Origin of the sequence: Bartonella sp. AA126HLJHH, assembly GCF_042197425.1 — a bacterium.
Taxonomy (GTDB): domain Bacteria; phylum Pseudomonadota; class Alphaproteobacteria; order Rhizobiales; family Rhizobiaceae; genus Bartonella.
Window position 1 is genome coordinate 12,162 of record NZ_JBHIRU010000010.1, and the last position, 55,316, is coordinate 67,477.

The window sequence follows — 55,316 nt, forward strand, 5'->3', positions numbered from 1 at the left end:
TCTTGATCGTGGATTTGAGAGATTAGAAGAAAAATTGGCTCGTTGTGGTGCAAAAATCCAACGCATCACAGTGTAAAGCTTTCAAAGATATGCTGAATGCTTTGCGCTGTGGTTGAGGGGGGGGCGATTGCTTGGGGGCGTTTTAACACAATGTTTGCTTGTTGGGAGGGGCTGGGCTTGGGGCGCTGGGCTTGGCTGGTGCATTTTTAATGGTTTACTCTCTTGCTTGTGGAATTTTGGAGCCGTACATTCTTGATGATTTTCTCAATAGTTCTTTCAAATCTCCATCTTTCAAGGGTATGGCTTTTGTGGCTGCTGTTTTCTTTTCGGAATGGTTTTTCTTTCGTGTAAAGTTTTGCTTCTCTCACTCTTGAGGAGGCTCGTGATTATTGTCTAAGTTTCGTTCATGGCGCTCATGACGCGGGGTTGAGGGAAGCGCGTGAAATTACAGAGACGGTTTTCGAAAATCGTTTTATGCATGTTCAAGAACTCAATCGCTTGAGGGTGCAAATAAAGCTTGATGGGCGAGAGAGCAACGCATCTCATAAAACAGAGAATTTGCAAGGGGGCCTCATCATGGCGACGGATTTGCGTGCTTGTTGTTTCTCTTGTGATTGCAGCCCTCTTACTCTTGTTACATTGGCAGCAAAGGGGGAAACAATCGTCAATCGTGTTTATCATCTTGATCGTGGATTTGAGAGATTAGAAGAAAAATTGGCTCGTTGTGGTGCAAAAATCCAACGCATCACAGTGTAAATCTGTAAGACGTCTCTCAAAAATGGCTTTGGGAGGGGGTGATATGTTGTTAGGTGTGCTTTTGGGAGGTGTGATCTCAAAAATAAAGGGTTATTAGTCCTCTCAATAAACGTGGGTTTTATTTCATGGTTTTGGAGTTTTTACGAGCGGGCATAAAAGTTTGAGAGGCGGGGGTGGAGCTCATAAAATAAAGACTGTTTTTAAATTTTATTGCTAATTTCATGAAATTACTTTATTGGTAAGAGAATGTTTTGGTCGTCTACGCAGCGATCAACAGGGAATGAAAGACCCTAAACTTGAGACACGTATTTATCCAGCTTTATGGATATCCCGGATTTCCGGGAGCTTTTGTTATGTCCAGGTGCGCTCTAGCACTAAAAGCAAAAGGCTGAGTCAAGTTTCAGCTCTTTCAACTCCCGGAATACCAATGCGAGGGCGCTCGCAACCGGCAGGGGAGCTTGAAGTGAAAGCTAAAAATCCACACTTTAACGATATTTCGATAGGCAGAAAAATTCGCTTTAAAAGAACAATGATCGGAATGTCGCAAAAGAAATTAGGCAGTCAGTTAGGGGTGACTTTTCAACAAATCCAAAAATATGAAAAAGGCTCTAATCGTATAGGAGCTGGGCGTTTACAAGAAATTGCTGATATTCTCAATGTTCCCATTTCTTTTTTCTACTCCGATCTCTCGACAAAAGAAAATGCCTTGTATTGCTGTGATGAAGGGATCGCAAGTAAAGAAGAGCACATCCTTTTGAAAAGTTTTAGAGAGCTCAAACCTAAAAAGCAGAAAGCAATTTTGTGTTTGATTGTCTCATGAGATAAAAACACTGTTTTAATTTTTATTGCTGGTCTCCAGAAATTATTTTATGAACAAGCACTAGGGTTCTCGTCGTACAGTGTGGTTGAATGGTGTAACCCAAAGCCTGAAAATCCAAGATGAAACATTAGCCTGCTTTATAAGTATCGCGAGATTCCGGGAGTTTTTGCTATGTCCAGGTGCTCTCTAGCACTAAAAGCAAAAAAAGCTGACTGAACTCAGTACTTTCAGACTCCCGGAATACCAATGCGAGGGCGCTCGCAACCGGCAGGGGAGCTTGATGTGAAAGCTAAAAATCCACACTTTAACGATATTTCGATAGGCAGAAAAATTCGCTTTAAAAGAACAATGCTGGGAATGTCGCAAAAGAAATTAGGCAGTCAGTTAGGGGTGACTTTTCAACAAATCCAAAAATATGAAAAAGGCTCTAATCGTATAGGGGGCGGGGCGTTTACAAGAAATTGCTGATATTCTTAATGTTCCCATTTCTTTTTTCTACTCCGATCTCTCAACAAAAGAAAATGCCTTGTATTGCTGTGATGAAGGGATCGCAAGTAAAGAAGAGCACATTCTTTTGAAAAGTTTTAGAGAGCTCAAACCTCAAAAACAGAAAGCATTTTTGTGTTTGATTTCCTCCCGCTCTACGCTCTAAAGGATGCATATTCCTGACTTAAGGGCTGCTCTGTAAACAGTCCGGCTTCTGTTGGCGCGGTTTGACCTACTCCTGACCATTCATGTAGTCCACTTTACAAGGCTCTACGGGGCAAGTCACGCCCATTTATTACACACTCTAAAAACACTTAAATATGTGAAGTTTTACATGCCTTATATCAGGGCTCTGAACAACGATGTTTTACGGCACAACATGATAAACCGCGCTTTTTTTCAGTGAACACTAATGCGTATTGTTATTGGGTTTTTTTTTCTGTTAAGAAGCATATGCAGTGTCGTAAAAGAGTTAAGTAAGAAATTTAAATAGCGCGTGAAGCATCAAAGAAACTTTGAAAAAATTTTTGAAAAAATTAGTTTAGGAGAGCTTTTTATAAAAGCCCGTTTTAGAGAGGCAGATAAGTCTTTCATCTTAAGATGGTTTGCTTTACGTTTCAAAACTTGATAAAAATTCAAAAAATATAAAAACTTCGAAAAAAATAGGAAGAGAAGCTTTTTCTGGTATGCAGGGGGGAAAATGGTCAATAAATTAGACAAAAAACAGATTATATTTTTAGCATTGCCACTCATCTTTTCAATCATTGTAGCTTTTTTGGTCAATATAACCATCAATAACATTACAGAAAATGGAACGACGCCTGATGCTTATTGGTTTGTAAGATCAAAGCCACTGGATATTTTAATCCTTATTGCATTTTCATGTTCTTCATTCATCTTATTACAAAAAAGGCATATCAGAAAAAATATCACTATTTCGTCCATGATCATCTTTGGTTTGTTTGCAACTTATTATAGTGCAAATGAATATATCAGACTTAGTCCATATGTAGGTCAAGATAATATGACATGGGCGGATGTTCTTCCTTTCTTTGATAGGATGGTTTTATGGGGTGTTGTTATTGGCGTTATTATCCTTGGTTACACGATAAAACTATCATTACCTAAAGCTTCACCTTTGAAAATTTCAAAAAATACGATCTTTGGTGGTGTTCAATGGATGAGTATGAAACGCCTTGAAAAGATTTTTCCTCGTGATGGCGAAGTCGTCATAGGAGAGCGCTATAGAGTCGACAAAGATATTGTTAAAGATGTCCCTTTTAATCCTAAAGACAAAACAACATGGGGAAAAGGTGGTCGCCAGCCATTGTTGACATATAAACTCAATTTTGATTCAACCCATATGTTATTTTTTGCTGGTTCTGGTAGTTATAAAACAACCAGTAATGTTATTCCAACTTGTCTCAAATATTCCGGTCCACTGATCGTTTTTGACCCTTCAACTGAAGTCGCTCCAATGGTAAAAAAAACAAGGCAGCTGTCAAACAGAAAAGTATACGTTCTTGATCCTCATGGTTCTTCAACGGAAACTTTTAATCCTTTAGATTGGCTGTTAGATGAAAATCTACCCCTTTATGAAAGAGAAGCGGGGTTGGTTGAAGTTGCTAGACTCCTTCTTTCTGAAAACGACAAATCAACTTCGACTGATCAATTTTTTGTATTACAGGCACATAATTTGTTAACAGGACTACTTGCGCATATTGTCTTTTCTGATGAATACACATTAAAGGAAAAAAACTTAAAAACCCTTCATACGATCATGTCAATGCCAGAACCATCCGTGATTGGAAAATTGCAATCTATACGATCAAATTCTCCATCCCAATTTATTCGTGAAACCCTTGGGGTGTTTACAAATATGGCTGAACAAACTTTCTCAGATGTCTATTCTACTGCTGCAAAAGATATACAATGGCTTTCACTCTCTAACTATGCAAACCTTATCAGTGGTCATGATTTTAAAACTACCGATATAACAAAGGGAAATATTGATATTTTTCTAAATATCCCCTCAAAAATTTTAAAATCTTATCCAGGTGTTGGGCGTGTCCTTGTTGGCTCTTTTCTCAGAGCTATGGAAGCCGCTAATGGTAATTATGCAAAAAGAGCGCTCTTTATTTTAGATAATGCTGATCTTTTAGGATATATGAACATTTTAGAAGAAGCACGTGATCATGGACGCAAATATGGTATATCTCTCATGCTTTTTTACAAGTCTGTAGATCAAATAGAACACTATTTCGGTTCGTCAGGCGTTATGACATGGTTTGAAAATTGTGCTTTTGTAAGCTATGCCGCAATAAAAGATATTAAAACTGCTGAAAATATATCTAAGGCATGTGGTCAAATGACCATTGAAGTGAAAGATTCAAGCAAACCTCTAGGAGGATTCCATACAAGAGGGACAGAAAATATAAACACCCAGCATAGACCTTTAATATATCCACATGAAATAACACAAGAAATGCGAAAAGACGAACAGATTATTCTTATGCAAGGGCAACCACCTGTTCGTTGTGGACGCTCTATCTATTTTAGACGTAAGGATTTAACAGCTCTTACTAATGAAAATAGCTTTTCTTCTTAATAAAGCACTTGTTTTTAGTTAAAATGAATAAAGTATTGTTGTATTTTTGGATGATATAATTAGAGATAAATCATTTTTATATTACATTTTTATAATATAGTGGCTTGAAAATGGGGGAGTCATGAGCGATCTTTCTGCTAAGAAGACAAACACCAAAAAAATCAAGACATAAAAAGAGTATCTTATCAATTATAATATGTGGGGTGTTCAAGATAATACGTAGAATATTGGCTGTGATAGTTAAAAGGTTGCTTTACGCAATCTTCCTTATTTTATTATTCATTCGTAAACCAGTTTTTGCCTTCTTAAACTTCTTTGCTGGTGGCTTGGCTTTATTCCTATTTTTCTTTTTTGGGGATACACAGCGAGAGTTGCACCCTATGAACACCAAACAGCAATGGTCATTGGTTTTATTATCATGATATTTCTTTGCTTGTTTGCTAATGATGCCTATGAAAGGCTTTTACTACGAGCTAATACGTCTAGCATCTCTTGATTATGATCTTATACTTATTTCAATAAATAGCGCTCACTTCGTTCGTATATAATTTAATCAAAAATGAGAGGTTATCTGCCTCTTATAAAAATACAAATAAAGACTGTTTTTAAATTTTATTGCTAATTTCATGAAATTACTTTATTGGTAAGAGAATGTTTTGGTCGTCTACGCAGCGATCAACAGGGAATGAAAGACCCTAAACTTGAGACACGTATTTATCCAGCTTTATGGATATCCCGGATTTCCGGGAGCTTTTGTTATGTCCAGGTGCGCTCTAGCACTAAAAGCAAAAGGCTGAGTCAAGTTTCAGCTCTTTCAACTCCCGGAATACCAATGCGAGGGCGCTCGCAACCGGCAGGGGAGCTTGAAGTGAAAGCTAAAAATCCACACTTTAATGATATTTCGATAGGCAGAAAAATTCGCTTTAAAAGAACAATGATCGGGATGTCGCAAAAGAAATTAGGTAGCCAGTTAGGTGTGACTTTTCAACAAATCCAAAAATATGAAAAAGGCTCTAATCGTATAGGAGCTGGGCGTTTACAAGAAATTGCCGATATTCTTAATGTTCCCATTTCTTTTTTCTATACGGATCTCTCGACAAAAGAAAATGCCTTGTATTGCTGTGATGAAGGGATCGCAAGTAAAGAAGAGCACATCCTTTTGAAAAGTTTTAGAGAGCTCAAACCTCAAAAACAGAAAGCAATTTTGTGTTTGATTGTCTCATGAGATAAAAACACTGTTTTAAATTTTATTGCTGGTCTCCAGAAATTATTTTATGAACAAGCACCAGGGTTCTCGTCGTACAGTGTGGTTGAATGGTGAAACCCAAAGCCTGAAAATCCAAGATGAAACATTGGCCTGCTTTATAAGTATCGCGAGATTCTGGGAGTTTTTGCTATGTCCAGGTGCGATGAGCACTAAAAGCAAAAAAGCTGATTTAGGTTCAGTATTTTTGACTCCCGGAATACCAATGCGAGGGCGCTCGCAACCGGTAGGGGAGCTTGAAGTGCAAACTAAAAATCCACACTTTAACGATATTTCGATAGGCAGAAAAATTCGCTTTAAAAGAACAATGCTGGGAATGTCGCAAAAGCAATTAGGCAGTCAGTTAGGTGTGACTTTTCAACAAATCCAAAAATATGAAAAAGGCTCTAATCGTATAGGCGCAGGGCGTTTACAGGAGATTGCCGACATTCTTAATGTTCCCATTTCCTTTTTTATTCTGGTCTCTCAACAAAAGAAGACGTCTTGTATTGCTGTGATGAAGGGATCGCAAGTAAAGAAGAGCACATTCTTTTGAAAAGTTTTAGAGAGCTCAAACCTAAAAAGCAGAAAGCAATTTTAAGATTAAATTTTCGTTAGAATCAAAAAAAAATTAAAGAGGCTCTTGCTAAATAATAAATTATTATATAAAGCTTTTTCTAGAGAAGGGGGTTAACATTTCTCCTCCCCCCCCCCCGCAGAAATGTCCAAATAAAACCTCCTTCTCATCGTTTTAAAAATCACGAAAAATTTTATCTTTTATCCTTTATTTTTTTTAAAAGAGTGACTTATTTGTGCTAGAAAAGTTGCTGTATTAGGCAAATTGGAGGGTGGGGTGTTTTTAGTAGGGATTTGGGAAGGGCTGGAAAAGTCGTCTTGCCAAATAGAGTTCTCAAAAGAAAATCTTGGAAAGAAACTATCAAAGGGGTGGCTTAAAAGAAGCTACCAAAAATCCGGAACTTCAGGCTTTAAATGAGGACCAATCCGTACCGCCGAGACCTTTTCTGCTAAACCGGTGCGATCTGAAATCTCAACCGCTAAACCACAAAGGGTGGCAGGACCACATGCCGGTTCAAAACGATCTTGCTTCGTCTTATAAAGAAAACGGTGTAAGGGTTCTTCTTTATCCATTCCAAGAGATGAATTATAATCTCCACACATGCCTGCATCTGTTAAATAGGCGCTCCCACCTTCTAAGATCTGCGCGTCAGCCGTGGGAATATGCGTATGTGTGCCAACGATAACACTTACACGACCATCAAGAAAATGGCCAAAACATTGCTTCTCGCTTGTCGTTTCTGCGTGAAAGTCAAAAATAATCGTATCGGCTTGCTCCATCAACGAACAGGCAAGCAGAATATTTTCCGCTGTTTCAAATGGATCTTCTACTTTACACGGCATAAAAACGTTGCCCAACAGATTGGCGACAAGAACACGGGCGCCATTTTTTGCCGTAAAAACACCAGAACCTTTTCCGGGAGTTTCTTTCGAAAAATTGGCAGGGCGTAAAAAACGATCACTCTCATGGGCATATTGCAATGCTTCTTTGTGAGAAAAAGCATGATTACCTGTGGTGACAACATCAACACCGGTTATCAAAAGATCTTGATACGTTTCTTGTGTGAGACCAAAACCACCAGAGGCATTTTCACCATTTACCACAACAAAATCAAGCTGCCATTTCTCAATCAGTTGAGGAAGGTGTTCAAAAACAGCTTTACAGCCTGTGCTACCAACAATGTCACCTAAAAATAAAAAACGCATAGGCGCTTTAATCACACTTTAACATTTTAAGAAACCTTTTTCTGTAAAAATTCCTTGTACCTGTAGATCGTGTTCTGCTGCGGGAATAGAAGAAACCTCCTGACATGAAAATCCTATGCCCCATAATATCATTTGATGCCCTTGTTTTTCAAGAGCTGCAACAGCACGGTCATAGTATCCTCCTCCATAGCCAAGACGGTGACATTGACGATCAAATGCAGAAAGCGGAACAATAATATTATTGGGGGCAACAACGTCATTGTCTGCACCCGGACCAAAGGTGCCAAAACGCATGGGCTCTAAAATTGTGCTGGGCGAAAATGCACGGAAAATCATGGTGGTGGAATCAAGAACTGCTGGTAAGGCTAAATGCCCACCGCGTAACGCTACAGCATTCAGTAAAGGACGCGGGTCAATTTCCGATTTAATGGGCCAATAGCCTGCTAAAATGAGGCGTGAAAAATCGGTTCCCTTCTTTTCAAGGTATTCAATAAAGTGGCAACAAGCACGCTGCGAAAAGAGTGCACGCTCTTCTGTTAAAAGAGCATCACGACGCGATAAACCGCTTTTGCGTTGCTGTGTGCGAAGGGATGAAGCAGATTCATAGAGGGGATTATTTGTCATTGTCTCGTCAATTGTTTTATAAGATGCTGGTATTTTATCCATTGTTGGCGTTTTGTAAATCTCTGTTAGGACAAGAGCTGTGCTCATGAAAAAAAAGCATGAAAAAAAGTGTGTGCTCTTTAGGGGGTATTTTGGTGCGACAAGCCGCTTTTGCGTTGCTGTGTGCGAAGGGGTGAAGCAGATTCACAGAGGGGATTATTTGTCATTGTCTCGTCAATTGTTTTATAAGATGCTGGTATTTTATCCATTGTTGGCGTTTTGTAAATCTCTGTTAGGACAAGAGCTGTGCTCATGAAAAAAAAGCATGAAAAAAAGTGTGTGCTCTTTAGGGGGTATTTTGGTGCGACAAGCCGCTTTTGCGTTGCTTGCGTGCGAAGGGGCGAAGCAGATTCACAGAGGGGATTATTTTGTCAGTGCTGTCTGTTTTATAAAATAAAGCTTATCGTAATTTTTATTTCTTGAAAAGAGAGTATCGTCATTGGTCTTATGTAAAAGGACGCTCTCAATTTTAGCTGGAAAAATTTGATGTAAAAAAGTTATATAAATAAAGGGTGATCCACAACAGCCGATGGAAAAAGCTGATCCCGGGAACCTATACAAATAGGTGGGCGCCATATGAAAAAGCCCACGGGCTTGATCAGGGACAGCTCCCTTGGAGATCATTAAGGTCTCAGGAATACGTTATTTCCTGTCGAGAAGCGCAGAACACCCTCCTTAATATAAAACAATTTCAGAGCTTCTGCTAGAGATAAAATAACTTCGCTCTCTTCTTTTTCATAAAGTATTTCAGGAGAGATTGATGATATTGTCGGTGGTTGCTCGAAATGGCTGTATGATGGATGGCTTATTCAAAGTAAAAAAGCAAAAAATATGAGTGGGGGTGGGTGATTGAGTGACGTAGAACGGTTTATTGGCAATGGCTTGATTAGCTCTTTTGCGACAATGCTTGATTTTTATGTTTCGGGGGTAATGCTTGGAGGAGTTTTGAAAGGAATATTTCTTATTTCAAGGATGTTGGTTGAATTGGTGTTGCACCTTTGAAGTTTTTGCTTTGTGAAGCCATATTTCAGGGCTGTTTTATCAACTTTGAAGGGTGGAGGAGAGCCGATACGGTATGTGCTGCTATATGGTTGAAGCTCATAAATAAAAAACAGACGGTGATAGTTTATTAGAGGCGCTAAGCGATGTTTTAAGCTTTTTTCAAAAAGTATTTTTTGAGGATCGTGTTTACAATTTTTTTTATCCATGATGGAAGGTGTGAAAAGAAGAAACGGCTGAAGAGGACTTAGGCGTGAAGCCCGTATGCTTGCTATGAGAAGAAATTCTGTAAGGGGCATATTGGCAGTGTTTGGAAGATGCCTTCAATACAAAAAAGGTCCAAATTCAAAAAAAGGCACTGTCAATTGTGTGGGGGGGGGGGTGATGGTGTGGTTATAAGCAGGGGCAGTTTATTGAGTGGAATGTGAAACAGGTTTTTGCCGTCTTATCTAGGTTTGAAAGGATGCCGTAAAGCGCGTCTCGTTCTTGAATGGTTTTAAAGAGCTTGGGGTGATTGTTCGTCTAACAGAGCTTGCACGCGCTTTTGAATCCTGCGCATTTGTGGAGTGTAATCCAATGCTGTTTCATCAATCTTAAGAGCCAAGTTTTGAACGCTCTGTTGCTTCCATGGTAATGGCTAAGTTTCAAAAAAAGACACTGTCAATTGGGGGGGGGTGGTTATAAGCAGGGGCAGTTTATTGAGTGGAATGTGAAGCCGGCTTGCGTCTTATCTAGGTTTGAAAGGATGCCGTAAAGTGTCTTGTTCTTGAATGGTTTTAAAGAGCTTGGGGTGATTGTTCGTCTAACAGAGCTTGCACGCGCTTTTGAATCCTGCGCATTTGTGGATAGTAATCCAATGCTGTTTCATAAGCTTTAAGAGCAAGTTTTGGACGCTCCGTTGCTTCCATGACAACGCCAAGTTCAAAAAAAGCACTATAATTGCGCGGCTCAAGTTCAAGAGCATGGTTGAGATCAAGCAGGGCAAGTTTGAAATCGTTCAGTTGAATGTGAATCCAAGCGCGTCTTATCCAAGCTTCAGAATGAGTAGGTAAAAGTGCAAGAGCATTGTCAATATAATCAAGCGCAAGTCCATAATCGTCGCTGTTGAGTGCATTTTCAGCCCATGACATTAAAAGATCAATCGTCTCACTCCCCGATTGGGACCATAAATGTTGAAGTTGTTGACTGATCTTTTTCGCTTTAGCAACATCAGCACAATATTTCAATTCTTTGAGTAAACGTGAAATTTCTGCTTCTTTGCGCTGCTTAACTCTGTCAACATGGGAAAGCTGCTCTTTGTCAAGATCTTCAAGAATAACCGCCGAGGAATCAGAATCGGAGGGCGTTGAGGAAGGGGGAGGAGAATTGGGAATAAGATCATCTAACGGTAAAAGCGATTGTGGAGAAGGCCGATCTTCAGGAAGAGAAGGAGGATTTTGCCCATAGCTCGAGGGAACAAAACAAAAAACGCCAACAAAAAAAAGAAAAAACGCGCGCTGAAAAATACAGAAAAAACGCAGCTGAAAAAATCGAAAGGCTTTAAAAAAAATAGAAAAATCCATAAAAACAAGCCCCCAAAAGATAAATCACCAAATATTATCAAATACTAGACTTGTAATCAACGGACTTATAACCAAAAAAACGCAAGAAAATTTTTTTAAGCCTACAATTAAAGTAGGCATAAAAACATTGATCCTAAAGAAATTAGTCCTAAAAGAATTAGCCCTGACGTGCTCTAAAACGTGGGTTCGTTTTATTAAGAATATAAACACGACCCTTACGACGCACCAAACGATTGTTACGGTGGCGCTCTTTTAGTGCTTTAAGCGAATTTTTAATTTTCATCATATTCACCGTTTAAATAGTTTACGTAACACAATACTATAATACAATATTAAAACACGAAAATACAATATTACAACCCCAATAGACTGCTTACTCTATGAGCATTGCATTGCGATATCGTACTTGCATGATAACATCACACGATACACTTTTTCACTGTGATCACAAAAAGAAAAGCGCACTCTTAAGGTACGCATTAACCACTTCATTAGCACAACGATAAGTGAAAATTGCAAAAAAGTAGGAGAGATTTAACAAGAAGTCTTATTCTTGTCAAGGGTATATCCCTTACAAATTCCTTAGGGTGTGTTAAGGGTTGGCCTTGAAGGTAAAAATTTTCTCGTAAAAAAAGGACACAAAAAAGCACAAAGAGTGGAAAAAAGTAAAAGCCTTGTCAGCTTTAAACAAATAAGCTCTGTTAGGGAGTGTTGCAAGAACAGGAGCGCTGTTGAGCCGTTGGATTGTTGAAGTGGTGTGGTTTTTGTCGTTAAGGGCAAAGGGGGACTTCTTAAAACGCAAGAGGCTTGTTTGTTGCGGGCTCGTGAAGCCCTGTCAGGTGCGTGCGCCGGCTGAAATGCTTGAAGTGGGGGGAAGAGGGGACGCCGTTGGATTGTTGAAGTGGTGTGGGTTTTTGTCGTTAAGGGCAAAGGGGGACTTCTTAAAACGCAAGATGCTTGTTTGTGGGGGCTCGTGAAGCCCTGTCAGGTGCGTGCGCCGGCTGAAATGCTTGAAGTGGGGGAAGAGGGGGAGCCGTTGGAATTGTTTCTTGTATTGGCTGTACGCACATAATATCATGCCTATAGTTTCAAACGTCCCCTTATGAAAAATCTTATACCCTCAATATGGGGTCATCAATAACTGGTAATCACATTAAATACGTCTAGAAATATGAAAATAAGGATTATGGTATTTTAATACCACGTTTTTCACGACTTTTTTTATTTATTAATTTCTTTATTACATTTTTGAATTGCTAAGTTTAGTCCTGTAAGCGCTTTACGGTACAGTTTTCGATATTTAATGGTAGAATAAACAAGCCAAACGGATAATGTTATTATTGCACAACCGACAATGATCCCTAGAATGCGCCCTAATATTATAGCTTCAGTCATTTTTCTCTCCTTATTATATTTTGATTAGCAACCGCTTCGTCTAGTTGTTTCATTACTTTTTTCAGTTTCTTCTTTACTATGATCCGTAGCACCAAAGAGATTGGTATCGAACCGTACAGAATTAATCCGCATATCAGCCCGATTGCAGTTGCTACATTCATCTGAGGTTTATCCGCACTGCCTAATATTGAGAGAAAAATGTATAAACAGACGCTTATAAAGATTATGAATATAAATTCTCCCAGTGAAACAACACCAGCCTTTAATGTTTCCTTAACTTCTTTTTGGATATCGAGGACTAAGTCCCATTGAGAAGATGTATCATTTTGTTCTTTTGGTGATGCATTTGATAGGTTTGGTTTTGTCATGTTGATATTCGTTTGTTTCTTGAAGGTTTTGTCTTTTGATAAAGCGAATAACTCAGTTTCTCAGACTATTTTTATGAAATGAAAAAAGATTTCTGTACTTGTTATAATTATAATACGAATGACTTGCTACGTCTGTAGCGCATCTTCCCTTTATTATTATGAGGCATGTACAATTTTTCGTGCCGCTGTATAAAAGATTCGTTTTGTGAGTACAATTATATTTTATCACTAAACTATAGGCGAAGAGGCATTTAATATTGAAGTGTTTAGCCGGTTGAGTTTACTTAAGAAAAGCTTGATTGTTGACAGATCGGCACAGGAATCTTCGTCCTTGAGCGCGGTTAGGCGCGCAAATTTGAATAATGTAACTTTATAGGGGAAAGAACGAAGGCGATAGACATAACGGAGGTCACAAATATTACAAATGTTAAAGTGAGTGATATTTTAAGCGGCTGGTGTTTTAGCGTGTAAGCTAAATTTACGGTTTTCTTTCGGTGTGTAGTTGTATGTTTATCTGCTATTTTAAGCTTTATTGCGAAATGAAATAAGGAGAGACGCTTCAAGCCCTAGAAAATACGACACAGGTAATATCGCCTTATGAGGGGAGAGAGGATATTGCTATGATGGATAAGCTTAGTACTGTAATGATATCTTTGACATGAAACTCAAGGGGTGGTGCGGAGCGCTTGGCAATTTTGTGAAAGAATGAACACAAGAAGGGAGACTAGAGGCAATGAGAACGCATTGTTAGAATGCTCTCTATAGGCCGCAAGAGGTAAGTTTATCCTCTAAAGGTTGCAATTAAAAGGCCTAAAGATTGGCATTAAAAGAAAAATGAAGGGGCTGCGTATGTTATAGGGGAATATTTATGCTGTGGGAGGTGGAGGGGTAGTGAAGTTGGGGGCTGGTGGATTATTTTTAGCCGGGGGATATTTTTGAGAAAAGGAAGGGGAGAAGAGCTAGGGGGTGGAGTTGAAGGGTTGGGAGCGCTTGTTGTGCTGCTTGGATATTGGTGTGGAGTGAAGCTTTGTTTTTGAGGGCGGATGAGATGTTCGTGTAGGATGAAGCGGTTTGGAGGGGGAAGAGGTGATGTTTTTAAGAGAGAAGGAGCTTGTAGGAGGGCTTCACGCCCTTTCAGGGGAGAATTAAAAGGTTAGGGGCGCTTTTGAAGCCGATGGATATCGGTGTGGGGGGAGAGGTTGTTTTTTCAGTTCATTTAGGGGAAAAGTGTGAAAAAGTATTTGTATATATGTGGGCTTAAGATTTGTTGGCTGGTCCCAGTAATTGGATGATATGCCCCATTTTGCGGTTGGGGTGAACAGTGCTTTTGCCATATAAATGGATCGAGGTGCGCTCTTGCTTCAGAAAATATTTTAACGTGCTAAAATTGTTACCAAGAAGATTGGTCATTTGGCAATCGCTATGGCGATAGGGACTGCCTAAGGGAAGTCCGCAAATAGCACGGATATGCTGTTCAAATTGTGAAGTTATGCATGCCTTTTGTGTCCAATGACCAGAATTATGGACACGCGGTGCTAATTCATTCACTAAAAGATGACCATTCGTTAAGACAAAAAATTCAATGCAAAGAACACCAACATAATTGAGGGCATCCATAACTGTTAAGCTGATTTCTTGAGCTGCTTTTTGCACCTCAGGTGGAATATGTGATGGAACAAAGGATTTATGAAGAATACCATTTTTGTGTTGATTTTCAGGGCAGTCATAAAAAATATGTTCTCCTTGTTTTGTACGTGCCGAAAGAACCGAAATTTCCGATAAAAAAGGAACTATTTCTTCCAAAATACAAGGCTGTTCCTGAAAAGTCCTTAAGGCTTCGTCAAGGGTTTGTTCATCTGGGTGATCAAGCTTGATCTGGTTTTTTCCGTCATAACCAAAACGACGCGTCTTTAAAAGACCACGTCCGCCTAAGGTATCAAGAGCGGAAAGAAGAGAAGAAGAATTGTCAACAGCGTGCCATAACGCGGTGCCAATCCCTTGATCACGCAAAAATTGCTTCTCAAAAAGTCGATCTTGCGTGATCTTTAATGCTTTGGAAGAAGGATAAACAGGCTTACTCTTTTCTACATATTGAACCGTTTGAAGCGAAAGATTTTCAAATTCATAGCTGACAACATCACACTGAGAAATAAAATGATCTAAAGCTGATATATCGTCATAGGAGGAAACAATATGGTTGTTTGCTGTTTGAGCGGCTGGGCAATCGGCTTCAGGGCAAAAAATAACGGTTCGAAATCCTAATTCTGCAGCCGCTATGGCGAGCATCCGTGCTAATTGTCCTCCCCCGATTAAACCAATGACGCTGCCTGGAGGTAACATGGTGAAGAGAGTGGTGTTGGACGAGGTGGTGTTGGAGGGGGTGGCGTTGGAGGGGGTGGCGTTGGAGGGGGGGGTGGAAAACGGTGCCATTTTAAACCTCCGTTACAGGCGTTTGGGCGACATTGGCTGTTTGTTGTTGACGCCAATCTTCTAATCGTTGGGCGAGATCATGGTCATAAACGGCCATAACGGCTGCGGCTAAAAGTGCTGCATTAATTGCGCCTGCTTTGCCAATTGCTAATGTGCCGACGGGTATCCCTGCTGGCATTTGCACGATTGAAAGCAAAGAATCTTGACCAGAAAGAGAGTGAGAATGCACTGGAACGCCAAAAACAGGAAGAGGAGTAAGGGCTGCTAACATACCTGGAAGATGCGCTGCACCCCCCGCACCGGCAATTAAAACTTTAAACCCTGCTTCTTTTGCTTCTTTGGCAAATTGATAAAGGCGTTCAGGAGTTCGGTGTGCTGAGACAATATGCGAACTATGAGAAATACCAAGATTCGTCAAAATATCTGCACTATGGCACATCGTTTGCCAATCCGATTGGCTCCCCATTAAAATCGCCACATCACATGATTTTTTCATCATTCTCTATCCTTTTCAAAGGTTCAATGCGATTCTTTATCATTATTTTTTAAAGTTTTATATTCTTTTTGCAAAGCCAATTGATGACAGAGAAACAGTTATTTTTCAAATAAGGCGGAAAGCTAAAAATTTAAAGGGGATCTCGAGAGATGAAAAACTAAAGTATTGAAGGCATGAAGCACTTCTTGTGAGCGGGGAGGGTAATGTCACGGGGTGGCGTGGGACCCATGAGGCTGTTGAGCTTGCGGTATTGTCTTTTATTTAAGATAAGAGGGAAAAGTGTATTGGGGAAAAGCCATTGATTATAAGTTTTTTTTTAAAAATGTCTTATTTTTTATTTGCTAAAATAAACAAGATCACCATATGATATAAAATCTGTTGCAATTTGAAACATTGCTTATGAGAAAAAGAGATTTTTATGTCAAAAATGTGTTGCAAAATGAGGATATTCTTTTGAGAAAAAAAGAGATGTATATCTCTCGATTTCAAAGCCTATTTATTTTGTTGTTCAAGTGATTCTTTTGTGAGTGGGGGATATAATCTTTATAGGGGATATAATCTTTATAATTGTCGATATATCTTTAACAATGGCAGATATAAGGGGAAGCGAATAATCAACGCTTTTGTGCTTTTAACGCTTTTGTTGAGATGTGCTTCTGAGCGATTATATCGTTTTTTCACTTAAATATAATGGCAATATCAATCGCGAGTGACGAATTGTGAATAATAAATCCATGGTCTCTTTTTTGCCCAATTTTGTAATATGGTGAACGCTGAAATAAATAAGAGTTAAACAACGGATGTAAAGGAGATTTAAAAGCTATGTTTCTTCCATTTTTAATCGCTTTAGGTACTGCAGTAACGACTATGTGTGGCAAAAAAAATATAAGTTATGCTTTGTGGGCAATTTTATTCGTTGTCATTCTTCTCACTTTCAATCATCACGCAACTTCTACTTTAAATTTATCTTTTTGAGAGAATAGCCATGGAACATGTTGAACAAAAAAATCCTCACTTCGTCATCTTTATGAATACGCTAGGACTCTTTGGGTTATCTATTGTCTTGGTGGTGGCTTTTTATTATCAATTGGTAAAGTTTGAGTTACCTTGTCCCCTTTGTTTGCTGCAGCGCGTTGGATTGATGCTGGCAGGTTGTGGGTTCTTACTCAATATTCACCATAAGGTGAAAAATACCCATTATGGTATGGTTATTCTTGGTTGTATGGTAACCAGTGCTGTGGCAGCACGGCAAGTGTTTTTGCATATCACACCCGATGATTTAGGATATGGTTCAACGTTCTTTGGATTGCATTTTTATACTTGGGCTTTCATTATTTCTGTCCTTTGTATCTTTGCTGTCTCATTTGTCATGATTTTAGGCGAATTGGCACACAAGTTCAAAGAATTTTCTCCTTTTCCAGTCTTGAGTAAAGCGGCAAGTTTCTTATTTGTGTTTTTGATTGCGGCAAATTTGATTTCTACCATACTGGAATGTGGTGGTGGGCAATGTGCCGATGATCCTGTAAGGTATGAATTGTTATCAAATTGGTTCCCTTCACAGTCTTGAAATTTTTTAATAATCCCTCATCATAATTTTTATTGTTAAAGAGGCGGAAATATTTAAGAATCCGCTTCTTTTTTATTTATTGGGAAGACATTTTAGCAAGATTGTTCGATAATCTGATCTTTTATACCAACGCTGGCTTTTATGAGCGCTGGCGATTGATATTTTTTTAGCGAAGACTTGTACTGTGAACCTTTTATGCTGTCTTTTGAGAGAGATGAAGGGATTGATTGGCTTAGAGGCGTTTGTAGAAGAAGCCCCAGACTTTTGAGACGCGTAGGTTAAGAAGCCTCGTTTTTTAAAGGTGCATTAACGATAAAAATTTTTTGTTCTTGATTTTTCTTAACATTGTGTTAAATTGATCTTTGTATTCATTTTGGTGCTTCTAAAGCGTTTTTATTGCTTCTAGAGGGATTAATTTAAAATTTTGAAAGTTATGTGAATAATTTTCTGTAGAGGTTTGTTTATTAGAGGCAAACCTTTTTTTTTATCTAAGTTTTAGATGTTTTCTTTCAGTGTGAAGCCTTTTTTAGAAAAAGGTAAGCGTCTTGATGATGACTCTCTTCTTTATTAATATATTGATTTATAATGACAAATAACCCTTTTAACGTGAAGCGCGTTGCTGAATATAATAAAATTTCTCATCACCAGTTCTCTCATATTAAATCAATTAAAATTACTTGGCTTATACATCATAAGTGAGTGAGCCATGTGGGTCAAAACTGTACAAGAAAGGCATGCCTTTAATGAAGTGTCTCTTGAACCGAAGGCTGTCTGCAACATTGGGAGCTGGCAGAGTTTTTGTGATGATGCCGGCTTGTTCTTCTATAAGCGTAAACGTGTTTTTCCATAAGCGTAAAGATAGGGGAGGGCTGAAAGGATTTTATATACTTCATGGGGGCTTACCATTTCTTTACGGGCGGCGTTTTGCAAAATGGGTGTGATGAGCGTTGAGAGATCTTTCTTTAAAACAAGCGCGTGAATATGCAACACAAGTCTATTCCTTTTGGTGCGTTTTGTATTACGAAAAAAATTGATTTATAAGAAGGAGTTATCGTTGTGGATGTTGAATGAGAAAAACGAAGAGCTTCTCTCATTTCAAACTTTCTTATAGTCAATTAATTAAATGTGCTCTTCTACGTTACAAAAAAGCACTGGGTGTAAATAAAAATTCTTTTAAAAGTCGTAAAATGCTTCTTATGACCCCTTTTGATCGTTAGAATTTTTCGAAAAATTTTATGCTGGTTAATACAAATAATAGGGCGGTTTATATCTATGATTTAAGTGAAAATAGGGGGATTTAGATGAAAAGGGAGGCGAGATTTTAATGACAGTTGTTGAAAACGTTATTGTGTAATGCATTTTTTGCAGATTTTCTGCTTTCTGTAAATACGTAAAAGCGTAAAAACGGAAATGTGTAAAAAAGGAAAAGGCTTTATGTCGTTAGAGGCGTTGTGGTTAATGATACGCAATGTATAGGGATCGTGTTTTCGAAGGTAGGAAGAACAACATAAATGGAAGGAGTGGCTTAGAGGAAGCGTGTGAAGAGAGAGAGAAAATGGGGAAGGCTGTATGGGAAATGCGTAGAGTATGAAGTGTGGGGCAGTGAAGCATGTTGTGAATGGTGAGTGAAGAATGGAGAAGGTTTTTGAGAAAAGGAAGGGCTTCTGGCGTGGGGGGAGTGGTGTTTATCTGAAGGGCGCATGTTTAAGGTGTGGAAGGTGAGGAAAAGTTGGAGAGAGGATGATTGTTCGTAAGTTGTGGAGGGATTAGTCAGAGGTGTTGGGAAAATGCTTTAGGGGAAAAAATTAGCGTAATTTCTTGTCACACTGAAACCAAAATCATCATAAAAATTGAAGGAAATTAGCGGGTAAAATTGGTGAAAAAAAAGTTTTGATTCTTAAGGTGTGGGATGACGTTTTTTGAGAACATGAGAGAGTAAACTTGAAAAACCTTTCCCTTTTTGTGGAATTTTTATTCACAAACTTAAGAAAATAGGGTATGAACGCTGGAAATAACGCGCAGCTTAACAAAATATGTGCACTGTAAAGGAAATGTTTGTTTATGTCAAAAGAAGAAGTTTTAGAATTTTCTGGTATCGTTACTGAACTCTTACCTAACGCGATGTTTCGTGTGAAACTGGAAAATGATCATGAAATTATTGCCCATACCGCTGGTAGAATGCGGAAAAATCGTATACGGGTGTTGGCCGGTGATAAAATCATGGTGGAAATGACACCTTATGATTTGACAAAAGGGCGTATTACATATCGCTATAAGTAGCCTCGTGGGTGGCTTGCACTTTTTTCTAAAAGCTATCATATTATTTCTATTATTTTTTAACAGTTTTTTAGTTTGCTTTTCATGAGTGAAAAAAGGGGAGTGTTTGAAGAGCCTTGAAAAACTGTAAAATCGATGCGGAAAAAGGATAAGGAGATCAATAGCGCTTAAAAGGGAGGCTAAAGGGGCGCTTAAAAGGGGGCGCTAAAGGGGGCGAGAGGGAAGTCAATTGTGAAGGGGTGGAAATGAGAAATATAAGAGAGTGGGGGGAAAAACGTTTGGCAGATACTCTTACAGAAGAAATTCATTTGGTGCTTGCCTCCGCTTCGCCAAGGCGTTTAGCGCTCTTGGCACAAATAGGGATTGATCCCCAGCAGGTTTATGCAAGCGATATTGATGAAACGCCAAAATTAAAAGAACATCCTGCAAACCTTGCTAAACGTTTGGCAAAAGAAAAAGCACTGAAAGCCCAAAAAATTTTGCGCTGGTACAGTCAGAATGGTCAAGACGAGTTGCAGAATGGTCAAGAAAAATTACCTGGACAGAAAATGATTATCTTGGCGGCTGATACGGTGGTGGCTGTTGGGCGGACCATTTTTCCCAAACCAGAAAGCGAGGATGAGGCTTATGAATGTTTACGATACCTTTCTGGGCGTTCGCATAAGGTCTATGGTGCCATTTGTGCGCTCAATGAACGTGGAAAAATAACCGTAAAATTGGTTGAAAGTCGTGTTCGCTTTAGACGCTTAACCTCTGCCATGATGAAGGCTTACCTTGCTTCAGGAGAATGGCAAGGGAAAGCAGGTGGCTACGCTATCCAAGGAAAAGCAGGGGCTTTTGTTGTCCATATCACGGGTTCTTATTCTAATGTTGTGGGATTGCCTTTGGCTGAAACAGCCGATCTCTTGACCGCTTATCACTATCCACTTTTCACTCACTGGGCTGAACAAACGCATTAGAAAAACTCTAAGGTAAGATCAATGCAAGGTGAAAAGCAACAAAAAGAGAAAAGCAAAAATGAAAAAAAAGCAACAGAAGAAAAGTTAATGAAGAAGCCAATGACAAAGGTGTGCCAAGAACAAAAAGAGCTAAATTTGCAAAAAGAGACCCGTCCTCCGCATCCTTGTCCTATTTGTGGTCAGATGTCACAAAAATCTTCTTATCCTTTTTGTTCCACACGGTGCCGAGCTATTGATCTTAATCGTTGGCTTTCAGGCTCTTATATTTTACCACCCCCACCACAAGTAAGTGATGAAGAAGAATAAAGAGTTCTCTTGAGAAAAGAACGCTAAAGCGTTTTTTTGTGTGGAAACTGAAGGGGAGGCGCGCGGGATTATCGTAAATGTATTTAAGAGCTGGATTAACGGCTTGCTTATTATCGTCATTCGCAAAGACGCAGATTAAGTTCAATCAACGATGGAAGTTTTAATACATATCTAAGACTTATCTCCAGAGGTTTTGTTTACCATGGATAATTATAAATTGCTTTGTTGCGTGAAAGTTGTTGGTGCCTTTAGGGTGTGAGGAAAAATTGGTCATCTAATCAGTATTGCTAACAAAAAAGAGGGGCGCGTGTTTTTGTGCAAAGAGACGGGGCAGTAAAAAATCGCTTGTTGGTGCTTTGTTGCGTGAAAGCTGTTGGTGCCTTTAGGGCGTGAGGAAGAATTGATCATCTAAGCAGTATTGCTAACAAATAAGCAGTATTGCTAAGGAAAAAGAGGGGCGCGTGTTTTGGTGCAAAGAGACGGGGCAATAAAAAGTTGCTTGTTGGTGCTTTGTTGCGTGAAAGTTGTTGGTGCCTTTAGGGTGTGAGGAAAAATTGGTCATCTAATCAGTATTGCTAACGAAAAAGAAGGGGTGCGTGTTTTGGTGCAAAGAGACGGGGCAGTAAAAAATCGCTTGTTGGTGCTTTTGCTGGGTAATGGCGTGGTGTCATTTGGCGGTTGGATTGATTATATCGTGATTTTGACCGTATCTGTGTTCACGTGGAAAGCTGATCAATATGATGTCGCTTTTATTGGAGCGGCAACATTATTACCTGGTATCGTTCTGTCTAAGCCAATTGGAATGTTGGTAAGTCACCGTTCTATGATCCATTGGTTGCGGGCGTCACTGCTGTTACGGGCACTCTGTACTGTCGGTTTATTGATGGCGACGAGTCTGCAAGGATTTATTATACTGGCAGTTATTCGAGCGACATTCAACAGTCTAGCCATGCCTGCAATTTCCGTTCTCAGTGCAAATTCGGTGCCTGAAAACGGACGGACTCGTTACTATTCTGTGCTTAACATGATCAATAGCGCGGCAAAGATGATAGGACCTGCTTTGGGGAGTGCTCTGTCTGTACTTTTATCAGATACCTATACTTTATTGTTTTCTGGATTTTTGACATTGCTAGGCTTTATGGTGTTTTGTTGTCTTGGTGCACAACCTGTCTCGTCGCTCATGATAAAAACAGCGAATACCATAAAATCAAAGCAGAGGCTTTATGGGACAACTTGGTATGCCTATGTGGCGGTGATGTTTGTGTATTTTGCCATGATCTTTATGGTGAATAATCAGTTGCCGGTTATTCTTAGTGCAATGAAAATGAATAAACAGGCTCTTGGGATGCTGGTATCGGCTTCGGCAATCGGTAATTTTCTCTATGGATTTTGGAGTGTGAAACAATCAAAGCATAAACCCCTTACAGGCAAAATATCAGAGTTGTTAATGCCGGCAATGTCAACAATGATTGGTTTTGTCATGATCTCAGTGTGCTTTTTTTACTTTGATTTACTCCGTATTGAGACTTTGTTGCTCTGTTTTTTCCTTATTGGAATGGTTAGCGCTTACTTTTCCATATCTTCTAATGTTTATCTGGTAAGCAATTTCAATGAACAGATTGGATTGGCTTCCGGATGGGTGCAGTCTATACAAAATTTAGCTATGTTGGTGGCGCCGTTTGTTGGAGCGTTTGTTTTAGGTCACACTTCGGCTGGAAAATTGTTCCTTCTTTCTGGATTGAGTGGATTATTCTGTTTATTGGCTATCAGGATATTGCTGAACCGTTCTTTGTTAATTGTTCGATCTCAATGATTGGCTCATCAATAAAACAAATGTTTTAAATCATTTTTCTGAGATTTAGAGGACGTGGAGATAATCCAACATAGAGCAGCTTTTTTGACGTTATAGGTTTAATCTTTGATTTTTACTTAACCGCTCATATTTTTTTTCGGGGCTTTGCCTTCTTGACGCTGTTCTACCGTCTCGTAAACGCAATAGGGGGCATGGTTTTGAGTAACAATGTCATTTTTGTTTAACTCCGCTTTGCTACGAATAGCCAAACTTAAAAAACTCAGCTGCCAATCCTTAATCAGCTTGACTTGAAGCAATAATGGAAACAGAAAACGAGGAGCTATAGTGTGAATTATCTTATATGCCATAAAACATCACTCTTGGAGGTATGGTGATATCAGGTATGGGAAACTTTAGGCGGGGGTATGTTAATTGTTGCTCTTTTTCCTAATCAGAAATTAACCATAAGATTGCTTTTTGTTTTTTCGGCTGGAGGTCTCTAAAATTTTTTAAAAGGGTGTGTTCTTTTTCGCTATATGTTTCTTGATTGTGGTGTGAGGTATTTTCTTTTGTGGGAAGATCTTCTTTTGTAGCAATATCTGCATAAAAAAAGTTTACGGGAACTTCTAGTTTTTGAGCGATTTTGAGTAAATACCCTACGCTTACACGATTTAAGCCTTTTTCGTATTTTTGGATTTGTTGGAAACTGACACCTAAATGGCTTCCTAATTCTTTTTGGGAAAACCCTATTGAAATGCGTCTGTGACGGATTCTTTTGCCTATCAGAATGTCGATAAAATGTGGATTTTTAGTTGGCACTTCAAGCCCCCCTCCGGTTGCGAGCGCCCTCGCATTGGTATTCCGGGAGGTTGAAAATACTGAGCTCAGTCAGCCTTTTGCTTTTAGTGCTTACCGCACTTGGACATAGCAAAAGCTCCCGGAATTCCGGGATACCCGCAAAGCGGGATAAATTTATGTACTGAGCGTTCGGGTTTTCAACTCCCTATTTGATCGTTGCGTGGACGATCAAAAACACACTTTAAGTGATAAAGTAATTTCAGGAGATTGGCAAGAGAAATGAAAATAATTTCAAAGACTATAAAATTGGGTACTTTTTAAAAAAGTGCGAAATATGGATTATAAATCGCGTCTTTTGCTTAATCAGAAATGTCGATAAAATGTGGATTTTTAGTTGGCACTTCAAGCCCCCCTCCGGTTGCGAGCGCCCTCGCATTGGTATTCCGGGAGTAACAAGTACTGAACCCTAGTCAGCTTTTTGCTTTTAGTGCTTAAAGCACTTGGACATAGCAAAAACTCCCGGAATTCTAAGGATATTCGCAAAAGTGGGCTCAATTGTACGTTAGGGTTTAGGGCTTTTAGTTCCCTGTTGATCGCTGCGTAGACGATCAAACTTACGATATTTATTCATAAGGCAGTTTCAGAAGGTTGGCAAGAAAAATGAAAAATTTTCTATTCTGTTATACCGTAAAACGGCGCTATTTGAAGGAGGAGTGAAGAGCTTGAATATTCATGATAGGGCTTTGATTTGTTGAGCCTGATGAAGTGCTGTCGTTTGAGGAGGGTAGTCTGAAGACTGTAAGGGGACTAGGCAAAAAGCTGGGTTCGTTTTCAGAACAGTGTTTACAGAGCGGTGCGGGGTGGTGATGTGGAAATTTTATTTGGCTGACTTCTGTAATAACGTAAAAGCGTTAAAACGTATATCCGTAAAATGATGCGGAGGATTTGTACTGTGTGTATGCTTTTATTTGGCGTGGAATGTGGTGAGAAAACTAGGGGACGCATTTGTGAGTGGAGAGGGGAAAGCTGGGATGAAAAGGGGTGTTAAATGCATTTTCTGGAGAAGAGTATGTGGAGAATATTTGGAGGAAGGGCTTATTTGTCTTGTCTGATAAAGCGCGTCTTTTGAGGGATGGTGATAATTGATCAGTAGTCCTTCCCTAGATAAGAAGCTGGATTGTTTACGGACCAGTGTTTATCGAGCGGTGTGGGGTGGTGAATCTTTCGTTGGCTGTTTTCTGTGAATGTGTAAAAGCGTAAAAATGTGAATCTGTAAAAGTGAAGAGGAGGATTTATGGATTTATGCATTGTGCGTGTTTTGGGGGCACGTTGGGTTTTTGCATGGATGGGGTGAGATAAATGGGGGGAGAACGAGAGCTTGTGAATCGAGGAGGGAAGCTGGAATGAAGAGTGCTGTAAGTCGTGAATGTTTGATGGGAGAGAAAAAGGAGTGCGTGGAATGGGAGAGTGCCTATGGACAAGGGGGAGGGTGTGGATAAGAGGCGGGGTAGTGCAGAGGGATGCGTGAAGGGATGGTGTGAGGGTGATAGAAGAGGGAGGTGAGGCTTTTATTAAAGGGTGTTGTGGTTTTGAAAGGGGATGAGAATGGAGAAAATGCGCTGGAAAGTATGATGATGAGGTGAGCTAAAGGGATGAGAGCAGTGCTCGAAAAAATAACTGGGAAAGGGAGCTGTGGTGGGGAAATGAAAAAAACTTCCTCACCCCCATTTATTTTTAAAGGGGAGTGAGGGGCTTATCAAGAAGAAAAAAGTTAGTTTCTTTTCATAATTTTCCAAGTTTTTCCATCAGACATATACATAATCTTTTGACCCGTGGTTATCTTTTGTGTGCCGTGAGTGGTGTGAAGCGTAGAACTGAAAGCCGCTAGATGATCTATAAAGATTGATTTCCACTTAAATGAAGCAGGAGATGGAAAAAAGATATTGGGTGCCCAAGAACGATCTTTTGAACGAATAACGACAAGCTCTTTTTGTTTCAAAACGTTAGAAATTGTTTCTGCAGACAGATCTTTCCCATTGGAAATGGGGATTTCTGGTTTAGCTGTAGGCGAGGCTAAACCTCCAAAGTTGCTTATACTTGTCATACAAAAAGTGAACGTACATGATGTTTGGATGAGGTCAGAATCTCGACACTTTCCTTGATTAGAAACTTTCAGAGTCCCTTCGTGTAGCTTGTTTTGTTTTAAGCCATTAGGATCAAAAAAAATCGAACTTTGCGGACTTAAATCATAACAGGAGGAAAGATGTCTCTTCCAACGAGAATGGTCTTCAACAAAACTTGAAGATTTACGGAGTTTGCCAAATGTATTTGGTACTTCTATGGTCCCAATATTCACTTTTTTACCCGTTGTAAAATCGACTACTTTCGCTGTAACTAGATTCTCATTTTTTTCAACATATAATCGATATCTGCGTCCCATCTCCCATGGAAAGTTAATTTCACATCGTACTCCTGAACCTTCCTGAGTAAAATGCTTACATTTATCACCCTTCCATCCCGTTGCATTCCAGATAGAAAAATGAATGGTACGGCTGCTCCTGTTGAAAAAACCAATTTGTCCACTTTTTCCGTTTTGGAATTCAAATTTATTTCCCCAGAAATAGATGGAGTTAGGCCCACCATCGTAATTTACTTGCTGGGTGAACACAAATAGATCAAATAATGCATTTTCAGGCCATTCATGCTCTATTGTAATAACTTTGCCGGCAAAAACGGCATAGCTTGGTTTACTTATTAGAAGGAATAAAAGTATTAAAATAACCTTTTTTACAGTATGGTACATACTCAAATCCTCTATCTTAATAAAAATAGTGTAACTTTATAAGTATTAAAGCACATATTCAATGTTTTGTTAAGTAAAATTAGAGAAAATACTTTAATGTTTACTCTAAACTATATGCTGTAAAGACTACTTTGTTTAAAGTGTTTTTGCATGCTCCTTTTCTGCTGTTCAAATTTAAGTTTAATGGTGGAATTTAGGGGTGATGGTTTAAAAGGGGGAGTGATGATGGGGGTATAAGAAAAGTTGCGGTTTTTATTTAAAATGATAGCGTATTTTTTTTCTCCCTCTTGCTATGAGGCTTGTAGAAACCCATATTCTTTTTAGCACTATGGTTCTTCTTCTTGCTGCTTTTTTCGCGGTGTTTTTTAGAGGCTGGATAATCCTTTCTGGATGTTTCTTTTGTGGAATATTGGAGAGGTTAAAGTGTGGTGATGGCTTGAGATTTAAGGAAAAAAAATGAACTTGGAAAAATATAGCGAACGCGTGCAGGGTTTTTTACAATCAGCACAAAATAGCGCTCTTGCTTCTGATCATCAGCAGTTTATGCCGGAGCATTTCCTGAAAGTGTTGTTAGACGATTCTCAAGGATTGGCTGCATCGCTTATCCAAAACGCTGGTGGTGATCTTACTCTTATTCAAAAGGCGCTAAAAGAAGCACTTGATGCTTTGCCTAAAGTGCAAGGGGGAAATGGACAGCTCTATCTTTCGCAGCCATTGGCAAAAGTTTTCGCGCTGGCTGAGGATATTGCGAAAAAAGCCGGTGATCAGTTTGTGACCGTGGAGCGCATGTTGCAAGCGCTGATCATGGAAAAGACCGCAAAAACAGCCGATATTTTAACAAGTGGAGGATTGACCCCGCAAGCGCTTAATCGGGCAATTAATGCGCTGCGGAAAGGAAAAACAGCAACAAGCCCCCATGCTGAAGGACAATATGATGCCTTGCAAAAATATGCCCGTGATCTCACAAAAGATGCACGTGAAGGAAAACTCGACCCTGTGATTGGGCGGGAAGAGGAAATCCGCCGCACTATTCAGGTGCTTTCACGGCGGACCAAAAATAATCCCGTGTTGATTGGTGAGCCTGGGGTGGGGAAAACAGCTATTGTGGAAGGGTTGGCATTGCGCATTGTTAATGGCGATGTACCTGAAACTTTGCGGGATAAACAGCTTCATGCGTTGGATATGGGAGCGCTTATCGCTGGTGCAAAATATCGTGGGGAATTCGAAGAGCGCCTTAAAGCGGTGCTGGCAGAGGTGCAAGCTGAAAATGGTCAGATCATTTTGTTTATCGATGAATTGCATAATCTTGTTGGCGCTGGAAAATCTGATGGTCCTATGGATGCTTCTAACTTGTTAAAACCTGCTCTTGCACGCGGAGAACTCCATTGTGTGGGCGCTACTACGCTCGATGAATATCGAAAATATGTCGAAAAAGATGCTGCTCTTGCACGCCGCTTCCAACCTGTCTTTGTACCTGAACCCTCTTTGGAAGATACTATTTCTATTTTGCGCGGTATTAAGGAAAAATATGAACAACATCACAAAGTGCGCTTGGCTGATAGTGCTTTGATTGCGGCGGCGCGTTTGTCTAACCGCTATATTACGGATCGCTTCTTGCCGGATAAAGCTATTGACCTTATCGATGAAGCGGCGGCGCGTTTGCGGATGCAGGTCGATTCAAAGCCGGAAGAACTCGATGCTGTTGATCGGCGTATTTTACAGTTGAAGATCGAACGGGAAGCTTTGAAAACAGATGTCGAGCCAACAGCAAAAGAACGGTTGGAAAATGTGCAGGAGGAACTCAAAACATTGGAACAACAGTCCGCTGAGATGACAAGTGCTTGGCAGGCTGAGAAACAAAAATTAGGGCATGCTGCTGATTTGAAAAAACAACTCGAAGAAGCTCGTAATGCTTTGGCTATTGCACAACGTGATGGACAATTCCAACGCGCTGGAGAGCTCGCTTATAGCGTTATCCCTGAACTCGAAAAACAATTGAGTATTGCGGAAAATGATGACCAACAAAATCATCTCGTTGAAGAGACGGTTACTGCTGAACATGTGGCGCGGATTGTTTCACGCTGGACCGGTATTCCTGTTGATCGAATGCTGGAGGCAGAACGGGAGGCGCTGTTGCGGATGGAAGATGAAATTAGCAAACGTGTGATTGGTCAGGGAGAGGCTGTGCAAGCTGTTTCTCGTGCTGTACGTCGTGCGCGTGCAGGGTTGCAAGATCCCAATCGTCCGCTTGGCTCTTTCATGTTTTTGGGTCCTACTGGTGTGGGGAAAACCGAATTAACCAAAGCTCTTGCCGCTTTTCTTTTCCAAGATTCCAATGCCATGTTGCGTATCGATATGTCGGAATATATGGAAAAGCATGCTGGGGCGCGGCTGATTGGGGCACCTCCTGGATATGTTGGATATGAAGAGGGTGGGGTGCTGACTGAAGCTGTACGTAGAAGACCTTACCAGGTCATTCTGTTTGACGAAATTGAAAAAGCACACCCTGATATTTTTAATCTCTTGTTGCAAGTGTTGGATGAGGGACGCTTGACGGATAGTCAAGGACGTACCGTTGACTTTCGCAATACCTTGCTGATTATGACTTCTAATCTTGGTGCTGAGTTTTTAACTGCTTTGCCTGAAGGGCAAACAACCGATCAGGCAAAAAATGATATTATGAATGTCGTTAAAGCGGCTTTCCGTCCTGAATTTTTAAACCGTATTGATGAGATTATTCTCTTTCAAAGGCTGCAACGTCACGATATGGAAGCGATCGTCGATATTCAGATAGAACATTTGCAAAATTTGCTCAATGAACGCAAAATAACTTTGCAAATCGAGCCAGAGGTGAGAAAATTTCTTGCCGATAAGGGCTATGATCCCCTTTATGGTGCGCGTCCCCTTAAACGGATTATTCAAAAAGAAATTCAAGATCCATTGGCGGAAAACATCTTATTTGGAAAAATTCACGATGAGACGACGGTGAAAATTACAAAACAAGGAGATCGGTTGGAATTTTTGCCTGAAGATTAAGTTTGGAAAAATTCATGGTATAAAGGGCGGTGATAATCCTATTATGTGATAAACACCGCTCTTTGAAGCGTGCTGATTTAGAAAAATTCACGATGAGACAGCGGTATTTTATTGCAAAGCAAAGGGAGTGGCTGGTGTTTTTGCATGTTAAATCAGCGTTTTCGAATATCGTAGGATTCTTTTACTTCTGTTTGTCGTGAAAACTATTTTCTTGCAATTTTATAAGTGAAGTCACAAGCGGGATTGCTTTATTGCTTTGTGCGTAAAAACGTTAGAGAGAAATGCCGTTTATCCGCCGTAAAACATTGCTCTTTGAGGGGGTGTGGGGGATTTTAGACGAAGATATTTTGATGATGGATTGGAGTTTTGCTGTTTAAGAAAAAGGTGGAGGATGCGTAAAATGCACTGCTCTCTCATTTTTTCGGTGATGTGCGTTTTTTTGCTTTAAAATTTTGCTAAAAGTTTTTTTTAACTGTTTGATTGATTGCACTCTTGTTAGTGGCTCGTAGATAATGAAGCATGATTATCTGCACAATCAAGTTTGCTCCTTTGCAGTTTTTTAATCAAGATAAAGACTTAAAAAAAGCTCCCTAACCTGTTTTGGTTAAAATTTTCGCTATTCGTGTTACAAAGACAAGTTTAAGTGGAGGTGTATATTAAAAATATCATCTATATCTTAATTTAGTTTACTTTACTTATTTACCAATAAACTATAATATGGTAAATATTAAGTAAAATAAACAGATAATGAACTTTTTTCAAGAACTTTAATAAGAACTGTATTGGAGTTTATTGATAAAAAGGGTCATTTGAAATTTAAATGGGGGGTATAATCTCATGAAATTAGCTACAAACTTAGCCACAAACAAGGAATTAATTAACAGCTGGTTTGCAAAGGAAGTTAAGAGTTACAATCGGCGTATTCCAGAAGGCTTAAAGGATTTCTACGAGGATAGGAAAGATTCGTTAATAAGTGATGATAAGCTTCAACAGGAAATTTTGGACTCTTTAATACAGCGTATATCGTTAACACCGGATGATTCCAATCCATTAAAGATGTTTCTTGAACAAGGCATTTCTTTTAGGGAGGAGCAAGGGGCGAGAGTTTTTGATACTATTAGAGGTGAGCATTCGATATCTGTTAAAAGTGGAGAAAGCGTTGATCCATTTAAAGTGAATGATCCAAAAATTGACGCATCATCTATACCGGACAAACGAGAAAATACCCATACATTTACGATGACGTGTGATCGAAGAGAGCGTGCTTTTAGAGAAGAGTGTGGGCTGGACAATCTTTTAGAAGAGATTAGATCGTCTGTCCGAGAGCAGGATAATGTTGAGAGTTACAATTGGTTAGAAAAGCTTATTGATCGTGCAGTAAACAGTGAAGTTGCACCGTTACAAGAAACACAAGAAATCTACATTCCAGACATTCGTGATCATCGTTTAGATGAAAAATCATATGAGCTCGCTATAAAAATCATTCGACGAGCAGTCAGATGTCTTGGGATTCGCTCACGTTTGTACAATGCTTGTTATTTTCAAAAAGCTTTTTCTTTGCGTGATCTTGTATTCATTTTTGGCATAGGTGCTCAATTTGATATAAATGCTCTAGTTCTTAACGAAGTCATGAATATATCGACAGTTTGTGACGCTAAAAATAACCTTTTAAAAGTAAAAGATTTTGGTGAGAAAAATAGCGATGTTATTGGTCTTGCTATGTCAAAAAAAGCGATATCTATCGATGACTTAAAAATAAAAAGGTATAGCGAGTTTGATCCAAACAATTTGCGCACGAATATCTTTTTTCATATTTCGCAATCGTCATTATTTCGTCCGTTTGAAACAATGATTGTTTTTAAAGCAGGGACTGATGATCAGATTGAAAAAACAATAAAAAGGTATGAAGGCACCAATGACATGAAGTTAAAAGAAGAAGCAGAGAAAGAAGCTTTAAAAAGAGTAAAAGTGCTATAAAAAAATTGATTGAGGCATTCAAAAGTCATTGGAAAATTATAAGTGACAACAAAAATGCAGCTGATTATCCTATCTGCCATAAAACACCGCTCTTTGAAGGGGAGTGAAGAGCTGCAATATTTGAGGGCAGGGCTTGATTTTTTGAGACTGATGAAGTGCTGTTGTTTGAGGGGAAGCTGGTTTGAATTTGACTTAAAGGGAATATGAATGGAATAACGTTGATCGTTGCGCTGTTGCTTAATCAGAGATTAGCCACAAGATTGCTTTTTGTTTTTTCGCTTCGAGCTCTCTAAAGTTTCTCAACAGAGTGTGTTCTTTTTCGCTATAGGTTTCTTGATTGTGGTGTAAGAGAGTTTCTTTTGTGGGAAGATCTTCTTTTGTGGCAATGTCTGCATAAAAAAAGTTCATAGGAACTTTTAGTTTTTGAGCGATTTCCAGTAAACATTTTGCGCTTACACGATTGAAGCCTTTTTCGTATTTTTGGATTTGTTGGAAACTTACGCCTAAATGGCTTCCTAATTCTTTTTGGGAAAGCCCTATTGAAATGCGTCTATGACGGATTCTTTTGCCTATCAAAATGTCGATAAAATGTGGATTTCTAGTTGGCACTTCAAGCCCCCCTCCGGTTGCGAGCGCCCTCGCATTGGTATTCCGGGAGCCTGAAAGCACTGACCTCGAATCAGCATTTTGCTTTTAGTGCTCATCGCACCTGGACATAGCAAAATCTCCCGGAATCCCGGGACACCCACAAAAGTGGGTTCATTCTTATGTATCGAGGTTTCGGGCTTTCAGTTCCCTATTGATCGTCGCGTATACGACCAAACTCACCCTTTAAGTAATAAAGTAGTTTCAGAAAATTGGCAAGAAAAATCAAGAATTTTCTATTCTATTCTGCCGTAAAACATTGCTCTTTGAAGGGGGGTGGTGTGTTGGTTTGAATGTGACTTAAGGGGGATATGAATGGAATAATGTTGATCGTTGTGCTGTTGCTTAATCAGAGATTAGCCACAAGATTGCTTTTTGTTTTTTCGCTTCGAGCTCTCTAAAGTTTCTCAACAGAGTGTGTTCTTTTTCGCTATAGGTTTCTTGATTGTGGTGTAAGAGGGTTTCTTTTGTTGAAAGATCTTCTTTTGTGGCAAGGTCTGCATAAAAAAAGTTTACGGGAACTTCTAGTTTTTGGGCGATTTCTAGTAAACATTTGGCACTTACACGGTTTAAGCCTTTTTCGTATTTTTGGATTTGTTGGAAACTGACACCTAAATGGCTTCCTAATTCTTTTTGGGAAAGTCCTATTGAAATGCGTCTGTGACGGATTCTTTTGCCTATCAAAATGTCGATAAAATGTGGATTTTTAGTTGGCACTTCAAGCCCCCCTCCGGTTGCGAGCGCCCTCGCATTGGTATTCCGGGAGTTAAAAACACTGACTTGACTCAGCTTTTTGCTTTTAGTGCCAAAGCACCTGGACATAGCAAAATCTCCCGGAATTCCGGGATACCCGCAAAGCGGGATAAATTTATGTGTCAAGTCTTCGGGTTTTTAATCCCTATTGATCGTTGCGTAGACGACCAAAATTACACTTTAAGTGATAAAGTAATTTCAGAAGATTAGCAAGAAAAATCAAAAATTTTCTATTCTATTTATGCCATAAAACACTGCTCTTTGAAGGGGTGTGAAGAGCTAGAATATTTGAGGGCAGGCCTTGATTTGTTGAGCCTGATGAAGTGTTGTCGTTTGAGGGGGGTGTCTGAAGACTGTAAGGGTACTAGGCAAAAAGCTGGGTTCGTTTATAGACTATTGTTTATAGAGTGGTGCGGGGTGGTGAACCTTTCGTTGGCTTTGTTCTTTAAAGATGTAAAAGCGTAAAAACGTATATCCGTAAAAGTGAAGTGGGGGATTTATGGATTTATATATTGTGCGTGTTTTGGGTCACTTTGGGCTTTTGGGGGCGTGGAATGTGGTGCGAGAATTGGGGGAAGTGTCTTCGTGAATGGAAGTTTAGAGGAAGAGTGCTGTTAAGTTGTTAAGTGTGTGACGGGAGAGAAAAAGGGGAATGGAGGATGAAGAGAGTGCGCATGGATAGGGGGAGAGTGTGGGTAAGGCGGTGGTGCAAAGAGATGCGTGAAGGATGGCGGTTTTGGAGATAGGGCTTGATTTGTCGAGCCTGATGACGTGCTGTCGTTTGAGGGGCGGGTCTGAAGACTGTAAGGGTACTAGGCAAAAAGCTGGGTTCGTTTATAGACTATTGTTTATAGAGCGGTGCGGAGTGGTGGTTTGGAAGGTTCGTTTGGCTTTGTTCTGTAAAGATGTAAAAGCGTAAAAATGTGAATCTGTAAAAGTGAAGTGGGGGGATTTGTGGATTATATATTGTGCGTGTTTTTGGTCACTTTGGGCTTTTGGGGGCGTGGAATGTGGTGCGAGAATTGGGGGGAAGTGTCTTCGTGAATGGAAGTTTAGAGGAAGAGTGCTGTTAAGTTGTTAAGTGTGTGATGGGAGAGAAAAAGGAGGAATGGAGGATGAAGAGAGTGCGCATGGATAGGAGGAGAGTGTGGGTAAGGCGGGTGTTGCAAAGAGATGCGTGAAGGATGGCGGCTTAAGAAGATAGGGCTTGATTTGTCGAGCCTGACGAAGTGCTGTCGTTTGAGGCGTGGGTGGGTGTAAGCTTTATTTTGTGGGGAAAGCTGCTTTTTGACGTGGGATTGTAGATTAGTGCTGGTTGGGAATTTTCATTCTTTGAAACGTGGGGCGGAGGTCAATGTACTAATATAGCAGATTGTGATCTCATAATTTTTACATTCTTTCTTTTTTAAAGATATTACTTGATATTAGAGTAAATGCTTATATCAAGAGGAGTATTTCTTTAAAAATTTTCACTTAACTTATTAAGCGATTTATTAGAATAAAAGACTCTTCTGAAGTTCATATCACCAATTGTATCGAAGGAAGTGTAACTTTAAGTGTAGAAAAGTTTAATATCGGATGGTTGATATGAATTTGTTTTTAAAAAAGAGTCCATTAGCTCTTTTTTGCTCTCTCTTTATTTCCAAAGTTGGAGATTATGCTTATGAAGTTGTTTTTATTTTACTGGTCTTAGAATTAACAGATAACACCTTTTTTACAGGTCTTGTGTATTTTTTTCGATTTATCCCTTTTCTCTTTTTTGGCCCTATAGGCGGTTGGTTAGCGGATAATTTTTCTTTGAAGAAAAATATGATCTTAAGTGAAGTTGTGAGATTATTAGCTTCATTGTTTGTTTTTATAACTTATATAACAGGTACGGCACATATCATTGTTCTTATTTTTGCAGCAATATGTACAACGATAGGAAGAAGTATTTTCCAACCAAGTTTTCAAGCTGCTATTCCCAGAATGTTTTCAATAAAAGATCTTACAAAGGCCAATAGCATTGCTCAAATTATCATGGAAACGGCAGCCGTCATTGGCCCTTTGGTTTGTTCCATACTGCTTTTTTTAGCAAATAAATCGGCAGTACTCATTTTTGATTTTTTTACCTATTTTATATCTATTATCATGTTATTTAATCTCATGAATTTAAATTCAAGCGAGAATAAATCATTCAATTTTATAAAAATTTATAGAGAAACAGCTTCATATCTTAAATATATTTCTACAGAAAATAATAATTTATTTATTACGCTCGTTGGCTCATCGTTTGCTATTCTCTTTACGGGTGCAATTTTAAGATTTTTAATTCCAGCTTTTGTTCTTTTTGTGGGGGGAGAGGAGAGCTTTGTGAGTTATATTTTTTCTCTCATGGCTGTTGGAACTATTGTTGGTGGTTTGTTATATAGTAAAATTATATTAAATATTACATCGTTGAAGCTCATGATATTTTGGCTTCTTTATGGGGTTATTCTGTTTGTTATGCCCTTAGCTGCAGAAATTTATTTAAAATTCCTTCTCGTGTTAGCATTTGTTCTAGGATTTATTGGTGCCTTTGTGGATATTGGTTTAGTCTCAGCTATTCAATTATACTCTCGTCGTGAAGATTTTGGTAAGAGCTTTGGAACCTTTTCAACTTTAGCAAACTCTGCGGAAGCAATGTCTGGCTTTATTGCTGGACTTTTGGCTCTCGTGGGATTGTTAAGCTCTTTTTTAGCGATGTCCGCATTAATTATTTCCACGGGAATTATTGGCGTTGTAAAAATTAAGAAAAATAAAGAGTTAACACCTCTTAACACGACAGTCGATGACGACCATTGATATATTTTATATCTCCATGCCGTTTCTTTTTTCTAAAGACGGTTCGCTCATTATCTTATTCATGAGGTAAAAACACCGCTCTTTGAAGGGGGTGATCTGAAACGAATGAGTGGTCATTGGTGGAAACTTGCTAGGCAAGCATTTGAATTCTTTACAGACCGTTGTTTATAGAGTGGTACGGGGTGGATGAAGCTTTCCTTGGCTTTGTTCTGTAAATGTGGAGAAGCGTAAAAATGTGAATCTGTAAAAGTGAAGCGGAGGATTTATGGGGTCATATATTGTGCGTGTTTTTTGTCATGATATGGAGGGGTGAGAAGGATTGGGGGAAGTGTCTTCGTGAATGGAGGGGAAATGAAGGGTGCTGTGCGTTGGTTGGAGAAGAGAGTGTGATTTGAGGGGGATGAAAGAAAGTGAGTGTGGGTAGTGTTAGGATGGTGTGTCTAAGAGGTGGTGGTGCGAACGGATGAAGGATAGCGTGAGGGGGCATCTTCCCCTTGAGATGGAGAAAGAATGAAAAGAGGTGGAGATAAGCTTGCTTGTGGAATTTAAGTTGTGAAGTGTTTTGTTTTTATCAAATTGTTGCGTGGTGTTTTGGAAATTTCATTCGTTGCTTTGAGGTAGAGCTTCACAATTGTCTCAAAAAACACATAAAACAACTAATGATGAGCGTAAATGAAAAACCAAAAAAGAAACAACATTGGTAAAAATTGGTAGATAGTGGGGGAAAGTCGGGATCTAAATGGCTCGTAAAAGCCTAGATATTCAAACAATAATTATTCTTCGATCAAGTTATAATTTCAATGATATGGGGATAAAAATATCATTTTTATTGCTTGGAAAGTCATCCAAAGTCTGTACTTCTTTACTGATAAATTTGTCTTAAATAATATGTAATGCAACACACCATGAAAGTAAGTATACATATACTATATGTATACTACATGCTTTACATGTGTTTTTTCGTACTTTTAACATATATATTTTGTGTCTTAAACATAAGCTTTGAGTACTATGAGAGATGGTGGTCGTTTTTTTAACAAGCGAGAAAGTGATTAACTAATGCTTGATAGTAAAGCAGTATGTTGTTAAGGCTATTCTTTGAAAGGAGGCTCTTATTTCTGGTGTAGGAGCTTCTCAGAAGAGAATGCAATTAATAGGGGAGTTAAGATGTCAAAATATTTATTTCCGTTACCGCTTGTATTGGTGGCTGGTTGTGCATCTATCAATAATTATTCATCAAGTTATGTCAGTCCAAATATTACGCAAGATGATATAAAATTAATTGCTAACGATTTTGTTCGTAATCTTAAAAAACCTTTACCGCCCGCTACAACAACACTTATTGTGAAAAAAAATAAAACAGAAGACAACTTTACTCCTGTATTTATTGATCTCTTGCGACGGAATGGATATAACGTGATCTATACAGATCAACCAAACAAACAGCAAAATGGTGTAATCTTGACTTATCAAATAACGCCAATAAAGACAGGTATCATGTCTATGGTTTCTTATGATGAGGTTGGAGTAACGCGTTATTATATCCGCACTTATAATCGATGAAACCCCTTTACCGGTTTGTCTCAAAAAAAGTAGATAATGAAGAAATGTGTTTCAGGGGAAGTGTTGGGATTGAATTAATCAATAAAAATTTGCAGATATGAAAATTGCATATTCAGATGACAGTTATTCGTCGTCTCGTTTACAATTTCAGTGTTGTAACGAAGAAAGATGTCGTTTTATCTGTTTACAATCCTTCATGTTCTGTCTCAGTTATATAGCGCTTTTATCGTTTCTGTCTTATAGAAAATTACTTTCTGTTCTACGGCTCTATATGCCAATCTAATAGTGAGATCTAAACAATCAAATTCATATGAACTCTTTACAGAAATCTGTTGTTTGAGATTGTTGGAAAGGTGTTTTGTTTTTATCAAATTGTCGCGTGGTGGTTTGGGAGTTTCCTTTGGCTGCGTTCTGTAAAGATGTAAAAGCGTAAAAATGTGAATCTGTAAAATGAAGCGGAGGATTTGTGCTTTGTGAGAGCTTTTATCATGGCATGGAATGTGGTGCGAGGATTGGGGGAAGTGTCTTCGTGAATGGAGGAGAAAGTTGGGATGAAGAGTGTTGTTGAAGTGCGTTTTCTGGAGAAGAGTGTGTGGGGAATGGCTGTGAACAGATTGCAGAGCTGATGTGTAAAGAGATGTGAAGAGAGAAAAATTGTGGTTGGCGTTTATATTCTATGCGGAGCTTAACAATTATAGTTGCATCTATATTTGTATGGGGGACATTCGTGAAGTGGGTGTGAGAAGCATTGAGAGGTGTTTTTTTTAATAAGTGGGTGAATGAGCAATACAATGAAAGCCTATTTAGAGGGGAAATCCTATTTAGAGGGGAAGCCCATTTAGAGGGATGCCTATTTAGGAAAAATCCTATTTTAGCTCTTGTTGTTTTAGACATTGTGTTTTGTATGAGGGGCATTTTGTAGGAAAGGTGTTTTGAGGGATGTGGCTCCCTTAAAGAAAAATACAAAAATATCAAAAGAAAAATATAAAAACTTGACAAGGTAAATGTAAAAAGGTATCATAATGATACAATCGGAATTGTGCGTTTAAATCAGATGAGATCTTTTGATAAGATTCTGTGAGAGGGGTGGGGATGTTTTTCCAAGGTTTTGGTGTTTTTATCCTATTTTGAAGTTTGTTATCCTATGATGTCGTAAACCGGTGTCGTAAACCGTTTTTTGAGATGTGGTGATATCAGGCGGGCAAGGCTTTAGGCAGAGGGGAATATTGGCAAAGGATGTCGATTGATGCGCTTTTGCCTAATCAGAAATTAACCACAAGATTGCTTTTTGTTTTTTCGCTTTGAGCTCTCTAAAGTTTTTCAAAAGTGCGTGTTCTTTTTCGCTGTATGTGTCTTGATCGTGGTGTAAGGCATGTTCTTTTGTGGGAATATCTGCTGTTAAAAGGTCCGCATAAAAAAAAGTTCATAGGAACTGCTAGTTTTTTAGCAATTTCGAGCAAACACCCCGCGCTTACACGATTTAAACCTTTTTCATATTTCTGGATTTGTTGAAAACTGACACCTAAATGGCTTCCTAATTCCTTTTGAGAAAGTCCCATTGAAATGCGTCTGTGACGGATTCTTTTACCTATTGAAATGTCATTAAAATGTGAATTTTTAGTTTGCACTTCAAGCTCCCCTCCGGTTGCGAGCGCCCTCGCATGAGTATTCCGGGAGTTTGAAAGCACTGAGCTCAGCCAGCCTTTTGCTTTTAGTGCTGACAAGCACTTGGACATAGCAAAAGCTCCCGGAATTCCGGGATACCCGCAAAGCGGGATAAATTTATGTACTGAGCGTTCGGGCTTTCAAATCCCTATTTGACCGTTGCGTGGACGATCAAAAACACAGATCAATTCATAAGGCAATTTCAGAAGATTGGCAAGAAAAATCAAAATAATTTCAAAGACTATAAGATTGGGTACTTTTTAAAAAAGTGCGAAATCTGGATTTTTAGTTTGCACTTCAAGCTCCCCTCCAGTTGCGAGCGCCCTCGCATGAGTATTCCGGGAGGTTGAAAGCACTGAACTCAAATCAGCTTTTTGCTTTTAGTGCTGACAAGCACTTGGACATAGCAAAAACTCCCGGAACTCCGGGATACCCACAAAGTGGGGTAAATTAACGTTTGAGTTTTCGGGCTTCAACTCCCTATTAATCGCTGCGTAGACGATCAAGGCACCTTTTGAGTGATAAAGTAATTTCAAGGGATTGGCAAGAACAATTAAAAGATTTGGAAAATGAGAGCATTGTTTTGTATCTTAAAAATTATCTCATTATATTCTTATGCCTTATGCTGTAAAATATTGTCATTTGAGGTAGGGTGAGATGGGGCATTAGAGGCAAGGATATGCCGTCGAGGGACCTTCAAGCATATCAATTTATACGGTGCTTTTTGTGAGAGTGTCTGGATATTGGAGGGTAGGGGTTATCTGTTCGTGTCTGGTGAAACAGTATTCTTTGAGGGGTGGTGAGAGGTGGTTGCCCAAATGCAATGTGCTCGATAAAAAGTGGGATTGTTAACAGACTCTTGTTTATTGAGTGGTGGGTTAGTTTGGAAATTTTGTTTGGCTGCCTTTTGTAAAGATAGAAGAGCGTAAAAACGTGAATCCGTAAAAGTGAAGTGAAGAATTTATGCGTTGTATGCTTTTGTCTTGGCATGGAATGGGGGGAAAGGACTGGGGAACGAGTCTGCAAATGAAGTCGAAAGCTAGGATGCAGAATGTGAAAATTGGCGCTGTGGGAGAAGCTTTTTGGTGTGTGTGAAGTTTTGTCTTTTGGGTGGGGTCTTTGCTTCGAAGCGGAATTGATCGGTATTTGTAGGAGCTTTCGCTCTTTGTGTTGGAGAGGGATGGGTGTAAGAATATTCAGAAAAGGCTTGCTTGTTGAATCCATTTTTTGAGGGGTATGGTGTGCTGATCTGTCTGAGTGGTTGGTAGGAGGAAACTGCTACAAGATGTTGGATTCTTGACAACGCAGTGTAAGATGCTGGGGGAAAAATTTCGTTTGACTGCTTTCTGTAGAGATGTAAAAGCGTAAAAACGTGAATACGTAAAAGTGAAGTGAAGGATTTATGCGTTGTATGCTTTTGTCTTGACATGGAATGTGGTCGGAGAACTAGGGGACGCATTTGTGAATGGAGTGGGGAAAGCTGGGATGAAGAGGGGTATAAAACGCGTTGACTGGAGAAAAGTGTGTGAGGGAATATTTTAGGGCAGGGCTTATCTGTCTTGTCTGATAAAATTGCCTTCTTTGAAGTGTCGTGATCTGAAGCTTATATTTTAAGGATGTTGGATATATTGGCGAGGGATGTTGATGGGTGTGCTTTTGTCTAATCAGAAATTAACCACAAAATTGCTTTTTGTTTTTTCGGCTGGAGCTCTCTAAAGTTTTTTAAAAGGGCGTATTCTTTTTCGCTGGTGGTATCTTGATCGTGGTGTAAGGCATGTTCTTTTGTGGGAATATCTGCTGTTAAAAGGTCCGCATAAAAAAAGTTCATAGGAACCTCTAGTTTTTTAGCAATTTCGAGCAAACACCCCGCGCTTACACGATTTAAACCTTTTTCGTATTTCTGGATTTGTTGGAAACTGACACCTAAATAGCTTCCTAATTCCTTTTGAGAAAGTCCCATTGAAATTCTTCTATGACGGATCTTTTTACCTATTGAAATGTCGTTGAAATGTGAATTTTTAGTTTGCACTTCAAGCTCCCCTCCGGTTGCGAGCGCCCTCGCATTGGTATTCCGGGAGTAGTAAAGTACTGAGCTCTAGTCAGCATTTTTGCTTTTAGTGCTTATCACACCTGGACATAGCAAAAACTCCCGGAATCCCGGGACACCCACAAAGTGGGTTCATTCTTACGCTAGAGCTTAGGGCTTTACTATCCCTTATTGATCGTTGCGTGGACGATCAAAATATCCTTTGAGTGATAAAGTAATTTCAAGGGATTGGCAAGAACAATTAAAAGATTTTCTAGTCTGTTATATTGTAAAATAGGGATGTTTGGGGGGGCGGTAATCTGATGTTAGTAGGGGAATTTATTGGGTAAAAGGTTGAATGATAGTTTAAAACCGGTGCGGGGTGGAAGCTTTATTCAGCAGAGGAAAATTTGCTTTTTGAAGTCGAATTGTAGATCAGAGCTTATCTGGCGTGTTTGATGAAACACCATTCTTTGAAGTGTGGGATAGCCATATGAAATAATCAGCAGGGAAATCTGATAGACGAGAAATCAGCTTGTTGACAGACCCGTGTTTACAGAGCTGCGTGGGGTGGTGATGTGGGTGTTTCGTTTGGCTTTTTTCTGTAATGATGTAAAAGCGTAAAAATGTGAATCTGTAAAATTATGCGGAGGATTTGGGCTTTATGTGGGCTCTTGTCTTTTAGGGTGTGGTCTCATTTTTTTTAATTGTTGAATGCTTGTTAAATTTTGTTGCTGATTTTCATGTCATTTTTTGTGTTTGAGGTTTTGGTTTCTCTTTAGTTGGAAGGAACATGATGATGGTAGATGAACATTGTCTTCCCTTACGTCGAAGAGGGCGGAAAAAAGGGGCTTTAAATAAAACAACAAAGCGATTTAATGAAGCTCTTTTGACAGCGGCGGAGCAGGCTGGATATCACTATGGTGAAGATGGGCTGGTGTCTTATCTTCAGTATCATGCGTTGAATAATCCCGTACCTTTTTTTTCGCTGCTGGCAAAAGTGTTGCCTCTTCAGGGGGCTGGAGAAGCAGGGGGAGATGTTAAAACAGTTTCGCGTATCGAGATTGTACCAGTGAATGCAAAAAATAGCGAACCGGAGAAGCATGATCCCTCGGCAACTGAGGCTTGAAGTTACGAGAAAATATTGGGTTTTGGCACATGATGTTTAAGGGATATTGTCTTTGAACGGGGATGCTAGATGTTTGTCTGAAAGCTTATGATTGAAATTGCGGTGAGGGGCGTGTGCTTTAGGCGTGTGAGCTGTGAAGTTGTTGGGCTTTGGTGGGGGATGCATGAGGACGTGGACTGGAGGAGACTTCGGTGCATATGGTGTTTTTTGGGGGTACATGGCGTCTGGGGTGGTTTGTGTGAAGGGGTCGGCAAGATGCTTTTATGGCGATGCATGAGGGGCGCGATACCTGAAAGATGTTGGGGAGTGCTTGATGATATTTGCTGTTTTGGACATTTGGTGAAGATTTGGGCTTTTCTCGTTATTGAAGGTGTGGAGATATCAAAAACAGTTTCGCGTATTGAGATTGTGCCAGTGAATGCAAAAAGTAGCGAACCGGAGAAGCTTGATACCTCGATAACTGAGGCTTGTGATATTGAAAAATGTTAGGCTGAGGTGGGTGATGTGGGGTGATGTCTTGCAAGGGGGCTGCTTTGGTGATTGCCTATCTTGAGGGGATTGAAGCGGAGGCTATCGTGTTTGTGGGCGCTCGTGATATTGGGAAGGGGCTTTGGTGAATGATGCCGTAAGGGCCCGTGTGCTGGAGGGAATTTGGTGCAGGGTATTTGTGTGGTGGATATGGAACAGTGTTTTGATGGGTGAGGGGCATGAAACTTGAGAGAAGTGTTATGCTTGCCTGATGCATGTGTTTTGGTGGGGGTATCTTGGGGGATAAAGTGTGAGGATTGGTGATGCTTGAGAGGCATGATATTGGAGGATGTTGGGCTTTGGATATGCCTGAGAGCCATGTGCTGAGGCTATGATTTGGTTGGGGGGATACCTTGCTTGTGGTTGGGGGATGACAGGCGCGGTGTTTGAGGGGGTGGGGCTTTTGTGCCTTGGGGGCTTGGGGCGCATAGGTGGGGTCAAGGGGATCTCATGCAAAAAAGTGAAATTTATTGAATATTAGGATGAAGAAAAGATAAAGCGCTGCTTTTGAGAAGGGCGTTTTTCGTTCAATTGCTCTTTTCGTTCAATTGCTCTGGGATAATGAAACTTGGGATAAGCAAAAGGGTGCAGCGCAATTATTGCTAAAGTATGAAAATTTATAATGACAACGGTTCAGAAAATTTCTCAAAAAATTGAGCAGAAAACGGCTCAAGTGGCTCTTATTCCAAAGCTTATTCCTGTTTTTACTGGAAATGCCGATGTGCGAGCCGCTTGGGGAGGACGCGGTTCTGGAAAAACACGTTCTTTTGCTTTGATGTCGGCTGTGGTGGGATATCGCCATGGAATGGCTGGAGAACGCGGTATTATTCTTTGTGCACGGCAATTTCAAAATTCTCTTAATGAAAGTTCTTTGGAGGAAATTAAACGCGCTATCGAAGCTTATCCTTTTTTACAAGACTATTATGAAATCGGCGATAAATATATTAAATCAAAAGATGGACGGATTGTCTATGTGTTTGCTGGGCTTGATCGCAATATCGCAAGTATTAAATCAATGGGACGCGTTTTCCTTTGTTGGGTCGATGAAGCCGAGCCCGTGACAGAAACTGCTTGGCAAACACTTATTCCAACTTTGCGCGAAGAAGGAAAAGATTGGAATGCAGAATTATGGGTCACATGGAACCCATGCCATGAAAATGCAGCCGTGGAAAAACGTTTCCGAAATGTCGATAATCCTCATATCAAAGGGGTGGAAATCAATTGGCGTGATAATCCGCAATTTCCTGAAAAACTCAATCGTGATCGAATGGACGATTTGCAGCAAAGACCAGAGCAGTATAACCATATTTGGGAAGGCGAATATCTCCAAGCTGTCCAAGGGGCTTATTATCAGAAATGTCTGCTGGAAGCCGAAATGGAAGGGCGGATTACCACTGTTCCACGGGATCCTTTGATGCAGGTGAGAATCTTTTGGGATATCGGGGGAACAGGAGCAAAGGCCGATGCTACCGCATTGTGGGTGGCGCAATTTGTTGGACGTGAAATCCGAGTGCTCGATTATTATGAAGCCCAAGGACAACCTCTCTCAGAGCATGTGGGCTGGGTCTTTCAAAGGGGATATGAAAAGGCTCTTATGGTCTTGCCTCATGATGGCGCAACAAAAGATCGTGTCTATAATGTGAGTTTTGACAGTGCCCTTCAACAAGCCGGTTTTCAAACCAAAATAATTCCTAACCAAGGAACAGGCGCTGTGAAAATGCGTATCGAAGCCGTACGGCGGTTGTTTCCTGCACTATGGTTTAATCGTGAAACGACATGTGCGGGGAGAAAAGCGCTTGCTTGGTATCATGAAAAGCGCGACGAACAGCGCAATATCGGACTAGGGGCTGAACATGATTGGGCTAGCCATGGGGCCGATGCCTTTGGACTGATGTGTGTGGCTTATGAACAACCAAATGCTAGAGTGCGAAAAAAACCTTATCGCTCGTTTCACCATTCTCAAACTTCATGGATGGCTTTTTAATGAATATGTCTACAAATTCTTCTTTTGATCAAATCGAAACGCTTGAAAATCAAGCTCTCTTTAAAAAACTCGTGGGTTGGTATCAGGATGATATTGATCATGTCGAAAAATGGCGAAAAAATGCCCAGGAAGATTACGATTTTTATAATGGACGGCAATGGAATGAGCAAGACTTGGCTGTCTTGCACGAACAAAACAGACCCGTGATGACTTTTAACCGTATTGCGCCTTTAATTAATGCTGTGATCGGGGCTGAGCGCAATAATAAAAGACAAGTCCAATTTATTCCACGACAAGAAGGCGCAGCCTTTGCTAATCAGATTCTGACAGGAGCAGCCGAATGGTTTCGCGATGAAGCCGATGGCGAATACGAAGATTCCGATGCCTTTCAAGATGCAATTATTTGCGGTATGGGCTGGACAGATACACGCCTTGATTATGAACAAGATCCCCAAGGAAAACCAATCATTGCGCGGCTGGACCCTATGAAAATGGTGTGGGATGCAAGTGCTGTTAAGTCTAATCTCATTGATGCTCAACGCTTATGGTATATCGATGAAAAACCTCTTGCCGTAGCGCAGCAAATGTTTCCAAATGTTCATTGGAGTGATCTTCATGCGGATTGGGTGAAACATCAGAGCTTTTTACAGCCAACCAGCGATGGGATGACACAAAGTTATCAGTCCGAGAGGGGGTATCAAGGAGAAGAGGGGAGCGGCTATCAACGTCCTAAAATGGTGACATTGGTAGAATGTCGCTGGTTTGAACGCGAGGTGGTTTATAAAGTTCTCGAGCCTCTAAGTGGAAAGTTTGTCGATTATTCAGAGCAGGATTTCCAAAATTTAAGCAAAACCTTTCCTCATGTTCAAGCAACAAGGTTGAACAGAAAAATTGTCAAACGGGCATTTTTAGGTAGAAAGCTGCTTGAAGCGCCTGATAAGCCCTTGGTTCCACCCAATCAATTGGGATGGGAGTGTATTACCGGTACTTTTGATAAGTTAAGCCGGCAATTTTATGGAATTGTGCGCCCTACAAAAGATCCTCAACGGTGGGCAAACAAATATTTTAGTCAAGTGATGCATTTGCTCAATAGCCAATCAAAAGGCGGAATTATGGCAGAGCGCGATGCTTTTGATGATGATCGACAAGCCGTCGAGAGTTGGGCTAGAGCTGATAGTATTACTTGGTTGAAAAGTGGTGCTGTGTCTGGGGGAAGAATTCAGCCTAAACCCGTGGCACAATTTCCGCAAGGGTTTTTCCAATTGTTTAATGAAGCAAAGAGCGCACTTGAACAGGTGACGGGGTTGTCTTCTGAATTTATTGGGACGCGAGCTGTCAATCAGCCTGGCATTCTTGAGCAACAACGGCGACAATCGTCACTTAATCTTTTGGCTTCCTTTTTTGATGGGTTGCGTCGATATCGGCAACGACAGGGAAAAATTATTCTCTATCTTATTCAAAATTATCTGTCCGATGGGCGGCTGGTTCGTATTGCTGGTGATGAAAATGCCCAGTATGTGCCGCTGACACGCGAAATGGTGACAAGTTTGGAATATGATATTGTCGTGGATGATGCACCAACAAGTCTTAATGAAAAAGAGCGTACTTTTGCACTGATCATGCAACTGCTTCCTTTGATGCAAAATTTTGCAACGCCTGAGATTATGCTTGATCTTTTACGCTATTCACCTTTACCAGCCTCACTCATTCATAAAATTGCGATAAAGGCGCAAAATTCTCTTCAAGAAGAGCAAAATGCCTCAGCGCAGATGGGGAATAATGTGGGGGCAGACCAGATAATGCAGATGTTGCAGACAGTAAAGGCTCAACAATAGGACGCTTTGTCATGCGCGACTTCTGATAAATGCCATATATCATAAATTGCTTATCGATTTTCGTAGTGCATGGGCTCCCTTTTCTTAAAAGACCTGTTTTATAGGGCAGGATTGTTGGGAAAAGCAAGGTGGAGAGGGGGAGTTTTGCCGTTATGTGGGGTGGAGAGCTTTGGGGAAATGCTGGAGCTCAAATGATGGGAGAGCATTGAGGGAATAAATGCTCACAGGCTGTTTTATCTGAAAAATTTAATTTTATTGTTTAAAAAAAGAAAAGGCTAATGTCATGGATCAAGAACACTTAACGCCGGCAGAACAAAATCAATTAAAACAAGATTTTCTGGTCTCAACACAAGAGGGAGAAGATGGTGAAATTGCAAGAGAAGAAAAAACTCTTGAAGATAATTTCCAAGGGCAAGTGCATCAACAACAGTCCTCTTCGCAAAAGGCTGGAAAAGAGGTTCAAGGGGGAGAAGATGTTCCACCAGATCCACAAAAAGACTTTATGGGCTATATGCAATGGTTGGGAAAAACACTCCAAAAACAAGGGCTTTTACATGAAAAACAACAGCCTTCTCTTGCTCGCGAAGCAGAACAGTTGCATGCATTTTTTCAGCAGTCTGTTGCCAGTGTTAAACAAAAGCATCATGATTTTGATCAAGCAGCTGATTTTATTTATGAAACGCGGGCTAAACAGTTGGCAGCTTGTGCTTCGCTCTATCCTGAGATGGCAGACCCCAAAAATATTGATGCGTTGATTGGTGATGAGTTGAAGCAGATCTTGCGCGATTGTGCGCAAAAAAATCAAAACCCCGCTGAAGTGATTTACTCTATTGCACAAAAAATTGGCTACACAAATGTTCCCAATAACATGGGTGAAAATTTACAGGAAAGACACAATTCTGCACGTACTCTTGCTGCTTATAACGGCTTGACGCCAAATGGGCCGATTTCTTTGGAGATGCTTGATAAAATGTCAGAAGCAGAGTTTAGCGCTTGGGTTGCTGATCCTAAAAATAAAGCTGCTTTTAATCGTTTAATGGGGGGAAGAGAATTTTAAAAACAAGAATGTGGCAGGTGTTTTTTGCGGGAACGTGGAGCGGCTTTTAGCGCAGGAGAATGCGAGGGGATTTCTCAAAGCACGGATGTGGTGAGGAGAGCTCTTATAAGGAGGAGGCAGACGCTAACAGAAATTAGATAAAACTCACGAACAACCTATTCACCATCTGAAATGAAATGTGGTGTTTTGAGCGCCCGGCGCTTTGCCGGGTTTTTTTTATGTCAAGAAAACTTTTAGAGGATAAAATGACCGTAACTTATATCGGACTTAATGACCCAATGGCAGTGCGCACATGGTCTAAATTACTAAACCAAGAAGTCTCAAAAGCAATTCCAATTGCACCGTTGATTGGAAATGATTCAAACAGTATCGTACAGTTAAAGGATGAAACCACGAAAGCAAGTGGGGATGCCATTAGCTTTAATTTGCGTGTGCAGTTGCTAGGCGATGGGGTAAGCGAAGGGCAGACATTGGAAGGCAATGAAGAAGCTTTACAGTTTCTCAATGATCGCTTGGCAATTAATGAACTCGTTCATGCTGTGCGTGTCAAAAATGAGGGAACAATTGATCAGCAACGAATTCTCCATGATTTGCGCACCGAGGCAAAAAATGGTTTGGTTGATTGGTATGCAGATCGTCTGAGTATGATGTTCTTCATTCAAGTGTGTGGTTATACCGCAAAAGCTATTAACTTTGAAGGACGCACGATTACCCTTAAACCAGTTCATTATGGGTTTAATGCGCCAACGGCACCAACCAATAAACGCGTGGTACGTCCTAACGATAAAGCAAAGGATGAGGACTTAAAAGAAGGCGATGTTTTTGATCTTAAGCTCATTGATAAAGCTGTCGAACGGGCTAAATTGGCAAATCCTAAAATTAGACCTGTGCGGATTGATGGTGAAAATGTCTATGTGCTTTATCTCCATCCAACCCAAGTGACGCAATTGCGAACCAATACAGATGCAGGGCAATGGCTCGACATTACTAAGGCAATCTATAGTGGAAGTCGTATCAAAAATCCGCTCTATGATGGGTCTTTGGGCATGTATAATGGTGTGGTTTTACGCGAAGCTGAACATATTACCGAAGGGGTTGAATCTGGGATGGCAAATAAAGCTGTACCAAATGTGCGGCGGGCTGTTCTGCTTGGTGCGCAGAGTGCTGTGATTGCTTTTGGTAAAGATCGAGGAGCAACACGCTATAAATTGGTGGAAGAACTCTTCGACTATGAAAGAGAATTCGGGGTCGCGGCAAAAACCATTATTGGGATGAAAAAAACTTGCTTTACCTTGCCAGGAAGTACGCAAGGGGCTCAGGATTTTGGCACTATTGTCATTCCAACTTATGGAGCACCCGCTTAAAGCGAACGCTTGCTCTCTTCCCCCAACAAGAGGGATCTGTTGGGGGAAAAATTTAAAATGCTTCCAGAAACAAGGACAGGCTTATGACCACTTTATCCACTGATCCCCAAAATCTAAACCTTACACATTCAGACCATTCTAAAACTTTTGCTTATATGGTCGCGCTTATTCAAGATGAAATTGACGATACAACAGCGGAATATTCCCTGCAAATTCAAGATTCAATTTTTACGGCTTTGCGTTTGTGTGAACGCGAACCCTTTTTCTTTAATGAAAAAAGAGAAAGGACGTTTAAAACACAAAGTGGTAAAACATGGTATGGGCAAGAAGAAGGGGTTTTTATTGAAGCAGAAAAGAGTTTGGAGGGCGTCTTTTTAGTAACAAAGAGTGCAACACCAACAAAGTTGTTCTTTAAGCCCTTGGAAGTGTTGCATCAACAATATGGTATGCATCCTGCGCTAGGAACGCCATTCTTTTATACCTACCTTGATCAAAAAATAGGACTCTTTCCAACACCAGAACATGTGGAAGCTGTACAGCTTTCGTATGCTCCTGTTCATTTTGCTGATGAACAGCTGAAAGAGGATGATAACCCTTGGTTGATTTATGCTTTTGATCTTATTAAAGCACGGGCAAAATATGAACTTTATAAAAATATTCTTAAAGATCCTGAATATGCCGCCGTTTCTTTCAGAGATTTTCAAGAACAGCTTCAAGCTTTGCGTATTGAAACATCGCGCCGGAAAGGTTCGTCAAAGATTCACCCAATGCGTTTTTAAAAAGTTCATTTCAAATCGTTTATGGCTGGCGTTGAAGGTTGGTTTGTCACTGGTGGCTGGTTTGTCACTTATGGCTGGATACACGCGTTGGGTGTTGATGGTGAAGGGCTGGTGGATGGCGTTGGGGTGGCCATTATTGATGGTATCGTTTTTTTTGGTGCGTTAAACAACCTAAGGTTGTTTATTTTGTTGAATTTTATGCCTTTAGAGTTTTAAGGGCTTTTGTGGTTTTTTATCAATAAGCCTTGGTGTTTTGAATGGCACTGGGCTCTTCAAAGATTTTATGGGGGTCTTGATGGCTTTTTTCCCAATCGCTGATTATCGACCCGATGTGGCGGATATCAATGGAATTTTTACCGATGAACTTGTTAATGTGCTCCCGGCTGATGGCTCCTATATCCCTATGCCAAGTTTTGAACCTTTATCAGAGCCTTGTCCGGAGCCAATTTTAGGCACTCTTGCGGTTAAAACAAAAAATGGGGTTTCTATTATTGTCGGGACAAGAGAAAAAATCTACTTGCTTGATAATACAACAATGAACTGGAAAGATATTAGCCAAAAAGGAAAACCTTATCTGGCTAATGTTGATGCTCCGTGGTCTTTTGCTTTGTTTGGTGATTTGATCATTGCTGTGAATGCCAATGATAAACCACAAGTGATTGATATTAACCATGATAAAACATTTAGAAATTTAGGAGGAAATCCACCACAGGCAGGGATTGTTCGTGTCTGGGGAGATTTCGTTTGTTTGATGAAATTAACCGAGTATCCAAGAAGGGTTCATTGGTCTGGATTAAATGATGCTGAATTTTGGACCGTGGGGAAAAAAAGTTGTGATTATCAAGATTTTCCTGATGGCGGATTCGTCCAAGGGGCAACGGAGACAACAAATCCAATTATCTTTATGCGTTCTGCAATCTATGCCGGTTCTTTTATCCCTGGCTCTAAGATTATTTTTAGTTTCCAAAAAATCCACGATAAACGAGGCGCAAAAAATGCTGAATCAATTGTTTGTAGAGGCGATTTAGCATTCTTTGCCGATGAGGGCGGGTTTTATCAAATAACAAATGAGGGACAGATTATACCCATTGGGTTCGAAAAAGTCGATCGAACGATGACCGCAAAATCAAGGAAGGATAATCTGTACACTCTATCTGCTGCTATCGATGGGGTGTATAATCGTGTTTATTGGATGGTTGATTCTGATGAGAATCTTCATAAACGTATCTTGCTCATTTATGATTGGGGATTGCAAAAATGGACAAAAGCTCTCGTCGATATCAAAATGATATTGCCTATTTTCTTAGCCGGAACAACCCTAGAAGGTCTTGATTTTGTGACTAAGAATATTGACGATTTGTCCTTTTCTCTTGATAGTAAAGCTTGGAAAAATGAATCGCCTATTCTGGGGGCATTTGATCAACAGGGGAGACTGGGTTCGTTTTCTGGGTGTCCTATGGCTTGTGTCGTGACATCACAAGAAATGGGGCAGACAAATGGCATGATAACACGAGTGAAAAATATTATGCCTCAAGTCAATAGTGGAAAGTTTTATTTGTCTGTGGGAATGCGCTTTCGACAATCTCTTGAAGAGGAAACTGTTTGGTTGCCAGAAAAACAGCCCTCTTATAATACTGGACAAATTCATTGTCGTGCAAGGGCACGGTTTTATCGCTTTAAATTGCGTATTCCTGAAGGGGTGAATTGGACTCATGTCACTGGATTTGATGTGGAATTGACGCGGGCAGGCATGCGATAGGCATGCCCTTTTGTAATACCATGCGATAGGCTCAAGCCTCTATTATTAAAGAACAAATGCCCCATAGGCTTCCCAAACCTTTATAAACAAAGGCACAATGCGATAAGCTGTGTCTTTATAATATGAAGAACAAGGTGGTGCGTTATGTTTCATGCTTTTCTGCGATAAAGGAAAATAGGCTGCACCATGGTTTATTTTTATAAAGAAGAAAGTTCCCTCTTTGTTGTGACAAAAGGATAATGGGGCTTTTTTTCTTTTATTGTGCGGGGGCATGGAATGCGTGAAATGCGTAGGGGGATGTTATTTGAGGGGAGATGAGTGACAAAGCTAAAAGAGCTAAAATTATGATACAAGAGAGTCAAGATTTATATTCTGCTTATCTGACAGAGCAGTGGCCATGGGAAAAAATAGCTCCCTATCAAGAGGCTCTCAATGCTGCATTGAAAAAATATGTTCAGCGCTTTCCGGATGATGTTTGTCTGGAAAAAATTGCTGAAGAAATCGCTACCGGACAAGCACAATTGTGGCTGGTCTTAAAAAATAAAATCCAATTTAGTGCTTTTGCAATTACCAAAGTTGAAATAACCCATACGGGAAAAAAATGCGTCGTTCTCTCTGATCTTGCTGGAGAGGGAGGGCTGAAATTGGTCAAGTTGATTGATGAAGTCGAAAAATGGGCGCGAACAATTAATGCTGAAGAAATGCACATGTTTGGAAGAACTGGATGGGCGAAAAAGCTCGCTCATCACGGATATTCTCGTAATCTTATTCAATATAGAAAGGTTCTGAACCCATGAGTAGAAAAACCACACCTCAAGTGCAAACAACAACACAAACAAATGCTCCACCTGCTTGGGCGGCTGATATTCTTAAACAAGCCAGTGCTGATGCACTTGGACTTTATAATAAAGGAATTGGCGGAAACGTTTATCAGGGAGACAGAGTCGCTGGTCTTAGCAATATGACAAAAAATGCGCTGACCGGTTTACAACAAGCAGCAGGGCTTTATAACAATCCAACGGTAACGCAATGGTTGAATGCCCCAACCAACAGCGCTACAAATCTTTCCGGTATGGCTAAGGGAAGCTGGATTGGAAGCAATAGTAAATTTAATACTGCATTGCAAAATGCTCTGAATAAAACGTCCGATGCAATTAATCAATCGATGTCGGGAGCAGGACGTTATGGCTCTGGGGCTCATACTGGTGTGCTGGCCGATGAGTTAGGCGCCTTGGCAACAAATGCTGCAGCACAGCAATATAATCAAGATATTAACAATATGATGAATGCAAACCAGATGATTGATCGCTCTCAGAATGATCAAGTTAATGCGGCAAATAGCTATTATCAAGGACAGAGTAACGTGCAAAGCAATGCTTTGAAAGGGGGTATGATTCAAGATATAAACCGCCAAAATGTCTTAGATGCGGAGCGCCAAAAATGGTCAGAAAAAGATAATCAAGATTGGAACCGATTGCAAAGTTTGTTACAGGTAGGAACACAGGCTGCTGGAAATTACGGAACGACTTCAGGAAAATCCACGACAATGCCTTCTGTGACAAAAGATCCATTGCGTGATGCGCAGCAAGTACTTGGATTGGTCGGAGGAATTTTAGGGCTTTGTGATGTGAGAGCAAAAGAAAATATTATCCCTGTGGGGCAGAAAAAGGGATATCCATTTTATACCTTTAATTATAAGGGAAATCCACAACGTTATCAGGGCGTTATGGCGCAAGACGTGTTGCGTGTGAACCCTGAAGCTGTTTATGTCAATGCGAAAACAAAGTTATTGCATGTTGATTATGACAAAATAGGACTGAAAATGGAAAAAATGAAAATGGAGAAAATACCGGCATCTAAAAATAAAATTGCGGCTTTCTTTTCTTCATTTTTTGCTCGTTTTCCCTTTTTGAAAAAAGAGTATCTTCTATGAGTTCGATTTATGATTGGTCAATTGTTGCATCAGAAAATGCTTATGCCGATGAGAGTATAAACTGGGCAGAAGGGCAACCTCCAAGCACAGTCAATGATAGTGCTCGCGCTATGATGCAACGCATCAAAGAATATTTGTTGGATAATGGGGGCGGGATTGAAACACAGTTTACTGTCGATGTGGAAAACGAGAGGACATCACTTCGTTTGGCAACAAAGTCTTTTTTTGAGACTTATATGGATGGCATTGTTGTGCGCTTTAAAGCACAAGGCGTCAACAGAGGAATAACAAATATTTCTTTAAATCAATTGCCGCTAAGACCAACTTATATGGCAACGCCAGAGGGTATTATGCCTTTAAAGGGCGGGGAAATTCAAAAAGGGGGGCTTTATGAGATCGTCTATACGCGTGATATTGCCGGAAAAAATGCTGATGGCTGGTTTTTAACCAATCCTACTATAAAACTTCCTGAAATTCCGCCCTTTCCTCCTTTGCCTGAAACTTTTTCTTCTGGATTTATCGGGACTTTTGCTACAGAAAAAATACCCTCTGGATGGTTACTGTGTGATGGTAAAGAATATTCGCGAAGGAACTATGCTAATCTCTTTGCTGTTCTGGGAGAAACATGGGGAAAAGGAGACGGGAGAACAACATTCAATGTTCCCGATTTGCGTGGAATGTTTTTACGGGGGCTCGATAGTGGAAAAGAAATTGATAAAGGACGTCGCTTGGGAAGCCGACAAGAAGAGTCTTTTCAATCCCATACCCATGAGGGAAAAACAGATTCAGCAGGTAACCACCAGCATAGTTATCCAATGATTGAAGAGGTAGTTTGGGATATGAATCACGGTGAATATTATAGACATCTGGCTCAAGTCTACAATAAAGATCGGTTAACGAAGGCTGCGGGAGAGCATGAACATAAGGTCTTGTTGCAAAAAACAGGGGGGGATGAAACACGCCCCGTCAATATGGCGGTGGTTTATGCTGTCAAAGCCTGAGAATGAAAGCTGTGTGAGAGAAAGATAAAAATACTTACAAAATATTTGTTATGAAAAAAAGTCTTATTGAATATAAAGTCTTATTGAATATATTGTGTAGAAAGTTTTGATGCGCTTTAGAAAAAACTTAACTCTCTTTATTTTTTGTGCTGCCTTTGTTGGATGTCTAAAGGTAAGTTTGCCTATTGTTCTTTAGAGGATCAAGACAGTGATTATTGAAGGTAGGGGGAGAACAAAAAACCTTTCTTTATTCATGGCGCTTTTTGCTGAGGAATAAAGATTTTAGCTCAAATGCCTCTCTTTTGTGATATCGTGATCCATTATTTCAAGTGCTGGGTTTAAACCGCTGTTGTGCGATGACAAAAAGCCCCTAGATAATTTTATCCTATTATAGCGTAAAATACCGTCATTAAAACACTATTATTGAAGGTGGTGATATCAGTAAGATAGCTTAAAGTATTTAATACATTAGCAAATGTTATGGTGAGGATTTTCTTGGTTAAGTATTATGCAAGTGAATCATATAAATAATGAGCAGATATGGAGCCCCTTCAGAGGAGTTGGATTGTTTACAAACCGATGTGGGGCTAAAACCTTTGTCCTTTGAGGGTGGTGGAAAGAGGTCAACGGATATGTTTATTTAAAGCGAGAAAAAGCAAAATGGAGCGCTCCCTTTTTTGGCAAAGCGTGTAGGAAAAAAGCCACTCTTTGTTTTCAAAATGGGTGCACTGTTGGCAAGAGCAGCAGGTTGGCGATGCGTTGTAGTACATGGTGAGGCATTGAACCCTCTGAGATGGCATTTTGTGCTTATCAGGCAACTTCTTGAAACGGGATGAGAGTGATACGAGAAAAATCTATAAGACAATAGTTTATCCCGTTGTGTTGTAAAATACCATTGTTTGAGATGCGGTTAAAATTTTATGCATGGGGTGTTTTTCGTCTGTGTGTATTCCTAAAGCAGCGTTTTTTTGTAGAGTAACTCTGGACAGGGGATACATTACAAGGATGCATTTGAAGGGGGAAGCCAAGTCAAATCTGTTAGATAAGAAGCCAGATTGTTTACAAACCATTGTTTATTGATTGCCATTATTTAAAGACCGGTGTGGGCTTTGTCCTTTTGGGGAAAGCTGACACAGCATGCAAGGTGACATGCATTTCTCTTTGGTTTTAGGTGGTAAAATCATCATTTTAGGTGGAAAACAGAGTATAATCTAAAAAAATACCTTGTAAAAATTTTCGATGAGGAATTTTTTTTCAAAAGCTTTTCTGAGGTTTTCTGAGGTTTTCTGAGGTTTTCTGAGGTTTTCTGAGGTTTTCTGAGGTTTTCTGAGGTTTTCTGAGGTTTTCTG

Annotated in this window: 43 protein-coding genes, 1 other RNA gene and 4 pseudogenes; 30 read left to right on the top strand and 18 right to left on the bottom strand. The window is 40.0% G+C overall.

The genetic code is table 11. The features are described 5' to 3' along the window. Positions 1 to 403 precede the first annotated feature (403 nt). The 6 genes and pseudogenes from ACFIQC_RS06010 to ACFIQC_RS06035 all read left to right on the top strand — a co-directional run. Positions 404 to 756 (top strand): annotated as a pseudogene (locus ACFIQC_RS06010) (UDP-N-acetylglucosamine 1-carboxyvinyltransferase); the annotation flags it as partial. A gap of 235 nt (positions 757 to 991) precedes the next feature. Further along, on the top strand, positions 992 to 1,576 hold the full coding sequence (locus ACFIQC_RS06015; RefSeq protein ID WP_375706877.1) for a helix-turn-helix domain-containing protein: 585 nt from the start codon (positions 992 to 994) through the stop codon (positions 1,574 to 1,576). 246 nt (positions 1,577 to 1,822) lie between these two features. Then, positions 1,823 to 2,228: pseudogene (locus ACFIQC_RS06020) on the top strand (helix-turn-helix domain-containing protein). A 534-nt stretch (positions 2,229 to 2,762) separates the two neighbouring features. Further along, positions 2,763 to 4,670: a Ti-type conjugative transfer system protein TraG gene (traG, locus tag ACFIQC_RS06025; RefSeq protein ID WP_375613600.1), complete on the top strand. Its 1,908-nt coding sequence runs from the start codon at positions 2,763 to 2,765 to the stop codon at positions 4,668 to 4,670. Positions 4,671 to 5,310: 640 nt separating this feature from the next. Beyond that, positions 5,311 to 5,895 carry a helix-turn-helix domain-containing protein gene (locus ACFIQC_RS06030; RefSeq protein WP_375684578.1) on the top strand — a complete coding sequence of 195 codons (585 nt, stop codon included), beginning with the start codon at positions 5,311 to 5,313 and terminating at the stop codon, positions 5,893 to 5,895. A 280-nt stretch (positions 5,896 to 6,175) separates the two neighbouring features. Beyond that, positions 6,176 to 6,531, top strand: a pseudogene (locus ACFIQC_RS06035) (helix-turn-helix domain-containing protein). A 342-nt stretch (positions 6,532 to 6,873) separates the two neighbouring features. Here ACFIQC_RS06035 and ACFIQC_RS06040 read toward each other — a convergent pair. From ACFIQC_RS06040 to ssrS, 4 genes are all read right to left on the bottom strand, one after another. Then, the gene (locus ACFIQC_RS06040; protein ID WP_375613599.1) at positions 6,874 to 7,695 is read right to left on the bottom strand and encodes a TIGR00282 family metallophosphoesterase; all 822 of its coding nucleotides are present in this window, start codon (positions 7,693 to 7,695) and stop codon (positions 6,874 to 6,876) included. An 18-nt stretch (positions 7,696 to 7,713) separates the two neighbouring features. Further along, positions 7,714 to 8,319: a 5-formyltetrahydrofolate cyclo-ligase gene (locus ACFIQC_RS06045; protein ID WP_375640908.1), complete on the bottom strand. Its 606-nt coding sequence runs from the start codon at positions 8,317 to 8,319 to the stop codon at positions 7,714 to 7,716. 119 nt (positions 8,320 to 8,438) lie between these two features. Next, entirely contained in the window at positions 8,439 to 8,612 is a 174-nt protein-coding gene (locus ACFIQC_RS06050; RefSeq protein ID WP_375675213.1) for a hypothetical protein, read from the bottom strand. Between the two features lie 256 nt (positions 8,613 to 8,868). Continuing rightward, a non-coding RNA gene (gene ssrS, locus ACFIQC_RS06055) (6S RNA) lies at positions 8,869 to 9,029 on the bottom strand. A gap of 178 nt (positions 9,030 to 9,207) precedes the next feature. On the opposite strand from ssrS, the gene ACFIQC_RS06060 reads away from it, so the two are divergent. Then, positions 9,208 to 9,360 (top strand): hypothetical protein, encoded by a 153-nt coding sequence (locus ACFIQC_RS06060; protein ID WP_375613598.1) that lies wholly within the window; start codon positions 9,208 to 9,210, stop codon positions 9,358 to 9,360. Positions 9,361 to 10,133: 773 nt separating this feature from the next. On the opposite strand, the gene ACFIQC_RS06065 is transcribed toward ACFIQC_RS06060, so the two are convergent. Together ACFIQC_RS06065 and ykgO are read right to left on the bottom strand one after the other, a co-directional pair. Beyond that, positions 10,134 to 10,919, bottom strand: a complete 786-nt coding sequence (locus ACFIQC_RS06065; protein WP_375706878.1) for a tetratricopeptide repeat protein — start codon at positions 10,917 to 10,919, stop codon at positions 10,134 to 10,136. Between the two features lie 157 nt (positions 10,920 to 11,076). After that, positions 11,077 to 11,202, bottom strand: a complete 126-nt coding sequence (gene ykgO, locus ACFIQC_RS06070; protein ID WP_004863016.1) for a type B 50S ribosomal protein L36 — start codon at positions 11,200 to 11,202, stop codon at positions 11,077 to 11,079. 618 nt (positions 11,203 to 11,820) lie between these two features. Here ykgO and ACFIQC_RS06075 point away from each other — a divergent pair. Further along, a complete protein-coding gene (locus ACFIQC_RS06075; RefSeq protein ID WP_375673929.1) occupies positions 11,821 to 11,991 on the top strand; it encodes a hypothetical protein in 171 nt (56 codons plus the stop codon). A 149-nt stretch (positions 11,992 to 12,140) separates the two neighbouring features. Here the strand turns inward: ACFIQC_RS06075 and ACFIQC_RS06080 are convergent, their stop codons facing one another. From ACFIQC_RS06080 to purE, 4 genes are all read right to left on the bottom strand, one after another. Further along, on the bottom strand, positions 12,141 to 12,314 hold the full coding sequence (locus ACFIQC_RS06080) for a hypothetical protein (protein WP_375611660.1): 174 nt from the start codon (positions 12,312 to 12,314) through the stop codon (positions 12,141 to 12,143). Next, complete coding sequence (locus tag ACFIQC_RS06085) at positions 12,311 to 12,682, bottom strand: hypothetical protein (RefSeq protein ID WP_375702879.1); 372 nt, start codon at positions 12,680 to 12,682, stop codon at positions 12,311 to 12,313. Before ACFIQC_RS06085 ends, ACFIQC_RS06080 begins: the two co-directional genes overlap by 4 nt. A 1,257-nt stretch (positions 12,683 to 13,939) precedes the next feature. Next, a complete protein-coding gene (locus tag ACFIQC_RS06090; RefSeq protein ID WP_375706879.1) occupies positions 13,940 to 15,112 on the bottom strand; it encodes a 5-(carboxyamino)imidazole ribonucleotide synthase in 1,173 nt (390 codons plus the stop codon). 1 nt (position 15,113) lies between these two features. Then, entirely contained in the window at positions 15,114 to 15,611 is a 498-nt protein-coding gene (gene purE, locus ACFIQC_RS06095) for a 5-(carboxyamino)imidazole ribonucleotide mutase (RefSeq protein WP_375610656.1), read from the bottom strand. Between the two features lie 819 nt (positions 15,612 to 16,430). Here purE and ACFIQC_RS06100 point away from each other — a divergent pair. Continuing rightward, positions 16,431 to 16,583, top strand: coding sequence for a DUF5993 family protein (locus tag ACFIQC_RS06100; protein WP_273790835.1), 153 nt, complete (start codon positions 16,431 to 16,433; stop codon positions 16,581 to 16,583). Positions 16,584 to 16,593: 10 nt separating this feature from the next. Beyond that, positions 16,594 to 17,175 (top strand): disulfide bond formation protein B, encoded by a 582-nt coding sequence (locus ACFIQC_RS06105; RefSeq protein ID WP_375613594.1) that lies wholly within the window; start codon positions 16,594 to 16,596, stop codon positions 17,173 to 17,175. 822 nt (positions 17,176 to 17,997) lie between these two features. Here ACFIQC_RS06105 and ACFIQC_RS06110 read toward each other — a convergent pair. Beyond that, positions 17,998 to 18,165, bottom strand: coding sequence for a hypothetical protein (locus tag ACFIQC_RS06110; protein ID WP_375693623.1), 168 nt, complete (start codon positions 18,163 to 18,165; stop codon positions 17,998 to 18,000). 1,071 nt (positions 18,166 to 19,236) lie between these two features. On the opposite strand from ACFIQC_RS06110, the gene infA reads away from it, so the two are divergent. From infA to ACFIQC_RS06130, 4 genes are all read left to right on the top strand, one after another. Further along, positions 19,237 to 19,455 carry a translation initiation factor IF-1 gene (gene infA, locus ACFIQC_RS06115; protein ID WP_004857577.1) on the top strand — a complete coding sequence of 73 codons (219 nt, stop codon included), beginning with the start codon at positions 19,237 to 19,239 and terminating at the stop codon, positions 19,453 to 19,455. Positions 19,456 to 19,697: 242 nt separating this feature from the next. After that, entirely contained in the window at positions 19,698 to 20,411 is a 714-nt protein-coding gene (locus tag ACFIQC_RS06120; protein WP_375611669.1) for a Maf family nucleotide pyrophosphatase, read from the top strand. Between the two features lie 21 nt (positions 20,412 to 20,432). After that, positions 20,433 to 20,717, top strand: a complete 285-nt coding sequence (gene yacG / locus ACFIQC_RS06125) for a DNA gyrase inhibitor YacG (RefSeq protein WP_375611670.1) — start codon at positions 20,433 to 20,435, stop codon at positions 20,715 to 20,717. Positions 20,718 to 21,321: 604 nt separating this feature from the next. Then, complete coding sequence (locus ACFIQC_RS06130; protein ID WP_375621512.1) at positions 21,322 to 22,530, top strand: MFS transporter; 1,209 nt, start codon at positions 21,322 to 21,324, stop codon at positions 22,528 to 22,530. A 116-nt stretch (positions 22,531 to 22,646) separates the two neighbouring features. On the opposite strand, the gene ACFIQC_RS06135 is transcribed toward ACFIQC_RS06130, so the two are convergent. From ACFIQC_RS06135 to ACFIQC_RS06145, 3 genes are all read right to left on the bottom strand, one after another. Continuing rightward, the gene (locus tag ACFIQC_RS06135; protein ID WP_375706880.1) at positions 22,647 to 22,877 is read right to left on the bottom strand and encodes a hypothetical protein; all 231 of its coding nucleotides are present in this window, start codon (positions 22,875 to 22,877) and stop codon (positions 22,647 to 22,649) included. Between the two features lie 79 nt (positions 22,878 to 22,956). Beyond that, positions 22,957 to 23,328 carry a helix-turn-helix domain-containing protein gene (locus ACFIQC_RS06140; RefSeq protein ID WP_375653671.1) on the bottom strand — a complete coding sequence of 124 codons (372 nt, stop codon included), beginning with the start codon at positions 23,326 to 23,328 and terminating at the stop codon, positions 22,957 to 22,959. A gap of 1,750 nt (positions 23,329 to 25,078) precedes the next feature. Continuing rightward, a complete protein-coding gene (locus tag ACFIQC_RS06145; protein ID WP_375706881.1) occupies positions 25,079 to 26,110 on the bottom strand; it encodes a DUF3472 domain-containing protein in 1,032 nt (343 codons plus the stop codon). Between the two features lie 456 nt (positions 26,111 to 26,566). On the opposite strand from ACFIQC_RS06145, the gene clpB reads away from it, so the two are divergent. Together clpB and ACFIQC_RS06155 are read left to right on the top strand one after the other, a co-directional pair. Continuing rightward, positions 26,567 to 29,146, top strand: a complete 2,580-nt coding sequence (clpB, locus tag ACFIQC_RS06150) for an ATP-dependent chaperone ClpB (RefSeq protein WP_375706882.1) — start codon at positions 26,567 to 26,569, stop codon at positions 29,144 to 29,146. Between the two features lie 837 nt (positions 29,147 to 29,983). Continuing rightward, a complete protein-coding gene (locus ACFIQC_RS06155; RefSeq protein WP_375706883.1) occupies positions 29,984 to 31,123 on the top strand; it encodes a hypothetical protein in 1,140 nt (379 codons plus the stop codon). A 237-nt stretch (positions 31,124 to 31,360) separates the two neighbouring features. Here the strand turns inward: ACFIQC_RS06155 and ACFIQC_RS06160 are convergent, their stop codons facing one another. Both ACFIQC_RS06160 and ACFIQC_RS06165 read right to left on the bottom strand, forming a co-directional pair. Continuing rightward, complete coding sequence (locus ACFIQC_RS06160; RefSeq protein ID WP_375647812.1) at positions 31,361 to 31,732, bottom strand: helix-turn-helix domain-containing protein; 372 nt, start codon at positions 31,730 to 31,732, stop codon at positions 31,361 to 31,363. Between the two features lie 381 nt (positions 31,733 to 32,113). After that, positions 32,114 to 32,485 (bottom strand): helix-turn-helix domain-containing protein, encoded by a 372-nt coding sequence (locus tag ACFIQC_RS06165; protein WP_375641172.1) that lies wholly within the window; start codon positions 32,483 to 32,485, stop codon positions 32,114 to 32,116. Positions 32,486 to 34,108: 1,623 nt separating this feature from the next. On the opposite strand from ACFIQC_RS06165, the gene ACFIQC_RS06170 reads away from it, so the two are divergent. Both ACFIQC_RS06170 and ACFIQC_RS06175 read left to right on the top strand, forming a co-directional pair. Beyond that, positions 34,109 to 35,344 (top strand): MFS transporter, encoded by a 1,236-nt coding sequence (locus ACFIQC_RS06170; RefSeq protein ID WP_375646295.1) that lies wholly within the window; start codon positions 34,109 to 34,111, stop codon positions 35,342 to 35,344. Between the two features lie 1,167 nt (positions 35,345 to 36,511). Beyond that, positions 36,512 to 36,907: a hypothetical protein gene (locus ACFIQC_RS06175; RefSeq protein WP_375638506.1), complete on the top strand. Its 396-nt coding sequence runs from the start codon at positions 36,512 to 36,514 to the stop codon at positions 36,905 to 36,907. Positions 36,908 to 38,165: 1,258 nt separating this feature from the next. On the opposite strand, the pseudogene ACFIQC_RS06180 reads toward ACFIQC_RS06175, so the two are convergent. Both ACFIQC_RS06180 and ACFIQC_RS06185 read right to left on the bottom strand, forming a co-directional pair. Continuing rightward, positions 38,166 to 38,535 (bottom strand): annotated as a pseudogene (locus ACFIQC_RS06180) (helix-turn-helix domain-containing protein). A 1,697-nt stretch (positions 38,536 to 40,232) separates the two neighbouring features. Beyond that, the gene (locus tag ACFIQC_RS06185; RefSeq protein ID WP_375706884.1) at positions 40,233 to 40,601 is read right to left on the bottom strand and encodes a helix-turn-helix domain-containing protein; all 369 of its coding nucleotides are present in this window, start codon (positions 40,599 to 40,601) and stop codon (positions 40,233 to 40,235) included. A 796-nt stretch (positions 40,602 to 41,397) separates the two neighbouring features. On the opposite strand from ACFIQC_RS06185, the gene ACFIQC_RS06190 reads away from it, so the two are divergent. The 12 genes from ACFIQC_RS06190 (at position 41,398) to ACFIQC_RS06245 (ending at position 53,967) form a co-directional block, all read left to right on the top strand. Next, positions 41,398 to 41,727: a hypothetical protein gene (locus ACFIQC_RS06190; protein ID WP_375706893.1), complete on the top strand. Its 330-nt coding sequence runs from the start codon at positions 41,398 to 41,400 to the stop codon at positions 41,725 to 41,727. Between the two features lie 273 nt (positions 41,728 to 42,000). Then, complete coding sequence (locus ACFIQC_RS06195) at positions 42,001 to 42,216, top strand: hypothetical protein (protein WP_375631848.1); 216 nt, start codon at positions 42,001 to 42,003, stop codon at positions 42,214 to 42,216. 661 nt (positions 42,217 to 42,877) lie between these two features. After that, positions 42,878 to 44,239 (top strand): PBSX family phage terminase large subunit, encoded by a 1,362-nt coding sequence (locus ACFIQC_RS06200; protein WP_375630216.1) that lies wholly within the window; start codon positions 42,878 to 42,880, stop codon positions 44,237 to 44,239. Continuing rightward, a complete protein-coding gene (locus ACFIQC_RS06205; protein WP_375706885.1) occupies positions 44,224 to 46,074 on the top strand; it encodes a portal protein in 1,851 nt (616 codons plus the stop codon). The genes ACFIQC_RS06200 and ACFIQC_RS06205 overlap by 16 nt, the downstream gene beginning before the upstream one ends. Before the next feature lie 283 nt (positions 46,075 to 46,357). Further along, positions 46,358 to 47,131, top strand: a complete 774-nt coding sequence (locus tag ACFIQC_RS06210) for a hypothetical protein (protein ID WP_375702893.1) — start codon at positions 46,358 to 46,360, stop codon at positions 47,129 to 47,131. Between the two features lie 245 nt (positions 47,132 to 47,376). After that, complete coding sequence (locus tag ACFIQC_RS06215; protein WP_375610676.1) at positions 47,377 to 48,495, top strand: N4-gp56 family major capsid protein; 1,119 nt, start codon at positions 47,377 to 47,379, stop codon at positions 48,493 to 48,495. 83 nt (positions 48,496 to 48,578) lie between these two features. Beyond that, entirely contained in the window at positions 48,579 to 49,274 is a 696-nt protein-coding gene (locus tag ACFIQC_RS06220; protein WP_375706886.1) for a hypothetical protein, read from the top strand. A gap of 21 nt (positions 49,275 to 49,295) precedes the next feature. Then, a complete protein-coding gene (locus ACFIQC_RS06225) occupies positions 49,296 to 49,490 on the top strand; it encodes a hypothetical protein (protein ID WP_375706887.1) in 195 nt (64 codons plus the stop codon). Positions 49,491 to 49,569: 79 nt separating this feature from the next. Beyond that, positions 49,570 to 51,033, top strand: coding sequence for a hypothetical protein (locus ACFIQC_RS06230; protein WP_375641008.1), 1,464 nt, complete (start codon positions 49,570 to 49,572; stop codon positions 51,031 to 51,033). A gap of 314 nt (positions 51,034 to 51,347) precedes the next feature. After that, entirely contained in the window at positions 51,348 to 51,830 is a 483-nt protein-coding gene (locus tag ACFIQC_RS06235; RefSeq protein ID WP_375621457.1) for a hypothetical protein, read from the top strand. Further along, positions 51,827 to 52,966 (top strand): tail fiber domain-containing protein, encoded by a 1,140-nt coding sequence (locus ACFIQC_RS06240; RefSeq protein WP_375706888.1) that lies wholly within the window; start codon positions 51,827 to 51,829, stop codon positions 52,964 to 52,966. Before ACFIQC_RS06235 ends, ACFIQC_RS06240 begins: the two co-directional genes overlap by 4 nt. After that, positions 52,963 to 53,967: a phage tail protein gene (locus ACFIQC_RS06245; RefSeq protein ID WP_375706889.1), complete on the top strand. Its 1,005-nt coding sequence runs from the start codon at positions 52,963 to 52,965 to the stop codon at positions 53,965 to 53,967. The genes ACFIQC_RS06240 and ACFIQC_RS06245 overlap by 4 nt, the downstream gene beginning before the upstream one ends. Positions 53,968 to 55,316: the final 1,349 nt, after the last annotated feature.

Excerpts from the sequence above, each read along its gene's own strand:
- traG (WP_375613600.1), top strand. The coding sequence starts at position 2,763 with ATGGTCAATAAATTAGACAAAAAACAGATTATATTTTTAGCATTGCCA.
- ACFIQC_RS06040 (WP_375613599.1), bottom strand. The coding sequence starts at position 7,695 with ATGCGTTTTTTATTTTTAGGTGACATTGTTGGTAGCACAGGCTGTAAA.
- ACFIQC_RS06045 (WP_375640908.1), bottom strand. The coding sequence starts at position 8,319 with ATGACAAATAATCCCCTCTATGAATCTGCTTCATCCCTTCGCACACAG.
- ACFIQC_RS06050 (WP_375675213.1), bottom strand. The coding sequence starts at position 8,612 with ATGAGCACAGCTCTTGTCCTAACAGAGATTTACAAAACGCCAACAATG.
- ACFIQC_RS06065 (WP_375706878.1), bottom strand. The coding sequence starts at position 10,919 with ATGGATTTTTCTATTTTTTTTAAAGCCTTTCGATTTTTTCAGCTGCGT.
- ykgO (WP_004863016.1), bottom strand. The coding sequence starts at position 11,202 with ATGAAAATTAAAAATTCGCTTAAAGCACTAAAAGAGCGCCACCGTAAC.
- ACFIQC_RS06080 (WP_375611660.1), bottom strand. The coding sequence starts at position 12,314 with ATGACTGAAGCTATAATATTAGGGCGCATTCTAGGGATCATTGTCGGT.
- ACFIQC_RS06085 (WP_375702879.1), bottom strand. The coding sequence starts at position 12,682 with ATGACAAAACCAAACCTATCAAATGCATCACCAAAAGAACAAAATGAT.
- ACFIQC_RS06090 (WP_375706879.1), bottom strand. The coding sequence starts at position 15,112 with ATGGCACCGTTTTCCACCCCCCCCTCCAACGCCACCCCCTCCAACGCC.
- purE (WP_375610656.1), bottom strand. The coding sequence starts at position 15,611 with ATGATGAAAAAATCATGTGATGTGGCGATTTTAATGGGGAGCCAATCG.
- ACFIQC_RS06100 (WP_273790835.1), top strand. The coding sequence starts at position 16,431 with ATGTTTCTTCCATTTTTAATCGCTTTAGGTACTGCAGTAACGACTATG.
- ACFIQC_RS06105 (WP_375613594.1), top strand. The coding sequence starts at position 16,594 with ATGGAACATGTTGAACAAAAAAATCCTCACTTCGTCATCTTTATGAAT.
- infA (WP_004857577.1), top strand. The coding sequence starts at position 19,237 with ATGTCAAAAGAAGAAGTTTTAGAATTTTCTGGTATCGTTACTGAACTC.
- ACFIQC_RS06120 (WP_375611669.1), top strand. The coding sequence starts at position 19,698 with ATGAGAAATATAAGAGAGTGGGGGGAAAAACGTTTGGCAGATACTCTT.
- yacG (WP_375611670.1), top strand. The coding sequence starts at position 20,433 with ATGCAAGGTGAAAAGCAACAAAAAGAGAAAAGCAAAAATGAAAAAAAA.
- ACFIQC_RS06135 (WP_375706880.1), bottom strand. The coding sequence starts at position 22,877 with ATGGCATATAAGATAATTCACACTATAGCTCCTCGTTTTCTGTTTCCA.
- ACFIQC_RS06145 (WP_375706881.1), bottom strand. The coding sequence starts at position 26,110 with ATGTACCATACTGTAAAAAAGGTTATTTTAATACTTTTATTCCTTCTA.
- clpB (WP_375706882.1), top strand. The coding sequence starts at position 26,567 with ATGAACTTGGAAAAATATAGCGAACGCGTGCAGGGTTTTTTACAATCA.
- ACFIQC_RS06155 (WP_375706883.1), top strand. The coding sequence starts at position 29,984 with ATGAAATTAGCTACAAACTTAGCCACAAACAAGGAATTAATTAACAGC.
- ACFIQC_RS06170 (WP_375646295.1), top strand. The coding sequence starts at position 34,109 with ATGAATTTGTTTTTAAAAAAGAGTCCATTAGCTCTTTTTTGCTCTCTC.
- ACFIQC_RS06175 (WP_375638506.1), top strand. The coding sequence starts at position 36,512 with ATGTCAAAATATTTATTTCCGTTACCGCTTGTATTGGTGGCTGGTTGT.
- ACFIQC_RS06190 (WP_375706893.1), top strand. The coding sequence starts at position 41,398 with ATGGTAGATGAACATTGTCTTCCCTTACGTCGAAGAGGGCGGAAAAAA.
- ACFIQC_RS06195 (WP_375631848.1), top strand. The coding sequence starts at position 42,001 with ATGAGGGGCGCGATACCTGAAAGATGTTGGGGAGTGCTTGATGATATT.
- ACFIQC_RS06200 (WP_375630216.1), top strand. The coding sequence starts at position 42,878 with ATGACAACGGTTCAGAAAATTTCTCAAAAAATTGAGCAGAAAACGGCT.
- ACFIQC_RS06205 (WP_375706885.1), top strand. The coding sequence starts at position 44,224 with ATGGATGGCTTTTTAATGAATATGTCTACAAATTCTTCTTTTGATCAA.
- ACFIQC_RS06210 (WP_375702893.1), top strand. The coding sequence starts at position 46,358 with ATGGATCAAGAACACTTAACGCCGGCAGAACAAAATCAATTAAAACAA.
- ACFIQC_RS06215 (WP_375610676.1), top strand. The coding sequence starts at position 47,377 with ATGACCGTAACTTATATCGGACTTAATGACCCAATGGCAGTGCGCACA.
- ACFIQC_RS06220 (WP_375706886.1), top strand. The coding sequence starts at position 48,579 with ATGACCACTTTATCCACTGATCCCCAAAATCTAAACCTTACACATTCA.
- ACFIQC_RS06225 (WP_375706887.1), top strand. The coding sequence starts at position 49,296 with ATGGCTGGCGTTGAAGGTTGGTTTGTCACTGGTGGCTGGTTTGTCACT.
- ACFIQC_RS06230 (WP_375641008.1), top strand. The coding sequence starts at position 49,570 with ATGGCTTTTTTCCCAATCGCTGATTATCGACCCGATGTGGCGGATATC.
- ACFIQC_RS06235 (WP_375621457.1), top strand. The coding sequence starts at position 51,348 with ATGAGTGACAAAGCTAAAAGAGCTAAAATTATGATACAAGAGAGTCAA.
- ACFIQC_RS06240 (WP_375706888.1), top strand. The coding sequence starts at position 51,827 with ATGAGTAGAAAAACCACACCTCAAGTGCAAACAACAACACAAACAAAT.
- ACFIQC_RS06245 (WP_375706889.1), top strand. The coding sequence starts at position 52,963 with ATGAGTTCGATTTATGATTGGTCAATTGTTGCATCAGAAAATGCTTAT.